This window comes from Streptomyces sp. NRRL B-1140, assembly GCF_001280065.1.
Lineage (GTDB): Bacteria > Actinomycetota > Actinomycetes > Streptomycetales > Streptomycetaceae > Streptomyces.
This window is the reverse complement of sequence record NZ_LGEA01000105.1, coordinates 1-55,939: the sequence shown is the minus strand read 5'-3', so window position 1 is coordinate 55,939 and position 55,939 is coordinate 1. Positions and strand designations below refer to the sequence as shown.

The 55,939-nt window shown below is 73.4% G+C and carries 55 protein-coding genes and 1 pseudogene; 26 read left to right on the top strand and 30 right to left on the bottom strand.

Annotated elements, in window-relative coordinates:
- Window positions 1-7: 7 nt before the first annotated feature.
- The 4 genes and pseudogenes from ADK65_RS39980 to ADK65_RS24245 form a co-directional block, all read left to right on the top strand.
- Window positions 8-163, top strand: a pseudogene (locus ADK65_RS39980) (AraC family transcriptional regulator); the annotation flags it as partial.
- 191 nt (window positions 164-354) lie between these two features.
- The gene (locus ADK65_RS24255) at window positions 355-735 is read left to right on the top strand and encodes a DoxX family protein (RefSeq protein ID WP_053672511.1); all 381 of its coding nucleotides are present in this window, start codon (window positions 355-357) and stop codon (window positions 733-735) included.
- Entirely contained in the window at window positions 732-1,199 is a 468-nt protein-coding gene (locus ADK65_RS24250) for a peroxiredoxin (protein ID WP_053672509.1), read from the top strand. Before ADK65_RS24255 ends, ADK65_RS24250 begins: the two co-directional genes overlap by 4 nt.
- Before the next feature lie 61 nt (window positions 1,200-1,260).
- Entirely contained in the window at window positions 1,261-3,603 is a 2,343-nt protein-coding gene (locus ADK65_RS24245) for an ATP-binding SpoIIE family protein phosphatase (protein WP_053672507.1), read from the top strand.
- A 51-nt stretch (window positions 3,604-3,654) separates the two neighbouring features.
- Here ADK65_RS24245 and ADK65_RS24240 read toward each other — a convergent pair whose 3' ends face one another.
- Both ADK65_RS24240 and ADK65_RS24235 read right to left on the bottom strand, forming a co-directional pair.
- A complete protein-coding gene (locus tag ADK65_RS24240) occupies window positions 3,655-4,275 on the bottom strand; it encodes a DNA polymerase ligase N-terminal domain-containing protein (RefSeq protein ID WP_053672504.1) in 621 nt (206 codons plus the stop codon).
- Between the two features lie 38 nt (window positions 4,276-4,313).
- The gene (locus ADK65_RS24235) at window positions 4,314-5,144 is read right to left on the bottom strand and encodes an aldo/keto reductase (RefSeq protein ID WP_053672502.1); all 831 of its coding nucleotides are present in this window, start codon (window positions 5,142-5,144) and stop codon (window positions 4,314-4,316) included.
- A gap of 199 nt (window positions 5,145-5,343) precedes the next feature.
- On the opposite strand from ADK65_RS24235, the gene ADK65_RS24230 reads away from it, so the two are divergent.
- On the top strand, window positions 5,344-6,318 hold the full coding sequence (locus ADK65_RS24230; protein ID WP_053672500.1) for a TauD/TfdA dioxygenase family protein: 975 nt from the start codon (window positions 5,344-5,346) through the stop codon (window positions 6,316-6,318).
- Between the two features lie 20 nt (window positions 6,319-6,338).
- Here ADK65_RS24230 and ADK65_RS24225 read toward each other — a convergent pair whose 3' ends face one another.
- The gene (locus ADK65_RS24225; RefSeq protein WP_053672498.1) at window positions 6,339-6,914 is read right to left on the bottom strand and encodes a CGNR zinc finger domain-containing protein; all 576 of its coding nucleotides are present in this window, start codon (window positions 6,912-6,914) and stop codon (window positions 6,339-6,341) included.
- 82 nt (window positions 6,915-6,996) lie between these two features.
- On the opposite strand from ADK65_RS24225, the gene ADK65_RS24220 reads away from it, so the two are divergent.
- Complete coding sequence (locus ADK65_RS24220; protein ID WP_053672496.1) at window positions 6,997-8,169, top strand: epoxide hydrolase family protein; 1,173 nt, start codon at window positions 6,997-6,999, stop codon at window positions 8,167-8,169.
- A gap of 9 nt (window positions 8,170-8,178) precedes the next feature.
- Here the strand turns inward: ADK65_RS24220 and ADK65_RS24215 are convergent, their stop codons facing one another.
- The 10 genes from ADK65_RS24215 to ADK65_RS24175 form a co-directional block, all read right to left on the bottom strand.
- Complete coding sequence (locus ADK65_RS24215; protein WP_053672494.1) at window positions 8,179-10,044, bottom strand: ABC transporter ATP-binding protein; 1,866 nt, start codon at window positions 10,042-10,044, stop codon at window positions 8,179-8,181.
- Complete coding sequence (locus tag ADK65_RS24210) at window positions 10,041-10,478, bottom strand: lasso peptide biosynthesis B2 protein (protein WP_053672492.1); 438 nt, start codon at window positions 10,476-10,478, stop codon at window positions 10,041-10,043. Before ADK65_RS24210 ends, ADK65_RS24215 begins: the two co-directional genes overlap by 4 nt.
- The gene (locus ADK65_RS24205) at window positions 10,475-10,729 is read right to left on the bottom strand and encodes a lasso peptide biosynthesis PqqD family chaperone (protein WP_053672490.1); all 255 of its coding nucleotides are present in this window, start codon (window positions 10,727-10,729) and stop codon (window positions 10,475-10,477) included. Before ADK65_RS24205 ends, ADK65_RS24210 begins: the two co-directional genes overlap by 4 nt.
- Window positions 10,730-10,796: 67 nt before the next feature.
- Window positions 10,797-12,647 (bottom strand): lasso peptide isopeptide bond-forming cyclase, encoded by a 1,851-nt coding sequence (locus ADK65_RS24200; RefSeq protein ID WP_053672488.1) that lies wholly within the window; start codon window positions 12,645-12,647, stop codon window positions 10,797-10,799.
- A 26-nt stretch (window positions 12,648-12,673) separates the two neighbouring features.
- Window positions 12,674-12,784: a keywimysin-related RiPP gene (locus ADK65_RS38180; RefSeq protein WP_107092374.1), complete on the bottom strand. Its 111-nt coding sequence runs from the start codon at window positions 12,782-12,784 to the stop codon at window positions 12,674-12,676.
- A 447-nt stretch (window positions 12,785-13,231) separates the two neighbouring features.
- Window positions 13,232-14,260: an LLM class flavin-dependent oxidoreductase gene (locus tag ADK65_RS24195; RefSeq protein ID WP_053672487.1), complete on the bottom strand. Its 1,029-nt coding sequence runs from the start codon at window positions 14,258-14,260 to the stop codon at window positions 13,232-13,234.
- A 114-nt stretch (window positions 14,261-14,374) separates the two neighbouring features.
- Window positions 14,375-15,880, bottom strand: a complete 1,506-nt coding sequence (locus ADK65_RS24190; RefSeq protein ID WP_053672485.1) for a metallophosphoesterase family protein — start codon at window positions 15,878-15,880, stop codon at window positions 14,375-14,377.
- A 46-nt stretch (window positions 15,881-15,926) separates the two neighbouring features.
- Window positions 15,927-16,760, bottom strand: a complete 834-nt coding sequence (locus tag ADK65_RS24185) for an MHYT domain-containing protein (protein WP_078956113.1) — start codon at window positions 16,758-16,760, stop codon at window positions 15,927-15,929.
- A 121-nt stretch (window positions 16,761-16,881) separates the two neighbouring features.
- Entirely contained in the window at window positions 16,882-17,637 is a 756-nt protein-coding gene (locus tag ADK65_RS24180) for a dienelactone hydrolase family protein (protein ID WP_053672483.1), read from the bottom strand.
- Window positions 17,638-17,782: 145 nt separating this feature from the next.
- Window positions 17,783-18,403: an L-threonylcarbamoyladenylate synthase gene (locus ADK65_RS24175; protein ID WP_053672481.1), complete on the bottom strand. Its 621-nt coding sequence runs from the start codon at window positions 18,401-18,403 to the stop codon at window positions 17,783-17,785.
- 171 nt (window positions 18,404-18,574) lie between these two features.
- Between ADK65_RS24175 and ADK65_RS24170 the strand changes: the two genes are divergently transcribed.
- Window positions 18,575-20,065: a helix-turn-helix domain-containing protein gene (locus ADK65_RS24170; protein WP_053672480.1), complete on the top strand. Its 1,491-nt coding sequence runs from the start codon at window positions 18,575-18,577 to the stop codon at window positions 20,063-20,065.
- Window positions 20,066-20,294: 229 nt separating this feature from the next.
- Here ADK65_RS24170 and ADK65_RS24165 read toward each other — a convergent pair whose 3' ends face one another.
- Genes ADK65_RS24165 through ADK65_RS24140 form a run of 6 tightly spaced genes read right to left on the bottom strand, consistent with a single transcriptional unit; the run spans window position 20,295 to window position 25,667 of the window.
- Window positions 20,295-21,521, bottom strand: a complete 1,227-nt coding sequence (locus tag ADK65_RS24165) for a cytochrome P450 family protein (RefSeq protein ID WP_053672477.1) — start codon at window positions 21,519-21,521, stop codon at window positions 20,295-20,297.
- A complete protein-coding gene (locus tag ADK65_RS24160) occupies window positions 21,518-22,756 on the bottom strand; it encodes a cytochrome P450 (protein ID WP_053672475.1) in 1,239 nt (412 codons plus the stop codon). Before ADK65_RS24160 ends, ADK65_RS24165 begins: the two co-directional genes overlap by 4 nt.
- On the bottom strand, window positions 22,753-23,379 hold the full coding sequence (locus ADK65_RS24155) for a GTP-binding protein (protein WP_053672473.1): 627 nt from the start codon (window positions 23,377-23,379) through the stop codon (window positions 22,753-22,755). Before ADK65_RS24155 ends, ADK65_RS24160 begins: the two co-directional genes overlap by 4 nt.
- Entirely contained in the window at window positions 23,351-23,713 is a 363-nt protein-coding gene (locus ADK65_RS24150; protein ID WP_053672472.1) for a DUF742 domain-containing protein, read from the bottom strand. The genes ADK65_RS24155 and ADK65_RS24150 overlap by 29 nt, the downstream gene beginning before the upstream one ends.
- Complete coding sequence (locus ADK65_RS24145) at window positions 23,710-24,132, bottom strand: roadblock/LC7 domain-containing protein (RefSeq protein ID WP_053672470.1); 423 nt, start codon at window positions 24,130-24,132, stop codon at window positions 23,710-23,712. Before ADK65_RS24145 ends, ADK65_RS24150 begins: the two co-directional genes overlap by 4 nt.
- Window positions 24,129-25,667, bottom strand: coding sequence for an ATP-binding protein (locus ADK65_RS24140; RefSeq protein ID WP_053672468.1), 1,539 nt, complete (start codon window positions 25,665-25,667; stop codon window positions 24,129-24,131). The genes ADK65_RS24145 and ADK65_RS24140 overlap by 4 nt, the downstream gene beginning before the upstream one ends.
- Before the next feature lie 330 nt (window positions 25,668-25,997).
- Here ADK65_RS24140 and ADK65_RS24135 point away from each other — a divergent pair, with 330 nt between their 5' ends.
- Entirely contained in the window at window positions 25,998-26,234 is a 237-nt protein-coding gene (locus tag ADK65_RS24135; RefSeq protein WP_053672464.1) for a hypothetical protein, read from the top strand.
- Window positions 26,235-26,237: 3 nt separating this feature from the next.
- On the opposite strand, the gene ADK65_RS24130 is transcribed toward ADK65_RS24135, so the two are convergent.
- The gene (locus tag ADK65_RS24130) at window positions 26,238-26,903 is read right to left on the bottom strand and encodes a hypothetical protein (protein ID WP_053672463.1); all 666 of its coding nucleotides are present in this window, start codon (window positions 26,901-26,903) and stop codon (window positions 26,238-26,240) included.
- 234 nt (window positions 26,904-27,137) lie between these two features.
- On the opposite strand from ADK65_RS24130, the gene ADK65_RS24125 reads away from it, so the two are divergent.
- Entirely contained in the window at window positions 27,138-28,796 is a 1,659-nt protein-coding gene (locus ADK65_RS24125) for a catalase (RefSeq protein ID WP_053672462.1), read from the top strand.
- Window positions 28,797-28,802: 6 nt separating this feature from the next.
- On the opposite strand, the gene ADK65_RS24120 is transcribed toward ADK65_RS24125, so the two are convergent.
- Window positions 28,803-29,657, bottom strand: a complete 855-nt coding sequence (locus tag ADK65_RS24120) for a fructosamine kinase family protein (RefSeq protein ID WP_053672461.1) — start codon at window positions 29,655-29,657, stop codon at window positions 28,803-28,805.
- 200 nt (window positions 29,658-29,857) lie between these two features.
- On the opposite strand from ADK65_RS24120, the gene ADK65_RS24115 reads away from it, so the two are divergent.
- Complete coding sequence (locus tag ADK65_RS24115) at window positions 29,858-30,181, top strand: hypothetical protein (RefSeq protein ID WP_053672460.1); 324 nt, start codon at window positions 29,858-29,860, stop codon at window positions 30,179-30,181.
- Window positions 30,182-30,196: 15 nt separating this feature from the next.
- Here the strand turns inward: ADK65_RS24115 and ADK65_RS24110 are convergent, their stop codons facing one another.
- The 3 genes from ADK65_RS24110 to ADK65_RS24100 form a co-directional block, all read right to left on the bottom strand.
- On the bottom strand, window positions 30,197-30,730 hold the full coding sequence (locus ADK65_RS24110) for a hypothetical protein (protein ID WP_053672459.1): 534 nt from the start codon (window positions 30,728-30,730) through the stop codon (window positions 30,197-30,199).
- Window positions 30,727-31,350: a hypothetical protein gene (locus ADK65_RS24105; RefSeq protein ID WP_053672542.1), complete on the bottom strand. Its 624-nt coding sequence runs from the start codon at window positions 31,348-31,350 to the stop codon at window positions 30,727-30,729. Before ADK65_RS24105 ends, ADK65_RS24110 begins: the two co-directional genes overlap by 4 nt.
- 277 nt (window positions 31,351-31,627) lie before the next feature.
- Window positions 31,628-32,191, bottom strand: a complete 564-nt coding sequence (locus ADK65_RS24100) for a cysteine hydrolase family protein (protein ID WP_053672458.1) — start codon at window positions 32,189-32,191, stop codon at window positions 31,628-31,630.
- Window positions 32,192-32,522: 331 nt separating this feature from the next.
- Between ADK65_RS24100 and ADK65_RS24095 the strand changes: the two genes are divergently transcribed.
- From ADK65_RS24095 to rfaE2, 10 genes are all read left to right on the top strand, one after another.
- Window positions 32,523-33,050: a hypothetical protein gene (locus tag ADK65_RS24095; RefSeq protein ID WP_053672457.1), complete on the top strand. Its 528-nt coding sequence runs from the start codon at window positions 32,523-32,525 to the stop codon at window positions 33,048-33,050.
- 205 nt (window positions 33,051-33,255) lie between these two features.
- Window positions 33,256-34,221 (top strand): NAD-dependent epimerase/dehydratase family protein, encoded by a 966-nt coding sequence (locus tag ADK65_RS24090; protein ID WP_053672540.1) that lies wholly within the window; start codon window positions 33,256-33,258, stop codon window positions 34,219-34,221.
- Window positions 34,222-34,289: 68 nt separating this feature from the next.
- The gene (locus ADK65_RS24085; RefSeq protein ID WP_053672456.1) at window positions 34,290-35,966 is read left to right on the top strand and encodes a carbamoyltransferase; all 1,677 of its coding nucleotides are present in this window, start codon (window positions 34,290-34,292) and stop codon (window positions 35,964-35,966) included.
- The gene (locus ADK65_RS24080) at window positions 35,963-37,036 is read left to right on the top strand and encodes a glycosyltransferase family 2 protein (protein ID WP_053672455.1); all 1,074 of its coding nucleotides are present in this window, start codon (window positions 35,963-35,965) and stop codon (window positions 37,034-37,036) included. Before ADK65_RS24085 ends, ADK65_RS24080 begins: the two co-directional genes overlap by 4 nt.
- Window positions 37,033-37,641 (top strand): D-glycero-alpha-D-manno-heptose-1,7-bisphosphate 7-phosphatase, encoded by a 609-nt coding sequence (locus tag ADK65_RS24075; protein ID WP_053672454.1) that lies wholly within the window; start codon window positions 37,033-37,035, stop codon window positions 37,639-37,641. Before ADK65_RS24080 ends, ADK65_RS24075 begins: the two co-directional genes overlap by 4 nt.
- Window positions 37,638-38,699, top strand: coding sequence for a glycosyltransferase family 9 protein (locus ADK65_RS24070; RefSeq protein WP_053672453.1), 1,062 nt, complete (start codon window positions 37,638-37,640; stop codon window positions 38,697-38,699). The genes ADK65_RS24075 and ADK65_RS24070 overlap by 4 nt, the downstream gene beginning before the upstream one ends.
- The gene (locus ADK65_RS24065; protein ID WP_053672452.1) at window positions 38,696-39,661 is read left to right on the top strand and encodes a glycosyltransferase; all 966 of its coding nucleotides are present in this window, start codon (window positions 38,696-38,698) and stop codon (window positions 39,659-39,661) included. The genes ADK65_RS24070 and ADK65_RS24065 overlap by 4 nt, the downstream gene beginning before the upstream one ends.
- Window positions 39,658-40,935, top strand: coding sequence for a glycosyltransferase (locus tag ADK65_RS24060; RefSeq protein ID WP_078956111.1), 1,278 nt, complete (start codon window positions 39,658-39,660; stop codon window positions 40,933-40,935). The genes ADK65_RS24065 and ADK65_RS24060 overlap by 4 nt, the downstream gene beginning before the upstream one ends.
- A gap of 75 nt (window positions 40,936-41,010) precedes the next feature.
- On the top strand, window positions 41,011-41,646 hold the full coding sequence (locus ADK65_RS24055; protein WP_053672536.1) for a D-sedoheptulose-7-phosphate isomerase: 636 nt from the start codon (window positions 41,011-41,013) through the stop codon (window positions 41,644-41,646).
- Window positions 41,643-43,037, top strand: a complete 1,395-nt coding sequence (rfaE2, locus tag ADK65_RS24050; RefSeq protein ID WP_053672451.1) for a D-glycero-beta-D-manno-heptose 1-phosphate adenylyltransferase — start codon at window positions 41,643-41,645, stop codon at window positions 43,035-43,037. The genes ADK65_RS24055 and rfaE2 overlap by 4 nt, the downstream gene beginning before the upstream one ends.
- 94 nt (window positions 43,038-43,131) lie before the next feature.
- On the opposite strand, the gene ADK65_RS24045 is transcribed toward rfaE2, so the two are convergent.
- The 4 genes from ADK65_RS24045 to ADK65_RS24030 form a co-directional block, all read right to left on the bottom strand.
- A complete protein-coding gene (locus ADK65_RS24045) occupies window positions 43,132-44,418 on the bottom strand; it encodes an MFS transporter (RefSeq protein ID WP_267889750.1) in 1,287 nt (428 codons plus the stop codon).
- A gap of 340 nt (window positions 44,419-44,758) precedes the next feature.
- Window positions 44,759-45,322: a hemerythrin domain-containing protein gene (locus ADK65_RS24040; RefSeq protein WP_053672449.1), complete on the bottom strand. Its 564-nt coding sequence runs from the start codon at window positions 45,320-45,322 to the stop codon at window positions 44,759-44,761.
- A 76-nt stretch (window positions 45,323-45,398) separates the two neighbouring features.
- A complete protein-coding gene (locus ADK65_RS24035; RefSeq protein ID WP_053672448.1) occupies window positions 45,399-45,932 on the bottom strand; it encodes a DoxX family protein in 534 nt (177 codons plus the stop codon).
- Window positions 45,933-45,995: 63 nt separating this feature from the next.
- The gene (locus tag ADK65_RS24030) at window positions 45,996-47,174 is read right to left on the bottom strand and encodes an amidohydrolase (RefSeq protein WP_053672447.1); all 1,179 of its coding nucleotides are present in this window, start codon (window positions 47,172-47,174) and stop codon (window positions 45,996-45,998) included.
- Window positions 47,175-47,503: 329 nt separating this feature from the next.
- Here ADK65_RS24030 and ADK65_RS24025 point away from each other — a divergent pair, with 329 nt between their 5' ends.
- The 6 genes from ADK65_RS24025 to ADK65_RS24000 all read left to right on the top strand — a co-directional run bounded on the left by ADK65_RS24025 (window position 47,504) and on the right by ADK65_RS24000 (window position 53,138).
- Window positions 47,504-48,976: an aminotransferase class I/II-fold pyridoxal phosphate-dependent enzyme gene (locus ADK65_RS24025; protein ID WP_053672446.1), complete on the top strand. Its 1,473-nt coding sequence runs from the start codon at window positions 47,504-47,506 to the stop codon at window positions 48,974-48,976.
- Between the two features lie 150 nt (window positions 48,977-49,126).
- The gene (locus ADK65_RS24020) at window positions 49,127-49,315 is read left to right on the top strand and encodes a hypothetical protein (RefSeq protein ID WP_053672445.1); all 189 of its coding nucleotides are present in this window, start codon (window positions 49,127-49,129) and stop codon (window positions 49,313-49,315) included.
- A gap of 20 nt (window positions 49,316-49,335) precedes the next feature.
- On the top strand, window positions 49,336-50,031 hold the full coding sequence (locus ADK65_RS24015; RefSeq protein WP_053672444.1) for a hypothetical protein: 696 nt from the start codon (window positions 49,336-49,338) through the stop codon (window positions 50,029-50,031).
- Entirely contained in the window at window positions 50,028-50,990 is a 963-nt protein-coding gene (locus ADK65_RS24010) for a DUF6895 family protein (RefSeq protein ID WP_107092373.1), read from the top strand. Before ADK65_RS24015 ends, ADK65_RS24010 begins: the two co-directional genes overlap by 4 nt.
- Entirely contained in the window at window positions 50,987-51,901 is a 915-nt protein-coding gene (locus tag ADK65_RS24005) for a DUF6895 family protein (protein WP_053672442.1), read from the top strand. Before ADK65_RS24010 ends, ADK65_RS24005 begins: the two co-directional genes overlap by 4 nt.
- 178 nt (window positions 51,902-52,079) lie before the next feature.
- Window positions 52,080-53,138, top strand: a complete 1,059-nt coding sequence (locus ADK65_RS24000; RefSeq protein WP_053672534.1) for a serine hydrolase domain-containing protein — start codon at window positions 52,080-52,082, stop codon at window positions 53,136-53,138.
- A gap of 61 nt (window positions 53,139-53,199) precedes the next feature.
- Here ADK65_RS24000 and ADK65_RS23995 read toward each other — a convergent pair whose 3' ends face one another.
- Entirely contained in the window at window positions 53,200-54,567 is a 1,368-nt protein-coding gene (locus ADK65_RS23995) for a carbohydrate-binding protein (RefSeq protein WP_053672441.1), read from the bottom strand.
- Between the two features lie 148 nt (window positions 54,568-54,715).
- Window positions 54,716-55,939 (bottom strand): alkaline phosphatase D family protein (locus tag ADK65_RS23990; protein WP_420709068.1); only part of this gene is annotated, 1,224 nt, incomplete at its 5' end.

The window sequence follows — 55,939 nt, the reverse complement described above, 5'->3', positions numbered from 1 at the left end:
CAGGGCTGTGCAGAACATCCACCACGGCCCGGTCGCTCCCACCCGCGCCCAGCGGCTCACCGCCGGTGACCACATCGACGCGCACCGGCACGACGACCACCAGATCGCCTGCGCGGGCTCCGGCGCCGGCCCCACCGACGCCGGCACCTGGTTCGCCCCGGGCGCCGGCAGCCCGAAGCGCCGCCGGCTGCCCGCGGTCCTGCGCGGCTGGTCCTCCGCGAGCGCCTTCATCGACGTCTTCCGCCGCTGTTTCGGCTACACGCCCGGCCGCCGCCACCAGCGCTCCCGGGACCCGGTGAACCGACTCGTCTACCGGGCGGTAATAATGCGCGGCAGGCCTTCAGAGGAGGAACCGTGCCCCGGTCCGAACGCTCACCCCTGCTGCTCGCCGGCCTGCTGGCCACCGCGGGCGTCGCCCACTTCGCCACCCCACGCCCGTTCGACGCGACCATCCCGCGCGGCCTGCCCGGTACGCCCAGGGCCTGGACCTATGCGAGCGGCGCCGCCGAGCTCGCACTCGCCGCCGGCCTGGCGCTGCCGCGCACTCGCAAGGCCGCCGCCCTGGCCACGGCGGCCTTCTTCGTCGGGGTGTTCCCGGCCAACGTCAAGATGGCCGCCGACTGGCGCCACCGCCCCACCCCGCAGAAGGCCGCCGCCTTCGGACGCCTGCCCCTGCAGGTGCCCCTCGTACTCTGGGCCCGCGGCGTGGCCCGCAAGGCTGAGGGCAGGTCGTGACCGTGCGCGTGGAGACCGGGGACACGGTCGAGGACTTCGCCCTGCCCGACGAGACGGGGACCGCGCGCAGTCTGTCCGGGCTGCTCGCCGAGGGCCCCGTCGTGCTCTTCTTCTACCCGGCCGCCCTCACCCCGGGCTGCACCGCCCAGGCCTGCCACTTCCGCGACCTCGCGGCCGAGTTCGCCGCCGCCGGAGCGCGCCCCGTCGGCATCAGCGGCGACGCCGTCGAACGGCAGCAGGAGTTCGCCGGACGCCACGGCCTCGGCATGCCGCTGCTGTCCGACGCCGACGGGGCGGTCCGTGAGCGGTTCGGTGTGAAGCGCGGCTTCTCGCTGGCACCCACCAAGCGCACCACGTTCGTCATCGCGCAGGACCGCACCGTCCTCGACGTCGTCCGCAGCGAACTGCGCATGAACGCACACGCCGACCGGGCTCTCGCGGCGCTGCGCGCCCACCGGGCCTGACTACGCCCCGAATGCCCCGTCGCGGTTGATAGAGGGCCGCAAAGGGACAATCCTGGACGACATGGAGGACTCCTCCGCTGCTGCGATCATCGACGCCCGCGGCATTCTGACGGGGTGGAGCGAGGGTGCCCAGCGCCTGACCGGCTACCCGGCCGAGGAGGCCGTGGGCCGGTCCGTGCGGGAACTCCTCGCCGAGGACGTGCCGGCCGAGGCGGTGTCCGCGCGGTCGGGCACCGTCATGGTGCGGCACCGCGACGGCTACCTCGTCGGGATCCGTGTCAGCGCCTGCGCCGTGTCGGGCCCGGACGGGACAACGGGCACCTATGTGATCACCGCCGCGCCACCCGGCCGTGAGGAGACGTCCCTCGCAGGCCGGGCCTTCCAGCAGGCGTCCATGTCGATGTCGGTCTTCGACACCGGCCAGCACTACATGCGGCTCAACGAAGCCGCCTGCCACGTGATGGGCGTGCCCGAGGAGGCCCTGCTCGGCCGGCATTTCCCGGAGACCGTGGGAGAGGCCGAGCACATGCGTGGCTTCAACTGGCATCTCCGGCATGTCGTGGAGACGGGCCGACCGGTGCGTTACGAGAGCTACACCGGTGCGCCGGCCCTGAACCGGGAGCACGCCTGGGTCACCGAGATGTGGCCGGTCCGGGACGCCGCCGGCGCCCTCGTCGGGACCGCCCTGGCGGCGTTCGACAGCACCGAGCAGTACTGGGCCCGGCAGCGGCTGGCCCTCCTCAACGAGGCCGCTGCCGGCATCGGCACCACACTGGACGTGGTCCGCACGGCCGAGGAACTGATCGAAGTCGTGGTGCCCCGGTTCGCGGACTTCGCGAGCGTGGACCTGTTCGACTGGGTGCTCGGCGCGGACGAGCAGCCCTTGGCGCCCGCCGAGAAGATCACCCTCCGGCGGGTCGCGCACGGCTCCGTCACCGAGGGCACCCCCGAGGCGGCCGTGCATCTGGGAGAAGTGGACGTCTACACCGCGTTCTCGCCGATCGCACGAGCCCTGCGGGAAGGACGAGCCGTCCTCAGCCAGGCAGGGGAACCCGCCTTCATGCGCTGGGTCGCCGAGCGCAATTCCCGCGCTCCGGAAGGACGCCCTTACCGCACGGGAGCCCATTCCATGATGGCCGTCCCGCTGCGGGCCCGTGGCACCACACTCGGTGTCGCCGTGGCCGTGCGCGTGGCAAAGCCGGAGGACTATGCCGACGACGACTCCGTGTTCGCCGAGGAGCTCGCCAGCCGGGCCGCGGTCTGCGTCGACAACGCCCGCCGCTTCGCCCGCGAGCGCACCACCGCCCTCGCCCTGCAGCACAGCCTGCTGCCCAGGGGCCTTCCCGGACAGGCCGCCGTCCAGGTGGCCCACCGCTACCTGCCCTCCGGCTCGGCCGCCGGCATCGGCGGCGACTGGTTCGACGTGATCCCGCTGTCCGGCAGCCGCGTCGCACTGGTCGTCGGGGACGTCGTGGGGCACGGGATCCCCTCGACGGCGACCATGGGCCGACTGGTCACCGCCGTCCGCACCCTCGCCGACGTGGACCTGGCGCCGGACGAGCTCCTCACCCACCTCGACGACCTGGTCACCCATCTCGCCTCGGACGACCAGGGCGACGACGTCGCCGAACTCGGCGCCACCTGTCTCTACGCCGTCTACGACCCCGTCACACGCCGTCTGAGCCTGGCCGCCGCCGGGCACCCCGCACCCGCGCTGGTGCTGCCCGACGGGTCCGCCCGGCTGATCCCGATGAGCGCGGGCCCCCCGCTGGGCGTGGGCGGGCTGCCGTTCGAGGCGACGGAGCTCCAGCTGCCCGAAGGCTCGGTCGTCGCCCTCTACACCGACGGACTCGTCGAGGACCGTGACCGCGACGTCGACCATGCCACCGCAGAGCTGTGCCGCGCCCTGACCGTGCCCGCCGACTCGCTGGACGCCCTGTGCGACACCGTACTGAAGGCCGTACTGCCCGAGGAGCCCGGCGACGACGTGGCCCTGCTGCTGGCCCGGACCCGGGCGCTGGGTACCGACCAGGTCGCCACCTGGGACGTGACTCCCGACCCCGCGGAGGTGGCCGCCACCCGGCAGGCCGCCACCGACCAGCTCACCGCGTGGGGCCTCGACGAGACGGCCTTCGTCACCGAACTCGTCGTCAGCGAACTGGTCACCAACGCCATCCGGTACGGCGCCCCGCCCATCCAGCTCCGCCTGATCCGCGACCAGACCCTCATCTGCGAGGTGTCCGACGGCAGTTCCACCTCCCCGCACCTGCGGCGGGCCCACCAGGACGACGAGGGCGGCCGCGGCCTGCTGCTGGTCGCCCAGCTCACCCAGCGCTGGGGCAGCCGGCAGACCACCCGGGGCAAGACCATCTGGTGCGAACAGTCGCTCACGCCGCAGTTCTGACCGGCCCGGCAGCACGGACCGGCCCGGTCGCCGGGAGGCGGCCTTCGCCGCTCACTCAGGCGCCACGGCTGCGTCCGACGCGACCTGGGCGAGTGTCCGGCCCGACATGGCCGAACGGGCGCGACGCGGATCGGGAGCCCCGTGCGCACGGGCCGCACCCCCCGCCCGCTTCACCAGCAGCCAGGCCTCCTCGCCGTCACCGTCCCGGCCGCCGCGGAACCGGGTCAGGGCGTATTCCCCGTGCAGCTTGGAACCGCTGAGCCGGAACGTCGCGTGCCCGCGCTCCAGCGACTGCGCGAAGTCGACGGGCCGGCCCTCGCGGTCGTGGCTCAGCGGCTCGTACGTGCCGTGGTCCCAGACGATCACCGTGCCGCCGCCGTACTCGCCGCGGGGGATCACTCCCTCGAACTCCTCGTACTCCAGCGGATGGTCCTCCGTGGGCACGGCCAGGCGTTTGTCCTTGGGGTCCGCCGAGGGGCCCTTCGGGACGGACCAGGACTTCAGCACGTCGTCCACCTGCAGCCGGAAGTCGAAGTGCATCGTGCTCGCGTCGTGGATCTGCACGACGAACCGGGGTTTGGCGCCGGCCCGCGCTCCACGTCCCCGCGGCTCGCCGGTCCGGTCGAAGTCGCGCTTGCCGCGGTAGTCCCGCAGCCGGTCCCGCTCAGCCACCTGCGGCTCCTTCCTGCCTGGCGCGCCCCGGGTACCCGTCAGAACTCCTCGTGCACCTCGGGGTCGGCGCCGACCCTGCGCTGCGGCCTGTCCGCGACGGCCCGCATCTCGTCCTCGCTCAGCTCGAAGCCGAAGACGTCGAGGTTGGCGCGCTGCCGCTCGGGGTTGGCCGACTTGGGGATCGGCACCGCTCCGAGCTGCGTGTGCCAGCGCAGCACGACCTGCCCAGGCGACACCCCGTGCGCCCCGGCGATCCGCGCGACGGCGGGATCGTCCAGCAGGGGCGTCCCCGGGCGCAGCGGACTCCAGCTCTCGGTGACGATGCCCTTGCCCGCGTGGAAGGCGCGCAGGTCGTCCTGCGGCAGCAGCGGGTGCAGCTCGACCTGGTTGACCGAGGGCAGCACGCCGGTCTCCTTCTCCAGCCGCTCGATGTGCCCGGCCGTGAAGTTGGAGACGCCGATCGAGCGGACGAGCCCCTCCTCGCGCAGCTTGATCATGGCCTTCCAGGAGTCGACGTACCGGTCCACGCGTGGCAGCGGCCAGTGGATCAGGTACAGATCGACGTACTCCAGGCCGAGGCGGGCCCGGGACTCCTCGAAGGAGGCGAGGGTCTCCTCGTAGCCGTGGTGCCGGCCCGGGAGCTTCGTCGTCACGACGATCTCCTCGCGCGGCACGACGCCGGAGGCCACAGCGCGGCCGACCCCCGTCTCGTTGCGGTAGTTCGCCGCCGTGTCGATCAGGCGGTAGCCCGCTTCCAGTGCCGAGAGCACCGCCTGCTGCGCCTCGTCGTCACCCAGGGGCCAGGTGCCCAGCCCCAGGGCGGGGAGCGCCGTACCGTCGTTGAGCGTGTGCGTCGGGATACTGATCACCGTCGGACCTTCCCTTTGGCTGTGAGAGTGCTGTGTCGTCCCTCCAGCGTCACGCACCGGGTGAGCAATGATCAACCGGACGCACGGTGCCCGGTTCCCGGCGGAACCACGTGCTGCCGGTAAGGCGTGGTCGCCCTCGGCGGAGATCGCTGTCACGATCTCCGGGACGGGAACCACGCCCACGACCAGCGGAGTGCTCATGACGACGGATGGCCGGACGACGGACGAGGCCGCGCGGGAGGCCGGGGTGGAGGTGAAACCGGTCGCCGGGTACATCGGTGCGGAGATCGGCGGGGTCGATCTGGCCGCTGACCTCGACGACGCGGTCATCGCCGCGATCAGGGCGGCGGTGCTGCGGTGGAAGGTGGTGTTCTTCCGGGGACAGCGGCTGGACCACGCCGGGCACGTGGCCTTCGCGCGCCGGTTCGGCGAGACCGTGGTGCTGCCCCGGCGGGGCAGGGCCTCGCCCCCGGACTTCCCCGAGATCGAGACGACCGCGGACCGGCTGGAGCTGGGCGGACGGTTCGGGATGGAGCACGACGAGTGGCTGCGGCGCCGCCGCCACACCCTGCTGCGCGGCTGGCACTGCGACCACGGCGCCCGTGTCGACCCGCCGGCCGCGACGATCCTGCGCGCGGAGACCGTACCGCCCTACGGCGGCGACACCACCTGGTCGAACCTGGCGGCGGCGTACGCCGGACTGTCCGCGCCGCTGCGGCAGTTCGTCGACGGACTGCGGGCCGAGCACCGGCTCGGCGTCGGCTACCAGCCACGGCCCGGCGACGACGCCTACCTCCGGCACCTGCTGGACCGGCAGGTCGCCACGGTGCACCCCCTGGTGCGCGTCCACCCGGAGACAGGCGAGCGGATCCTGTACGTCAACGGCTACTACGTAGAGCAGATCGACGGTCTCTCCCGGCCCGAAAGCGGCGCCATCCTGGAGATGCTGCTGGAACAGGCGGTCCGGCCCGAGTACACGGTCCGGTTCCGCTGGGAGCCGGGCAGCGTCGCGTTCTGGGACAACCGCGCCACCATGCACCTCGCGCCCGGCGACACCGCCCATCTCGATCATCCCCGGATCATGCACCGCGTGATGCTCGCCGGGGACGTGCCCGTCGGGGTGGACGGCAGGCCCTCGGAGCCGGTCACCGGGACCACCCCCGGCCGGTGGTGACCCCGGCCCCGGGCGGACGGTCACTCCGCTGGCGTGGGGTGGTCGCGCTGCTTGGCCATGAAGCGCGCCTTCTTCTGACGATTGCCGCACGTGTTCATGTCACACCACCTGCGGGTGCGGCTCCGGCTGGTGTCGAAGAAGGCGGCCCGGCACGTCGGTGAGGCGCACAAGGCCAGTTTCCCGTCTCGCTCGCCGGCGATGATGCCGATCGCGTCGGCGGCGATCACGCCGAGGGCATCTTCCACGCAGGAAGCCGAGCCGAGCCGCCATCGCCGCTCGCCCTCGGGGGTGAGGATCGCCGAGGCCCGGCCCCGAGCGCTGCAGTCATTGATGATCCGGACCGCGGACGCGGGGAGAGGGTCCTGGAGCGCGGCCGCTGTCGCGGCGGCGTGGATCGACTCCCTCAGCTGCCTGGCGACGTCGAGCTGGGCGGTGGTGCAGGAGTCCACGTTGAGGCCGTTCACCCCCAGCCAGTCGACGAGTCGGCGCGGCGTGGGAATGCGCTCCACCGCCTCGCCATGACGCTCCGACAGGGTCCCCGTGAAGCTGGTCGCCAGCACGCTGCCGAGGCGGAAGTCAGGGAACTCACCACGCATGGAACCACCTTAGCCGGTTGCGGCAGGGTTCCGAGACCTGTTAGAACCGTCTTAGCCGGTTCCACAATGGCCTGGAGGTCTCATGCTCCGTCCGAGCAGTGATGTGCGAGCGTTCGAAGCTCACGCGACCGACGCCGACCTCGACGATCTGCGCGCGAGACTGGCCGCCGCGCGGCTGCCGGAGGCCGAGACGGTCCATCGCGCCGCGTCCGGCCCGCGGCGATGGGAACAGGGCGTGCCGCTCGCCGACCTCGTCGATGTCGTCGACCACTGGCGCACCGGATACGACTGGCGGTCCTTCGAGGAACGCCTCGACGAGATCGGCCAGTTCCGCACGGTCATCGATGGTCTGGCGATCCATTTCCTGCACCGCCGGTCCCCGCGTGCGGACGCCACTCCTGTGGTCCTGACGCACGGCTGGCCGGGCAGCATCGCCGAATTCGTCGACGTGGTGGACGAGTTGACCCAGCCGAGTGACGCGGACGCGCCGGCGTTCCACGTCGTGGTCCCGTCGCTGCCGGGCTTCGGTCACAGCGACAAGCCGGCCGCCACCGGGTGGGGAACCGAGAAGATCGCGGCCGCATGGGTGGAACTGATGGAACGGCTCGGCTACAGCAGGTTCGTAGCCCACGGCGGCGACTGGGGAGGCAATATCACCACGGTCCTCGGCGGGAGGTTCCCGGAGCAGGTTCTCGGCATCCACACCACGTTCGCGGAGGGGCCGCCCGGGCTGACGACGGACGGGCTGACATCGCTCGAGCGCGAGTGGGCCGAGGACACCCGCCATTTCTGGCGTCATCGAGCGGCGTACGCGAAGCAGCAGGCGACCCGGCCGCAGACCATCGGCTACTCCCTCGTCGACTCCCCGGTCGGGCTGCTCGCCTGGATCCTCGACAAGTTCGCCGAGTGGTCGGACACCGAGGACAGCCCGTTCGAGACGATCTCCAGGGACCGCGTTCTCGACGACGTCACCCTGTACTGGCTGACGCGGACCGGCGCGTCCGCGGCCCGCATCTACTACGAAAGCCACAACTCACTCGACCCCGAACTGCGGGTCGACGTCCCGTCGGCCATCACCATCTATCCCCGCGACGTCGAGAAGTGCCCGCGCCCCTGGGCGCAGGAGCGGTACCGGCAGATCGTCCGATGGCGTGAGCCCGAGAAGGGGGGCCACTTCCCGTCGCTGGAGGTCCCCGGGTATTTCGTCAAGGACCTGCAAGAGGGCCTCGCGGCGGTGCTGGCCGCCCAGCGGTGAACGCGGTCCTCAACCGCTCCGGGGCCGCCCGCCGGCCCGGAGCATCTGGCTCGCGGCCAGCTCGCGATAGAGGGCACTGCTGACCAGCAAGTCCTCGTGACGTCCGCCGGCCACCGTGCGGCCGTCCCGGAGCAGCACGATGTGGTCGGCGTGCTGCACGGTGGACAGACGGTGGGCGATGACCAGCAGAGCGCACTCCTGGGCGACGTCCTTCATGACGGTGGTGAGCGCCGATTCGTTGATCGCGTCGAGGTGCGAGGTGGGCTCGTCCAGCAGGAGGAGCGCGGGCCGGGCCAGCAACGCGCGCGCGAGGGCGACCCGCTGCCGCTCGCCGCCGGAGAGGTTGCAGCCGTGTTCCCCGATGACGGCGGCCAGGCCTCCGGGCAGCCGGTCGACGACCTCTTCCAGCCGGGCCAGTTCGACGACGCGGCCGATCTCCGCATCCGTGGCGTCGGGCACCGCGTAGGCGATGTTGTCGCGCAGCGTGCCGTGGACCACATGGGTCTTCTGGTCGACCACGGCGATGCCCCGGCGGCAGTGATCTCGTGTGAGTTCGGCCGCCGGCCGCCCGTCGAAGAGCACGGCGCCCGCATCCGGCTCGTAGAACCTCGCGACCAGGGCGAACACCGTGCTCTTGCCGGCTCCGGACGGGCCCACCAGGGCCACGTGCCGGTGCTGCGGGACGGTGAACGACACACCGCGCAGGACCGGCCGCTCCGGGGCGTAGCCGAAGTGGACGTCGCGCAGGGCGAGGACGGGCTGTTCGGCCTGGCCGACCGCACGGGTCCCGGCCGGTCCGGTCGGCTGCGGTGCGGGTGGGCGGTCGGTCGGGTTCCTGGGTGCGGTGGGTTCCACGGGGAGGCGCAGTGCCTCGTCGATGCGCTGGTAGGCGCCCATCCCGCGCTGGACGAGGCCGACCGCGCGGAAGACGGAGGACACCGGCAGGACGAGGTACGAGGCGTACAGCAGGAACGCGACGAGGTCACCGAGGGAACCGGTGTGGCCGCCGACGCGCAGGCCGCCGACGACCAGGACGATGAGAAAGGAACCCTGCACGGCGAGTTCGACGGCGGAGCTCATCACGGAGGCGAGCTTCGCGGTGCGCACCCCCGCGCCGTACGCCCCGTCCACGCGGGCGCCGATGCCGGCCGCCTCCCGCTCCTCGGCCCGGTGCACCCGGACCATCGGCAGGGCGCTCAGGGCGCGTTCGAGATCGGCGGCGACGGCACCGACCGAGCGCTGCATGTGTTCGGAGGCGTTCCTGATGCCCGTGAGCAGTGAGGCGACCACCACGGCCGACGCCGCCACGGTCGCGACGACCAGGAGCAGCAGCAGCGGGTCCAGCCACGCCATGAGGGCGATCGCCCCGGCCGCGACCAGGCTTCCCGTCACGAGGTCGACCAGGGCCTGGGAGACGACCTCGCGCAGCAGGGTGGTGTCGGCGGTCACCCGGGAGATGAGGTCGCCGCTCCGGTGGCGGTCGTACTCCCTCATCTCCAGGCGGAGCAGCCGGCCCACCAGCCCGTGCCGGACCTGGCGTACGACGCCTTCGCCCATCCGTTCCAGAAGGAAACGCCCCGCCGCCCCCGTCGCCGCCTCGACGACGAACAGCGCGCCCAGCAGGGCCAGCAGCGGCCAGATGAGCTGTCCGCGGCCGCTCGCGTCCACGACCTGCTTGGCGACGAGCGGCTGGGCCAGCCCCAGGGCGGATCCGACCAGCGTCAGCACGCCGGCGACGGCGATGGCGCCCCGGTGCCCCGCGGTGAGCCGGTACATCGTGACCACCGCCGCCACGGTGGACTTACCGGCCTCTGCTTCGGAACCGGCCGCGGCATGCGCGGCCCGGCCGCCGTGCGGGACCGTCGCGCCGGTCATCGGTCGGCAGGACCCGACAGCGGGGCGACGGCCACCAGCCGGGCGAAGTAGCCCTCCGGGACTCCTTCGCCGACGGGACGGCCTTCCGCCTCGATCCAGGCGTGCGCCGTGAACGGCGGGGTGACCCGTACGCCGGTGCACCAGGTCGGCCAGGTTCCGCCGAGCCGGCACAGCAGCGCCGCTCCCAGGGACCGTGGCAGGCATCCCTTGGGCCCGGCGCAGCGCAGGCTGACGGCGCACATGGCGTCTCGGGCGTTCTGGGCCTGGCCGGTGCTCGCCGGTGCGGCGCCGCGCCGCAGGACGCCGAGCACCGAGCGGATGTGGCGGGGCGGCAGCAGAGCGAGGACGACGGCGGGGAGCAGGACGAGGCGGGCGGCCGTGCGCCGGACCAGGGGCACACCGGTGGGGCGCTCCAGCGCGCTGGGCGTCGTCATGAGGCGAGCCCCGACGCGCGCAGCTCGTGGACGAGCGTCTGCACGTCCTGGAGGGCTTGCGTCCGGTCGATGTCGAACTCCCGCACCAGGGCGGCGGCCGCGTCCGCCTCCTCCCCGCCGTCCAGCAGCGTCCGCACCACCAAGGTGGCCGTCGGATTCAACTCCCAGTAGGCACCGACCTGTTCGTCGAGCAGAACCGTGCCGTAGTCGGTCTCGGCCGTGGATACGTCGTCGCCGAACCGCAAGGGCATGTGGAGGGCCTTTCTGACGGGTCTGACATGGCTGATGTGTCGTCGTAGGTGTGTCACTCGGGTGCGGTCAGGATTGCGGGACGCGGGTGCGGCCGGAGGCGAGCCCGCGCAGCCACACCTCCGCGGCGATCGTGGAGTAGAGGATGGCGTCGGAGAGCCCCGGCGAGGCCGGCCGCCGGGCCAGACGGCGCAGCTCGGCGCCGTCCACCAGCCCGAGTTCCGCCAGCCGTGAGTCATCCCACAGGGCCAGCAGGTCGCCCCGGTGTTCGCGCAGTCCGTTGGAGTCGTCCATGGAGCCCGTGGCCTTGTTGCTGCGTCGCAGGCACTCCTCGGGCACGATCCCGCGCATCGCGGCGCTCAGGACGGGCTTGTACCGCCAGGGCGTGACGCGCTCGCTCGGGCGTACGGAGAGGAACGCCTCGATGACGCGGTCGTCCAGGAAGGGAGAGGCCATCGGCAGGCCCGCGCGGGCCGCCATCCGGTCCCACTGCCGGATGACGCGGGTGCACGACCGGATCTGCTCCAGGTCGGTGTGCAGCCCGCGGTCCGGATGCAGCGCGGAGGCCGTCGCCGCCGCGTCGAGCAGTGCCCGGCGCGCCATCCGCTCGGCCTCGGGGGTCACCCAGTCGAACAGGCGGGGGGGCATGCCCCAGCCGAGACCCGTCGCCACGGACGGGGGCAGGGGGCCGCGCAGGTCACCGGCGGCGTCGGCGAGCCACCTCCGGTACGGCCGGGAGTCGGCGAGAGCGCGGAGGGTGCCGCCGAGCGGCCATCGCCACAGCGCCCGGAATCCGCGCAACCGGCGCAGGGCGAACAGCGGCCGGGTGCGCATCAGCCGGTGGTAGTACGCCTCGGAGCACCAGGCGACGTGGTCGCCGCCGATGCCGGTCAGGTGCAGCCGGCTGCCGCGTGCGGCGAGGCCGGGCAGGTGGTGCAGCACCCGGGAACGGTCCATGACGCCGATGGTGGGTTCGTCGAGGAGGTCGTCGATGCCCAGGAGGTCCTCGTAGACCAGCGGCGAGGCGTCGGCGTCCCAGACCACGTGCTCGACGTCCGGCAGGTACCCCATCGCCTTCTCGGCCCAGACCAGGTCGGTGTCCGCGGGATCCCGTCCGGGCCACGTACTGGCCACCACGCGGGCGGGGGAGCGGTCGGCGAGGAAGCAGACGGAGGTCGAGTCCAGGCCACCGGACAGATCGCAGCTCACCACGCCGCCCTGACGGGTCCGCACGCCGACGGCCTCCTCCAGGGCCGTCCGGATCACGGGAGCCGCGTCGGCGAGCGGCCGCACCGGCTCCGGCGGCGTCCACCACCGGGTGTGCCGTACGGTGTGGCCGTCCGCGGCGACGAGCACGGCGTCCTGTGGGGGAACGGCGGTGACCGCCCGCCACATCGAGGTCTCGAACAGCGGGTACGGGGCGGGCCACAGCAGCCGTACGGCCAGTTCCTCCACGGCGGGCTCCGCGGAGAGGAGGCCGGCCAGGGTGTCGGCGCGGGTCGCGGCCACGCGCACGCCGTCGATCTCCGCGTGGAAGACGAGCCGCAGTCCGGATGCCGTGCCCTGCACTCTGATCCGGCCGTCGAGGGCGGCGACGAGGTGGAAACTGCCGGGGAGGGACCGGGCCAGCGCGTCGAGTTCCGCGAGATCGCGCAATCGTGCGGCCCGGCGCCGCAGTGCGTCGGTGTCGATGGGGCAGCGGCCGACGACGGCCAGAGCGGCGCTGCCGACGCTCGCCGTGACGATGTCGTCGTCGTGCCAGTGGCCGACCAGCCAGGGCCGGCCCGACGTGTGGGCGAGGGTCCGGCTGCCGGGGCGGGCGAAGGAGCGGGCCACGGCGGCCGCGTCCGCGCGGTCCGTGAAGACCGCGAAGTGCGCGTCGCCGGGGCCCGTCCCCGCACTTTCGTGCAGATCAGTCATGACGTCGGGTCAAGGACCGTCGATCGTCAGTTCTTGCTCAGGATCAGCCGGTCGCGACCGGAGCGCTGGAGGAGCCCCGTCTCCTTCCGGAACGTACCGAGCCGGACGAGCGTCGGCGCCTCGTATGCCTTCTTCATGACCACTCCTCACGTGCAGGTGCACCGACCGCCTCCCTGACCGGCGGCCCCGGGGACAGGCCCCGGTGCCGCCGGTCGGCGCCGGGCTCATCGGGAACCCGGGCCGGAAAGCGGACGCGACACCAGCTAGCTGCAGAGCGTGAGGAGAAGGCAAGGGCCTCTGCGAAGCTCGGATCATATGAAAAATCCGAATCAATCGGGTGGTGCGCCGGGTCGCGTTCAGCCGAATCGAGCGCCGCCCGATGTGGAGGGCCGGGCGCGGGAAGATCCGCGAGAACGTTCTGACATGCGCCTCCGGCAGATGCTCGCGGCACCTGCCGGCGGCTGCCGCGACGGCGCGAGTGGGCGCCGCCGGGGCGCATTCAGAGCCCGGACCGTGCTCCCCTCAACTTTCACGTTCCCGAATCGGCTCGGACATCACCAGCCGCTTCGCCGAGGACGGACGACCTAGGTGCCCGGGTGCCATCCCAGTGCCGGGCCCAGCCGGGTCGCCATGTCGGTGAGGATCTGCACGTAGTCCTCGTGCTCGAAGGAGAACGGCAGGGCGAACGCCACCTCGTCCACCTCCTGGAACGCGGCGTGCGCCTGCAGCCGTTCGGCGATCTCGGCCGAGGTGCCCACCAGGTCCGGCGCGAACAGCAGCCGCGCCGGGCCCTGCGGTGCAGCCGTGCGGGGAGTGCGCCGGGCGGCGTACTCCTCGTACCGGGCACGCTGGGCGGCCGAGGCGGAGTCCGTGGGGATGACGACCAGGCCCTGCGAGACGCGGGCGGCCTCGCCATCGGGATGGGCGGCCCGGAAGGCGCGGATCTGCGCGAGCTGGATCTCCGCGAAGTCGTAGGGGCCCTCGGGCTCTTCGGCCTTCACGACGCTGCTGGTGAGGAGGTTCATGCCGTGCTCGCCGGCCCACCGGGCCGACCGCAGGCTGCCGCCGCCGTACCACAGGCGGCGGCCCAGGCCGGGGGAGTGCGGCTCCACCCGGTCGGAGAAGACCTCGAAGCTCTCGACGCCGCTGAAGTCCGTCGCCGGCTCGCCCCGTACGAAGCCCAGCAGCCGCTCCACCCTCCCGTAGCCGAAGTCCTCGGCGTCGGCCGTGTCCGGGTAGAGCGCGCCCTTGACCTGGTCGAAATGCAGGGGCGGGCCCACGCTCACGCCCGGGTTGAGGCGTCCGCCCGAGAGCAGGTCGACGGTGGCCAGGTCCTCGGCCAGCCGTAGCGGGTTCTCCCACCCGAGCGGGATCACCGCCGTGCCCAGCTCGATACGGCGCGTGCGCTGGGACGCCGCCGACAGGACGGCGACGGGGGAGGAGATGCCGTGCTGCAGATGCCGGTGCCGCACCCACGCGCTGTCGAAGCCGAGCCGCTCACCCAGCTCGATGATCTCCAGGGTGGACTCGTGGCCCGGGCGCGGGTCCGCCGGGTCGAACAGCCCGATGGTCAGGAAACCCAGCTTGCGCAGCGGTCGTGGGGTCGGCGGCATGAGCCCTCCTTCATTGAACCTTCAAAGGCGTATGTCGGTGCCAACTCCGCGCCGGTTCCCACTGTTCCCCGTCAGCCCGCTCTCCCCATCCGCCTGGTCGGCCCGCCCGTCCGGTCAGCGCAGCGGGATCGTCACCTCGTCCTCGACCGGCGGGTCGATCTCCTGGGCGCGGTTGCCGGTCGCCGCGAAGCAGCGCAGCCGGACCGCTTCCGGGGAGACGTCCAGCCGCAGGAAGCACTTGAAGAACGGCGGGCTGTACGTCGCCGAGCTCGGCGAGAACAACGAGGTGTAGATCTTCCGCACCGGCAGCCGGAACCGCCTGGCCCGGTCGGGGCGGCGGCCGGTGCCGAGCAGCCCGGCGACCAGGCGGACGCGGCGGGTGACACGGGTCGAGGCACCCGGGGCGCGGGTGGGCTCGATGCCGAGCCGCTCGGCGATCACAGCCGTCGCCTCGGCCTCGGTGAGCGTGAAGAAGCGGCGCATCCGCAGCCGGCGGCCGTAGAGGCGGCTGTAGAACGCCAGGGAGTCGCCGCGCAGCGGGTAGCAGCGGAAGTCCCGCTCGGTGACGCCGGCGACGTCGACGCGGGGGATCGTGTGGGTGGCGTGCATGAACGCGCCGCCCCCGCCCGCGACGACGTACTGCAGCGTGCGGCCGTCGTCCAGCCGGACCGGGTAGCGCTGGTAGTTGTGGATGTCGCCGCCTATCGCCGCCACGAAGTGGTGGTCCGGGTCGCGGACGATGTCGTCGACCGTGCCGCCCCCCTCGATGGCGCAGGGATCGCTCCGGCCGTCCACGTACAGGGGCGAGCCGGTGACCAGGATCTTCGGGCGGGGCCCCCGGGACACCTCGCGCAGCCAGGCGCCCTGCTCGGCGTCCAGGGTGCCGAGCAGACCGGTGTCGACGCCGATGATCCGCAGCGGGCCGGCGTCGATCGCCCAGTACGGGCCCGGCTGGACGGCCCGCTGTTCGGGAGCGTCACGCAAGCTCCGCGCCTTTGCGAGGTGTTGTCCGGCGTCCCGACGCGGCCGGTGCCACAGCAGCGACCGCAGCCAGGCCCGGGTGAGCGGGTGCGGCCGGGGCTCGGGCGGCAGCGGCGGGGCGTCGTCGCAGAAGACGCGCATGAAACCGCCGAGGTCCTCGTACCAGTCGTGGTTGCCGGGTATCGCGTAGATCGGCGCCCGGTAGTCCCGGTAGGGGCGGAAGAACTTGGTGCCGTAGTCGTCCGCGCTGCCCACCGGGTAGATCACGTCACTGGCCAGCACCGCGAAGCGGGTGTCCTGACCGGTCCTCAGGAAGCCCGGCACCACGGCGTACTGGGGGTCGTCGCCCTCGCCGGTGTCACCGATGACCAGGAAGGAGAACCGGTCCGGGTCGTCCCGGCGGATCACCTTGTCGGCCGGCGCGCCGGAGGCCGCCCGCTGTGCCGCCCACCGGCTGCGCGTCCGGCCGGTGGGGTCGCCGAACCAGGAGGCCAGCACGCCGTTGCGGGCGGCCCACAGCATCCTCGGGTCCAGCCAGGAGATCTTCTCGGACTTCGACGGCATCAACCGCCGGTACGCACCCCGTTCGCCGGTGCCCCAGCCGGCGCCTTCGGGGGTATCGCGTGAGGAGTCGGACACGGCTGCACCGTAGCAATCGGTCGTGCTGCGTTCGGCGGCGGGCCGCTCACCGCTCGGGCGTGGACGAGGCCGTCGTGCGCCACGACGGCCGGCGTCGGGCCGCGGCGCGGGCGGCCGGCGCGCCCGGCCGGGGTGAAGAGGCCCGCTCGCCCAGCACCAGCAGCGGGTCGAACATCACCACGACCCCGGCCAGCAGCAGGAAGACCACCGGTCCCAGCAGCATCGGCAGCAGCAGGGACGTGGGCGACTCGCCCGCCCACGTCCCGCCGGTCGTGTCGTGCACATGGACGCTGACGGCGGCCATTCCGGTGTAGTGCATCCCGGAGACCGCGACGCCCATCACCAGGCTCGCCCCGAGGCTCATGAGGAAGCCGCGGAGGGTGACGGCCGACCACAGCGCGGCGGTCGCGGCCCCGACGGCGATCAGTACGGACAGCGCCACACCGGCCGGGTCGTAGCCGATCTCGCCGTTGAGCCGCAGCGCCGCCATGCCGAGGTAGTGCATGCCCGCCACGCCCAGTCCGGTGACGGCCCCCGCGACCGCCAGCGTGACAGCGCTCGTGCCGCGGTGGCCCACGATGAACACGCCGACGCCCACCACGACGACGGCCACGACGAGACTGAGCACCGTCGTGGCCGCGTCGTACCGTACCCGGGTCTCCTCCACGTGGAAGCCGATCATGGCGATGAAGTGCATCGTCCAGATGCCGCATCCGATGGATGCGGCGCCTAACGCGAGCCAGCCCGTCTTCCACGACTGCGCGTCGAGCAGCGAGCGCACGATGCACCGCAGCCCGAGCGCCCCTCCCAAGCAGGCCATCAGATAGGCCGCCACCGGGGTCACCGCACCGTAGCGGAACCCGTCGACCGTGCCGTCCATGCGCCAACTCCCCCCAGAGTCCTGACCGGTGTTCAGCAAGGTCTACGCGCAGGGATCATGCGAGAGCAAGCCCTTACCGTCGGTAGGCCGCCAACTCGTGTCACCAGGGGGTCGATTGAGGTCAGAATGTGCGCTTCAGCAGGTCGAGCAACGCCACCCAGTGCCGCTCGTCGCCCTCCTGGTGGTACGACGCGGTGTCGGCCTGGGTGAAGCCGTGCGGCGCGCCCGCGTACACCTCGCACCGGTGGCGCACGCCCGCCGCCGTCAGTGCCTCCTCCAGGCGCTCGATCTGCTCCTCGGGCAGGGAGTGGTCCTGGTCGGCGTGGCCGAAGTACAGCTCCGCGGTGACCTGGCCCGCCACCAGGTGGGGGCTGTCCGGGGCGTCCGTGGCCAGCCGTCCGCCGTGGAAGCCGGCCGCCGCCGCGACCCGGTCCGGGTAGGTGCCCGCGGTGAGCAGTGAGAGGCGGGCGCCCATGCAGTAGCCGGTCAGCGCGACCGGGCCGTCGGCCACCGCGGGCGACTCGGCCAGCCAGCGCAGATACGCACCGGCGTCCCGCATCGCCCGCTCGTTCGTCAGGTCCTGCATGACCGGCACGATGCGCTCGAATATCTCCGGACGCGCCCCCGGGTCGATGAACTCCGGAAGGTCGAACAGAGGCGCGCGGCCGTGCCGGTAGAACACGTTCGGCACCAGCACCGCGTAGCCCTCGGCGGCCAGCCGGTCCGCCATGGACCGCAGCTGCGGACGCAGACCGAAGGCGTCCATGAACACCAGAACCGCCGGGTGGGCGGCCCCGTCCGCGGGGTGGGCCAGATACGCGTCGGCGGTGCCGTCCTCGGTGCGGACGTCGACGGCGGTTCCCTGTACGGCGGTCATGGCCGGCCTGCCTCTCTGCGGGGGTGGGGGACTGCAACCCGTCCGCGTGACCGGGCGGATCATGGTCATCGTGACACGCCCGTCCCGGGGTATTTCGCCCACCCCCGGCACACGGTTGAACCGTGAACGGCTCTTGGCGCGCGTTTTACTCGAACCGTGAGGGATCGCCCGCGCCGTGCCGCACGATCTCGGCCTCCCCGCCGGAGAAGTCGACGACCGTCGTCGGCTCGGTACCGCAGTCACCGGAGTCGACCACCCCGTCCAGCACGTGGTCGAGCAGGTCCTTGATCTCCCAGCCCTGCGTCATCGGCTCCTCCTCGCCGGGCAGCAGCAGGGTGCTGGACAGCAGCGGCTCACCGAGTTCGGCGAGCAGGGCCTGGGTGACGACGTGGTCGGGGATGCGCACCCCGACCGTCTTCTTCTTGGGGTGCTGCAGCACACGCGGCACCTCCTTCGTCGCGGGCAGGATGAACGTGTAGCTGCCGGGCGTCGACGCCTTGATCGCGCGGAACACGTCGTTGTCGATCCGCACGAACTGGCCGAGCTGGGCGAAGTCCTGGCACACGAGAGTGAAGTGGTGCCGGTCGTCCAGCTTGCGGATCGTGCGGATCCGGTCGATGCCGTCACGGCTGCCGATGCGGCAGCCCAGTGCGTAGCAGGAGTCCGTGGGGTAGGCGACAAGAGCGTCGGCGCGGATGCTGTCGGCGATCTGGCCGATGGTGCGGGCCTGCGGGTTGTCGGGGTGCACGTCGTAGTACTTCGCCATCCGCCGAGCTTATGCCGACGGCGCGGGCCGGCGGCGCAGCAGGGGGCGGGTGCGGGACACACCGGCCCGCGCCCCGTCCGATGTCCGGGCCGCGGGAACCGCCCTGCGGACGTGAGGTAACGTCCCCGACCGGTGTGCCGGAGGCGGCGCGAGAGGGAGGGGAAGGCCCAGGTGGCTGGCCGAGAGGACGGAAACCGGCAGCGCGAGACGCAGGCCGGCCCACGCCCGGCGTGGGCGGAGGAACTGCTCGAGCATCTGCGCCCGGCCGGGCGCGACGTCCGCAGAGTCGTCGCCTGGCTCGCCGCCACGCTGGGCGCGACCGCGGCTCTGCAGGACGCCGCCGGGAACCTCGTCGCCGGAAACCGGCTCCCGCTGGACGAGGATCTGGTCGCGGACCTCACCACCGGCCGGATCGCCTCCGCGGCCTGGCAGAGCCGGGAGCGCCACCTGCGCCTGGTCAGGGTGGAGCACCCCTCCCACGCGTGCGTGCTGGCCGTCTCCCGGCAGGACCCCTTCGACCGGCAGGCCTCCGCTGTCGTCACGCACACCGCCCAGGTGATCGAGTTGCTGCTGACGGCGAGCGAGTCGACCGCGGCCGGGCTCCGGCTGAGCCGGGCCACCGCCGACCTGCGCCTGGCGATCCTGCAACTGCTGATGGTCGAGGACACCATCGCCGCCCGCCGCGTCGCCGCCGGACTCTGGCCCGGGCTGCTCGACGCCGAAACGGCGTGCGTGTACGTCGTCGAATCCACCCCCGAGATGCGTGACCGCGTCGCCGAGGAGTGCCTGGACCGCACCCGGGAGGACGCCCTGGTCGTGCGCTGCCCGGCCATGGACGGGCATGTGATCGTGGTCGGCCCCAGGGATACCACGGGGGAGGCGCTGCGATCCCTCGTCGGACGCACCCCCGGCCTCTTCCTCGGCGGCAGCGTCCGCCAGGGCCTCGCCCAGACCGCCACCGCCTACGGGCAGGCCGTCAGCGCCCTGGCCGTCGCACACTTCCGGCCCGACAACACGGCCGTCTACGCCGAGCGCACCCACCCCGAACGCCTGATGGACCCGGTGGCGCTGCGCGGCTGGACATCCCGCGTGCTGCGCCCCCTCGACGCCCTGCCGCACCACACCCGGGCCGAACTCCTCGCCACCACCCGGCTCGGTTTGGAGTTCACCGCCGTCAACACCGCCAAGGTCCTCGGCGTCAGCCGTAACACGGTCCGCGCCCGCATGGAACGCGTCGAGGCCCTGCTCGGCACCGACTTCGCCGACCTCACGGTCCGGGCGGTGGTCCACCTGGCGCTCAACACCCGGATCGGCCTGCCCGACGTACCGTCCGACGGCCCCCCGCAGCCGGATCTGCGGCTCGCCGACCTGCTGTCCGGTTCCGCCATACGCACGTGGGGGCAGGGCCTGCTGGGACGGCTCGACGCCGATGCCCGCAATCCCCGCCGGACGCTGCGCACCTGGATCGCCGTCGGCGGTAACGCCGAACGGGCCGCCCAGGCCCTGGGGGTGCACGCCCAGACCGTGCGCGAGCACGTCCGCAGCGCCGAACCCGTCCTGGAACGCCAGCTGCTCGCCGGGGGCACCGACCTGTACGAGGTCGTCCTGGCTCACCTGACCGTGGGCGACCTCGACCTGCCGGTCCTTCGGGGCCCGGCGTGAGCCCGTTTGCCTCAGGGGCAACCGTTCGTCCGGACCGGGGCGGGACGAAACCGGGCCATCCGGACTCGGCTGTGCACGGGTGAGCCCCGCCGTAGGCGCAGCGGGCATCGACACGGTTCACAAGGCCTCGGACGGGGACGTAAGTTCAACTCACCGCGGGGGCACGACCGGAACGGGGGACCGGTCGCGCTCCCGCGTGCTGCCGTGCTCGGGCACCCCCGCCGGGGTGTCAGCCCCGCAGACGTACCGGAATCTCCTGCCAGCCGAACGCGATGAACGACGGCACCTGCCGCAGTCCGTCGTCGCCGGTGGCCAGGCACAGGCCGGGGAACCGGTCGAACAGCGCCGGCAGCGCGGTGAGGGCTTCCATCCGGGCCAGCGGCGCGCCGATGCAGCGGTGCACTCCGATCCCGAACGCCAGATGGTCGTCGGCGCCGCGGGTGGCGTCGAAGCGGTCGGCGTCCGGCCCGTAGTGCTCGGGGTCGAGCCCCGCGGCGGCGTACGTCGTGATGATGGCGTCACCGGCCGGGATCGTCACCCCACCGACGGCGAGGTCGGTGACGGCGAAGCGCAGCGGCAGCGAAGCGATCGACGGGTGGACGCGCAGCGTCTCGTCGACGACGGCGTCCCAGCCGATCTCCCCGGACCGGACGGCCGCCAGTTGCCCGGGACGGCGGAGCAGGGCGACCACCGCGTTGCCGATGAGGTTCACGGTGGTCTCGAAACCGGCGCCGATCACCAGCAGCAGCGTGTACAGCAGCTCCTCGTCGCTCAGCCGGTCGCCGTCCTCGTCGCGCACCCGGATCAGCTCGGACGTCATGTCGTCCCCGGGGTGTGCGGCCCGGTGGGCGATCAGGGCCGGCAGCACCGTCCCGATCTGCCGCTGCACCGACGCTGCGTGCTCCGGGCTCGGATCGGAGGTGTCCATGATGGCCGCGATGAGCCGGCCGGTGTCCTCCCGCAAGCCGTCCGGCACGCCCATGAGTTCGCAGATCATCCGCATCGGCAGCGGATGGGCGAGCCCCTCCTTGACGTCCACGACCTCGCCGTCGGCGGCCTCCAGCGCGGCCAGCAGCTCCGCAGTGATCGCCTCCACCCGGGGCCGCATCGCCTCGGTCCGCCGGTGCGTGAAACTCGGCGCGACCAGCTTGCGCAGCCGGGTGTGGTCCGGTCCGTAGGTGGAGAGCATGTTCACCACGCCGACCCAGCCCAGGATCCAGGCCCACGACGGATTCCCGGCGATCTCGGGCCACAGCCGCCAGTGCAGCCGCGGGTCCTTGCTGACCCGGGGATCGAGGATGAGCTCCTTCAGCGTGTCGTAGCGCGTCGGCGCCCAGGCCGGGATGCCTCCGGGCAGCTCCACGGGCACGATCGGGCCGAGGGCACGCAGCCGGGCGCTCTCGGCGGCGATGTCGGCACCTAACGGGTCCAGAGATATGCGGTCGGTGACGGTCACGGTCGTCCTCCTGGCTGGTCGGGGGAGCGGGGGCTGAAGCGGACGGGCAGAGCGGTCAGCGAGCGGTGGAACGGACCGGGCCGCCACGTCAGGCGCTCGCGGGGCAGGACCGGTTCGAGGTCGGGCAGCCACTGGGTGAGCCGTTCGATCGCCTCGGTGGCGATGAGCAGGGTGTGCTGCTTGACCGGACAGGCGTGCGGGCCCGCCGACCAGGACAGGTGAGAGGCGTCCGAAGGGTGGCGTTCCGCGCCGCGCTCCAGCTCGGCGGCCTGGGCGAGCGCGCCGTAGGAGATCACCACCGGCACCGCGGCCCTGATCCACACGCCGTGCAGGGCGACCGGCGTACGGGCGTAGTGGATGCCGTAGTTGGCGAGCGGTGTCTCGTGGTGCAGGACCTCCAGCACCGCGTCCGTCACCGGGCGGGCGCCGCTGGTCAGCGTCGAGTAGTAGGCCGGGTTGCCGAGGATCCGCGACAGGGCGTTGGACACCAGGTTGGCCGTCGGCTCGTGCCCCGCGCCGAGGGTGAGGAACACCTGCCAGGTGACCTCCTCGGGGGTCAGCCCCGCCGGGTGGTCCAGCAGCCAGCTTGGCAGATCATCGCCTCGCCGCTCGGCCTTGGCGGCGATCAGCTCCAGCACGTACCCGCCGAACTCGGCTTCCCCCTCGGCCGCCTGGGCGCCGCCCTCGATCAGTTTGCCCAGGGCACCGTCCAGCCGGTCGCTCGCGCTGTCCGGCAGGCCGAACAGGCTGTTGAACACCAGTGCCATCAGCGGCCGGGTGAACTCGGCCACCAGGTCGGCCTCGCCGCGCGGCCCGATCCGGCTCACCAGCAGGTGCACCGCCCGGTGCACCCGGGCCCGCAGATCGTGCGGCTCCACCAGATCGAAGGCGTCGATCAGCGAGGTGCGGTAGCGCAGATGGGCCCCGCCGTCGGCGAACAGGGTGTTGGGGCGCCAGCGCATCATGCCGAGCACCGGCGCATCGTCGGGGACGGTCGCCTGCCAGGGCCGGGGGTCGTGGGAGAACGTCTCCGTGTCGTGCAGCAGGTCCAGAGCCGCCCGCCGGTCGGTGACGACGTAGGCGGGGACACCCGGCGCGAGTTCCGCCCAGCCGACCGGGCCCTGGGCGCGCAGGGCGGCGTAGTAGGCGTGGGGATCACGGGCGAAGCCGTCCTCCCAGAGGCGGACGGGCGCCGCGAGGGAGAAGGCCTGCTCGGCGGGGGAGGGGTGGGTCACCGGGGCTCCGGGGGGTGGTGGTCGATCAAGTGCTGTACCAGCGCGAGCAGGGCGTCGACCGAGGAGTCCGTCTCCCGCGCGTCGCACCTCACCATGGGCGTCGTCGCCTCGAGGTCCAGGGCGGCGCGCAACTGCTCGGGCGTGTGGTGGCGGGGCGCGTCCGGGAAGGTGTTGAAGGCGACCGCGTAGGGCAGCCCCGACTCCTCCACCAGCCCCAGCACGTCGAACGAGGCGTCGATCCGGCGGGCGTCGACCAGCACGAGCGCGCCGAGCGCCCCGTGGGCGATGTCGTCCCACAGCGCCCGGAAGCGTTCCTGCCCGGGTGTGCCGAACAGGTACAGCACGATGCCGCCCGGCAGGCTGATCCGGCCGAAGTCGATGGCGACCGTGGTGGTGGACTTGTCCCGCACCCCGGCGAGATCGTCGACCCGCGCGGACGCCTCTGAGAGATGCTCCTCCGTGTGCAGCGGCCGGATCTCGGAGACGGAGCGGATCAGGGTCGTCTTGCCCACCCCGAAGGGTCCGGTGATCAGGATCTTCACCAGGTCCTGGGCGGTGTCGGGCAGGTGGACGCCCGCACCGTGCGGCTCGGCGTCAACGGTGCTTGAGGTCGCGGAGGCCATCGGCCACTCTCTTCAGCAGGTCGGGGTCGAAGCGCCGGGCGGGCGGGATCGGCGCACGGGCCAGCACCAGGTCACGGTCGAGGAGGTCGGCGGCCAGCACCAGCACCGCGGAGACCGGCAACCGCAGCAGGGCCGCTGCCTCCACCACCGTCAGCGAGCCGTACCCCAGCTCCTCCAGCAGGGCCGCCTGGGCGGCGGGCAGTTCGGCGGGGGCCGGCTCACCGCTGCCGGTGAGGACCGACAGCCGTTCCAGATGCGCACGGCTGGGCCGCGCGACCCCGCCGGTCGACAGGTACGCGGGAACCAGGGGACGGCCGCCTCGGCGGCCGGTCATGCCGACGTGCCGCCCTCGGCGCCTCGGGTCCCGGCGGCCATCGCCTTCTCGCCCAGCCGCGCCACCTGCGAGTGCACCCGGTGGGCGAGCAGGTCCAGCCGCACCTCGGGATCGCCGTACGCGGCGACGCAGGTGCCGTGGGCCGTCGGCACGATCAGCACGTAGCCGTGGTCCGACTCGATGACGACCTGACGGATCTCCGCCCGGTCGGTGTCGGCGAACGCCGCCGCCGCGGTACGGCAGGCGCCCTGCACGGTGCTGGTGATGGCCGCGACCCGCTCGGCCGACGGCCGCGACAGCGCGTCGGTGTATCCGGTGACGAGACCGTCCCGGGTGAGCAGGGCGGCGGCCACGACGTGCGGCACCTCCAGGACCGGTTCGAGCACCCATGCCGTGTCCCCCGTCGCGCGGCTGGTCATCGAGCCGTTCCCCCTTCGTGTCCGGTGCTGTCGGTTTCCTCGGATGCCGCGTCGGCCGTGGTCGCGGCCGGGGCACCCTCTGGTACGGCTGGAACGCCGCCTGTGTTCGACCGCGCGGCCCGGCGCGCTGCCGCGGTCCCGGACTGAAGGGCGCCGAGGGCGGCGGCGGACTCCTCGGGACGGCGGGAACGGCGTGGTGGCGCCGGGTCGGCCGCGGCCGTGCCGCCGGGGGCCGGGGCGCGACCGCGGCGCCGCCGCTGGGGGAGGCCGCCGCTGTCCCGCGGGCCGTGGTGGCCGGGGACCAGCGTGTCGTCGCCCGCTTGGCGCTCCGTGCCGTAGCCGTGGTCGTCACCGTCCGTGCCTGCGCCGCCGGGGAGAGGGTCGGCCCTGTGCGGCCCGGCGTCCGGCTGAGCCGAACCGCGGGGCGCGCCGGAACCGCTCGTCGCGTCGCGTACGGCTTCCCGCCGGGTCGAACGCGGCGCACTGGCCGCCGGGGGCCGCTCCTGCGGGTCGATGCGCGTCAGCAGATGGCTCTCGACCCGCAGCACCGCCCGCACGCCGCCGTACGGCGACGGGGAGGACAGGTCCACGCTCAAATCGAACTGCCGCGTCAGCCGGCCGACGGCCGCGAGCCCCATGCGCGGGGGATCCCCGAGCTCGGTCAGCAGGATGGGATCCGAACCGGCGACCATCCGCTGGGCCTTGGCCCGCTCGTCCTGCGTCATGCCCAGACCGGCGTCGTCCACGGTGACGCAGACCCCGTGGTGGACCGCCTGGAGATCGACCACGACGTCCGTGTCGGGCGCGGAGTACCGCAGCGCGTTGTCGAGGAGCTCGGCGACGATGATGGCGACCGGCTCGACGGCGTGGGACACCAGGGCCGTACCGGCCGCAAGGTGGTTGTTGACCCGGACGCGGTGGTAGCCCGGGAGCCGGGCCTGACCACCCGTCACCGCGTCGACGAGATGGGACTCCTCCCGGGCGAGCCCCACCCAGGCTCCGCACACCACCGCGGCGATCTGGGCGCGCCGCAGCGACTGCTCGTTCTCGTGGTCGAGTTCGAACAGGGTCTGGGTCAGCTCGGGGTCGTCGTACCGCTGTTGCAGTCCCCGCAGGGCGTCCTGCAGCCGGTACAGCGCGGCCTGGATCTCCCGGGTGGCCCCGCGCATCCCGGCCTGAGCCGCGGCGTCGATCCGGGTGCGCTGCGCGGCCAGCTCGGCGTGGAGCCCCGTCAGAACCCGCTCCAGGGCGCTCCCCAGGGGAGAGCCGGCCAGCTGCGGGTTCAGCGGCCCGGGTTCGCTGACGTGGGAATGCGCGGCCTGCCGGGCTGCCGCGGGCACCCGCCGAGCCGCCAGATGCTCGACCTCGGAGGTGAACGCCCGTGTGGTGCCGTCGAGTCGGGCCCGCAGCGCGGCGGTCTTCGCGCGCTGCGCGGCCAGCTGCCGCCGGGAGCGCAGCAGCCCGCCCCCGAGGGCGAACGCGGACAGTGTGCCGAGGGCGAGGGCGCCGACGGCCAGGTCCGGTACTTCGATCATCGAGTCGATTCCAGGAGGGAGTCGGGCAGGGCTGTGTCCGAGGCGCTCAGGCGAGCCACCCGCAGCACAGTACACACCGTCATCGACCGACCTCGCACGGTGGAGCGCCACTTCGTTCCGAAAGTGACCGCTGTCTGCGGGGTTCCGGGGTAACTGCCCTAATTGCCCTCTAGGGGTGGTGAGTTGGTGGTGCGTAGGGGTCTGACCCCACGATCTGACCACTGTGATCAGGCGGTCGCTCATGGTGATGGGCGGGGGCTGTGTGCCCGGCCGGAGGGAGGGTACCCGTCCGGCGCCTGAGAAGGTCCGCTCCGCGCGAAGGAGGCTCGCATGAGCACGGGATCGGAGACCGGCGGTGTGACCGGTACGCAGGACAAGGACTACAACCTCATCTGGTACGTCGAGGCGTGTCTGAACAACGCCCTGCGCCTGGAGGGCTACATCCAGGACGCCGAGCGCGCAAAGGACACCGAGGTCGCGGACCTGTTCCGCAAGGCCCAGGCGGACAGCCGCAAGGGCGCCGAGCTGGGCAAGGGGCTGCTGCGCGCACGCCTCGACGGGGGCTGAGGCTCACCGGCTCAAGGGCCCGGACCCCGTGCGGGGTCCGGGCCCTCCTCCGTGTCGGAGCCGGAAGACCCCACCGACCCGTTCGGCGAGTTCGTCCTCCGTCATCGCGCCGTCCACCGTGAGGGCGGGCAGCCCCAGGCGTGTGGTCTCCGCGTCCAGCCGCTCGGTGAACAGGGCGTCCCGTGCGGCGAGGTTGCGGACCGCCCGCTCAGGATCACCGGTGCGCCGCGTGAACATTCCGCCGTGTGCGGCGCGACGTGCGAACACGGCCCGGCGGAACTCCGGTGTGGGCAGCAGCCAGACCGCGTGCCCGGGCTCGGTGAGCAGCGGCCGCACCAGGCGCGGCAGCAGCCGGAACCCCTCGACGACCACGGGTACGTCCCGGGGCAGTCGCGCGAGATCCTCGACGATCAGACCGAAGGCCTCGCCCCGGAACCAGTGGAACGTCTCCAGCATGGTCTCGGGGGACCGGTCGACCCACCGCTCGTCCGCATCCATGGCCATGAACGCGTGCAGCAAGGGCGCTTCCTCGGCGGTGGTCCGGTGTGCGTGATCCGCCATCGCGTCGTCGGTCGCGTAGAGACGCCAGCCGTGCCGGTCGGCGAGACGGCGGGCGATCGTGGACTTGCCCGCGCCACTGCCGCCCCCGATCCAGTAGACGTTCCGCATCCCTCTCCTCTCCCGAGGTTTCCGCTGTCGGTGCCGGTTGCCGACGGCCCACGATGCCACCGCCCGGCCCGGCGGCGGATCGACACCGAGCCGGCAAAGCCGCCGGATGAGGTCCTGGCGCGTGAATGACAGCGCCGCCCGGGTACCCGGCCCCTCCCGCCAGGACCGGCCGGGCGGCCCTTCGAGGATCCGCCCCGGCCGGTCGCCGGCCACGAGCCGAAGGAGCCCACGCTTATGACGGACGTTTCCGGCACCGGCCCCGCACCGGGCGACGACCGCGAGGTACTCACCGACCGCCAGGGCCATCCGGTCTACGACAACCAGAACCAGCGCACCGTCGGTGCCCGCGGCCCCGCCACGCTGGAGAACTACCAGTTCCTGGAGAAGATCAGTCACTTCGACCGGGAACGCATCCCCGAACGCGTCGTGCACGCCCGCGGCGTCACCGCCTACGGCCACTTCGAGGCCTACGGCACCTGGGGTGACGAGCCGGTCGGCCGCTACACCCGGGCCAAGCTGTTCCAGGAGCGCGGCAAACGCACGGACGTGGCCGTCCGCTTCTCCACGGTGATCGGCGGCCGCGACTCCTCCGAGGCCGCCCGCGACCCGCGCGGTTTCGCCGTCAAGTTCTACACCGAGGACGGCAACTGGGACCTGGTCGGCAACAACCTGGGCGTCTTCTTCATCCGCGACGCCATCAAGTTCCCGGACGTCATCCACGCCCTCAAGCCCGACCCGGTGACCTTCGAGCAGCAGCCCGGCCGCATCTTCGACTTCATGTCGCAGACGCCCGAGGCCATGCACATGCTGGTCAACCTGTTCAGCCCGCGCGGTATCCCCGCCGACTACCGCCATATGCAGGGCTTCGGCGTCAACACCTACAAGTGGGTCAACGCCGACGGCGACACCAAGCTCGTCAAGTACCACTGGATGCCCAAGCAGGGCGTGCGCAGCATGACCGAGGAGGACGCCGCCAACGTCCAGGCCGAGACCCTCGGCCACGCCACGAAGGACCTGTACGAGGCCGTCGCCCGCGGTGACCACCCGGAGTGGGAACTGCTCGTGCAGATGATGGACGACCACGACCACCCCGAACTCGACTTCGACCCGCTGGACGACACCAAGACCTGGCCCGAACAGGACTTCCCGCCGAAGGCGGTGGGCCGGATGGTGCTGGACCGCATGCCGAAGGACTTCTTCGCCGAGAACGAGCAGATCTCCTTCGGTACCGGCGTCCTGGTCGACGGCCTGGACTTCTCCGACGACAAGATGCTCGTCGGCCGGACCTTCTCCTACAGCGACACCCAGCGCTACCGGGTCGGTCCGAACTACCTCCAGCTCCCCGTCAACCAGGCGAAGAGCGCGCAGGTGCGCACCAACCAGCGCGACGGTCAGATGGCCTACCACGTCGACGGCGGAGGCGAGAACCCGCAGGTCAACTACGAGCCGTCGATCACCGGCGGACTGCGCGAGGCCCGCTACCCGACGCATGACGAGCAGGGGCCCGAGATCCAGGGCCGGCTCACCCGCAAGCGCATCCCCCGCACGAACGACTACCTCCAGGCCGGTCAGCGCTACCTGCTGCTGGAGGACTGGGAGCGCGACGACCTGGTGAAGAACTTCATCAGTCAACTGTCCCGGTGCGACCGGGCGATCCAGGAGCGCATGGTCTGGCACTTCCTGCTCGTCGAGAACGACCTCGGCCTGCGGGTGGGCGAGGGACTGGGCATCGGCCCGGAAGACGTGGCAGGACTGCAGCCGCTGGCGAGCCAGGACCTCACGGACGAGGATCGCGAACGTCTGGCCAACCTCGGCAAGAACGAGCCGCGCGACGTGGAGGGCCTGACCATGACCCACTGCGTCCCCGACGAACGGCACGTCGTGACCCGCTGACGAGGATCACCCGTCCAGGGCCGCACGGGCCACAGTGAGGACCTGTTCCGCATAGCCCCGGCCGAACAGCACGGCGTGCACCAGCAGCGGGAACAGCTGGTGCACGCCGACCCGTTCGGTCCAGCCGTCCGCGAGCGGAGCGACCTCCTGGTAGCCGTCCAGCACCCGCTCCAGATGGGGGCAGCCGAACAGCCGCAGCATCGCCAGGTCCGTCTCCCGGTGGCCGCCGTGCGCGGCCGGGTCGATCAGCCGGACGTGTCCGTCGGTCGCCCACAGGACATTGCCGCTCCACAGGTCGCCGTGCAGCCGCGCGGGCGGCTCGGCGGGCCCGGCCAGCTGCGGCAGCCGCTCGCACAGACGCTCCACGACGACCGCCTCCGCGGACCGGAGCGTGCCCCGGTCGACCGCCCGCCGCAGATAGGGAAGCACGCGTTGCCCGGCGTACCAGCGCGGCCAGTCGGTGCCCGGCTCGTTGCGCATCGGCGCGAGCCCGATGTACGCGTCCACCGGGCCGCCCGGCGGCGCCGCCCCGAACGCGGGCGCCCCGGCGGCGTGCAATGCGGCGAGGTCCCGCCCGAACCGCACCGCGGCCGCACGGTCCGGCCGCCCCTCGACAACCCGGTCGACGACCAGCCAGCCGTCCTCGTGCCCGTGCACCACCGGCACGCGCACGCTTCCCGCGGCGGCCAGCCACCGCAACCCCGCCGCCTCCGCTCGCGCCGCCCCCGGCGCGTCGGACCGCTTGACGACCACGACCCGCCCGTCGTCGAGATCGACTTCGGCCAGATCCCCCGACAGTTGTCGCTCACCGCTGATCGCCCGCCCGGTGAGCCGGGCCGCCACGTCCCCGTGGACGGTCATACGAGTCCCCTCTCAGCTCTCGGAGCCGCATCGAGCAATCGGATCGACCGCCTCGTCGAACCTGACCTGTCAGGCGGCCGTTGTACCGCACGTGCCCGCTGTGCCGGTCCCGGCACATTCGCCACCCGCCGGTCACGCGGGACGGTGAAATCCCGCCCCCGGGCGACAGAACCGGCCGTGGCCGGGGGAGCAGTCGGGTCATGACGAGTACACCGTTCCAGCGCACCATCGCCCTGCCGGCCCCCGTGTGCGAACAAGCCGCTCAGCATCTGGAGCAGGCCGCGCAGCGGGCCGTGGACGGGGCCGCGGTCCCGCTGAAGGCGTTCCGCGAGGCCGCCGACCATGACTTCACCCTGCCGGTCCCGGTCGTCGAGCAGGCGGCGGCCTGTTTGCTGGTCCTCGCCACCGAGACCGCCCAGAGCGTCCGCCCGTCCGCCCTGCGCGCCACCATCAGCGTCGCGCTGCGGCTGCGCGACGCCGTGCAACTGGCCCACCAGCCCGCCCTCAGCAGCAGGTTCTGGTGAGCGCACTCCCATCGCTCAGGCCGCGCGGAAGGCGACCTCGACCTGCCGGTGACGCAGCGCCTCCAGTGTGGCGTGCTGCCGGCGGGCCCGTTCGATGAGCTCGTCGAGCTGCCGCCGGTCGAGACGCCCGTCCGTGGCGGCCAGATCGCGCAGCGTCTCCCAGCAGGCCAGCTTGCCCTCCACGCCGAGTGCCAGCGCCTCCAGCTCCCACAGGGTGGTCAGCGGTGAGCGCCGTACCAGGCTGCCGTTGCTCTTCAGCCGCCCCACCTGCTCGGCCGCCCGGCCCGCGTACACCTTGTAGCGGCGCACCGGGACGTCCAGGCGCCGCATGAGGTGGAGCAGCGTCGCCCGGTCCTCGGCGATCTCGTCGGCGACCGGGGCCAGGGCGTCGGCGAGCGCCGAGCCGCGGCACGAACGCAGCAGGTAGCGCACCCGCGCCGTGCCGGCGGTGGCACCGGCGAGATGGTCGTTGAGGTAGATGCCCAGCAGGGACATGTCGGTGGCCGGGGCACGCTCGGCGCCCGGCGAATCCGCTCGCTGTTCCGTCATGACGCGACTCCTGTCGTACTCCGGCCCTGCTCCACGGTCACCGTCGTGGTGACCCGCACGAGACAGGGAGGGCGGGGCGTCGAGCCGGTCCCGAAGCGCACGGGGGGCTCGACCGGGGCGAGGGCGCCGAGGCTCTCGCCCTTCCAGGTCACGGTGGCCGAGGTGACCGGGTGCAGATCCCGGGCGCCGTACCACTGGTGCCGTCCGGCCCGGGCACCGGCGTGGGTGTGTGCTCCCAGCAGCAGACGGGCCGGCCGGTCCCACAGCGCGATCCAGCCCGGGCGGACGGCGAGGCGCGCCGGAACCGCCCGCAGCGCCATGCCCGGCAGGTTCCGGCGGCCGGTGCTGAACTCCATGCGGAGCGGTGTGGCGGTGACGGTCCAGTGGCGGCGGCCGGTGACGCGTACCTCCACCGGTACGACCCGGACCTCGTCGAAGACGTAGGTGCCGGCGACGAACTCCGCCGTCTCCTGCGTCGGGGCCAGCAGCAGCCGGTGTCCGTCGGCCCCTTCGGCCATCACGTCGCTGAACGGCCCGAACGGCGAGCGTGGCCAGTGGCCGAGCACCACGCGGGCGCCGGACGCCGTGCCGACGCCCGCGATCCAGCCGTCGAAACGCAGCGGCGACCGGACGCCGGTGCGCCGGGCCGGACCTGCGGGTTCGGGTCCGTGGGAGAACACGCGGGCCGGGTGCCCGGCGCCTGTACCGGCGAAACGGGCACCACCGCTCCGCGAACTCTGCGACCCCGGCAAGCACGGCGGCCCGCAGTGCGCGGCGAGGAAGTCCAGGGCGACCGCCCAGGCGTGCCCGCGGCCCGCCGCCGGGCGCGACGTCGACTGGCCTCCCGGCCGGCGGGAGGTGATGCCGGCTCGCCTCGCACGCGAGGCCGGCCTTCCGCTATTGCGGCGCCATGGCCTTGAGCCAGTCCTCGACGGCGACGACTTCCGCCCACTGCGGGAACAGCTTCTCGATGAGGAGCCGGTGCACTTCGGGGTCGGTGTCGAGGCAGGCGTCCGCCAGAACGGTGATGCCGAAGTCCAGGTCAATGGCATGCCACAGAGTGGACAGCACGACGGCGCTGGTGGCGATGCCGGCGAGGACGAGGCTGTCGATGTCGCGCGCCCTGAGCACCAGGTCGAGGTCGCTGCCGGAGAACGCGCTCCCCCGCCTCTTGGTGACCACGACGTCGCCCTGCCGCGGCGCGACGTCGTCATGGATCCGGGTGCCGGGAGCCCCCTCGGTGAACAGGCCGGCCCGCACGGCGTTCGTCATCACCTTGTTGCGGGGGCTGACTTCCGGATCGCCCGGCCGTAACTCGAGCACCACGTAGATCACGGGTATTCCGGCGGCCCGGGCACCGTCGATCGCCTTGCGCAGGCGGGTCAGGTATCCGGAACCGTCATCGGCGATGGCAACGACGTCCCGTTGGACGTCCATCACCAGAAGTGCGCTGTTCGCCATGTCTGTCATCCCCTCTCCGTGCCGAGACAAGAGCAAGTCTGGTGGATCGACGGAGCCGTGACCGGGGGTTCGGGAGATCCTCGATCGGTTCGTGTCGGCCCTCCGCAGGAGCCATTACCGGCACCGAACCTACGGCCGTAAAGTCCGGCCTTGGCGGTCTCGGGTTTGTGGCGGGCGAGGGGCACGACGCGGCACGGGCACGCCCTCCCGTCGGTGATGTGGCCGAGGCCACGTCCTGGACGAGGTCCCGATCACGTCCGGGTGCGTCGAGCGCCGGTTACCGTCTACGACCAGATCCCGATACCCGCCCCCTTCCTCCGGACGTTCCGCAGTGCACGCAGATCTCTCCCCTGTCATCGCGGCGACCGCCCAGTGGCTGACCCGCGCCTTCCCCGCCTCCGGCGGCGCGCTGGCCGCCGTCCTGTGCGAGGTGCAGGCCCGGCAGGCCGTGACCGTCGCGGCCTGGCTCAGGTACCCGACGGTGATGGACGCCGCCCTGCTCGGCATGGCCGGCCCCGGTGGCTCCGGGCGGCTCGACTGGGTCACCGGTGCCGACGCCGCCCTCGGCGACGACATGGACGCACAGGCCTGGCGTACCTGGGTGGACGAGGTCGTCGCCAGCTGGGCGGCCAGTCTGCTCACCGACCAGGAGCTGGCGGCCCGGGCGGTGGCCGCGCTCGCCGGCGGCAACCACAGCACCGGCGCACCGGCGGAGTTCCGCCGGCTCGTCGCCCCCGACGACCGCGACCGGAACGCCGCCGCCCTGCTGCGCCACCCCGACCTGCTCGCCCCGGTCGCCGGCCTGCACCAGGACCAGCTTCTCCACCGCCTGAACCCGGGCCGCACGCTGATCGCCTGAGGCCCGGACGCATCCGCCGACCTGGACGGACAGCTCCGCACCGAGCCCTCTCACCCTCCGTGACTCACCGGTTTGCCGTACGCGGCCGTGCCGTGCCCGCACGGCCATCGGAGGCTGGGCGTGAGCTCGACGGCACTCCGGCCCCTTCGCCGGCCGGAGCGCGACCGTCGTGCCGCGCGCCGCCGCCGACGGAAGAGAGACCGACATGAGCACCGCCCTCTCGCGGACCTGGGAACACGCCGTCGTCACCGGTGGCGCCGGGTTCGTCGGCTCCCACCTGTGCGCCGCCCTCCTGGACGCGGGCGCGGCCGTCACCTGCGTCGACGACTTCAGCACCGGTCGGCCCGAGAACATATCGCCGCTGCTCGAACGGCCCGGTTTCACGCTCGTCCAGGCCGACGTGTCCGAGGGGCTGCGGATCAAACGGCCGCCGGACCTCGTGCTGCACTTCGCCTCCCCGGCGTCCCCGGCGGACTACCTGCGCCTCCCGCTGCACACCCTGGAGACCGGCAGCCTCGGCACCCGCAACGTCCTGGAGCTCGCGCACTCCGCCCGCGCCCGCTTCGTCCTCGCCTCGACCTCCGAGGTCTACGGCGACCCGCAGCAGAACCCCCAGGACGAGCGCTACTGGGGCAACGTCAACCCCGTCGGGCCGCGCAGCGTCTACGACGAGGCCAAACGCTTCGGTGAGGCACTGACCACCGCCCACGCCGAGACCGAGGGCACCGACACCTGCATCGTGCGGCTCTTCAACACCTACGGCCCCCGTATGCGCGGCCACGACGGACGGGCGGTGCCGACCTTCGTACGGCAGGCCCTGGCCGGCGAGCCCCTCACCGTCACCGGCGACGGCCGCCAGACCCGGTCGCTGTGCTACGTCGACGACACCGTTCGCGGCATCCTCGCCGCCGCCGCCCACGGCATGCGCGGCCCCGTAAACATCGGCAACCCGACCGAGATCACCATGCTCGACCTGGCCCGTCTCATCGTCGAACTCGCCGGTTCCCCCTCCGAGGTCCGCTACGTCGAACGCCCCGTGGACGACCCGGCCGTTCGCTGCCCGGACATCACGCTGGCCCGCGACAAGCTCGGCTGGGACCCGCAGGTGCGCGCCGAGGAGGGGCTGCGGCGCACGATCGCCTGGTTCCGCGAGGCCGGCACCGAGGAGTGAACCCGCCCGGGCACCCCGCACCAGCCGCGTCCCAGGTGTCTACCGACCGCCGAAAGGCCCGCCTCCCCATGCGCATCCTCGGAATCAACGCCCTCTTCCACGACCCCGCCGCCGCCCTGGTGATCGACGGACGGACCGTCGCCGCCGCGGAGGAGGAGCGGTTCTCCCGGCGCAAACACGGCAAGAGACCCCTGCCCTTCTCCGCCTGGGAACTGCCCGAGCGGGCCGCGGCCTGGTGCCTTAAACGGGCCGGACTGCGCCCGCAGGACCTCGACGCCGTCACCTACTCCTTCGATCCGGCACTCGCCCGGCCGGCCGTGGACATGGGCCTGGACGACCCCTGGGACCACCTGCGGCTGACCTACGCGCGCGAGGCTCCCGGTTTCCTGAGCACAGCCCTGCCCGGTCTCGACCCCGCCGTCGTCCGCTTCGTGCCGCACCACATGGCCCACGCCGCCTCCAGCGCCTTCGCCGCACCGGACGCCGGCAACTCCTCCGTCCTCGTCCTCGACGGCCGTGGCGAACGCGCCTCCCACCTGGCCGCGCGCCGCGTGGGCGACCGCCTTGAACAACTGCACGCCCAGGACCTGCCGCACTCCCTCGGCCTGGTCTACGAGGAACTCACCGAGCACCTCGGCTTCCTGCGCTCCTCCGACGAGTTCAAGGTCATGGCCCTCGCCTCCCACGGCAGGCCCCGCATGCTCACCGAGCTGCGCCGCCACGTGCACCCCACCGGCGACGGCGGCTTCCACGCCACCGGCGTGCCCTGGCCCGAGCTGTGCGCACCCCGCGGTCCCGACGAGCCGTGGACACAGGACCACGCCGACGTCGCCGCCAGTGCCCAGGCCGTACTGGAGGAGACCCTGCTCGACCTGGTGCGCTGGCTGCACGGCCGGACCCGCGACCGGGTGCTCACCCTCGCCGGCGGCGTCGCCCTCAACTGCGTCGCCAACTCCCGTATCGCCCGCGAGGGCCCCTTCGCCCGGGTCTGGGTGCAGCCCGCGGCGGGAGACGCCGGCACCGCCCTGGGCGGAGCCCTGCTGCTGTCCGCCGTCGAGGGCGACACACCTGAGCCCATGACCGGTGCCGACCTCGGACGGGAGTGGTCCGACGCCGAGCTGGGAGCCTGGCTGAAGACCGCGGCAGTACCCTTCGAGCGGCCCCCGGACATCGCCGCTACCGTGGCCCGCGCCCTGGCGGACAACGGGATCGTCGCCTGGTTCCAGGGCCGCTCCGAGTACGGCCCCCGGGCCCTCGGCCACCGCTCCCTGCTGGCGCACCCCGGGCACGCGGGCAACCTGGAGCGCCTCAACGACGTCAAGGGCCGCGAACAGTTCCGGCCCGTCGCCCCCATGGTCCTCGCCGACCGCGCGGCCGGCCTCTTCGACGGCCCGCTGCCCAGCCCGTACATGCTGTTCGTGCACGACGTGGCCCCCGCGTGGCGGGACCGCATCCCCGCGGTCGTGCACGTCGACGGCACCGCCCGCATCCAGACCGTCGACCCGGACGGCGAACCCCTGGTCGCGCGCATGCTCGCCGCGTTCGAGCGGCTGACCGGGCTGCCCGTGGTCGTCAACACCAGCCTCAACACGGCCGGACGGCCCATGGTCGACGACCCGCGCGACGCCCTGGAGTGCTTCGGCTCCTCGCCCGTCGACCTGCTGGCCATCGGCCCCTACGCGATCCGGCGCGGCGACCTCTTCCGAACCGACTCCCGCAGCGGCGACGCCGGAGGCCCCCGATGAGCCGACCCGAGGCCCGCACGTCCGCCGCCGCGTACGCCGTCGTCATCCCGACCCTCGGCCGGCCCAGCCTGGGCCCCTGCCTGCACGCCCTCGCCGAGGCGACCGGGCCGGGTCCCGTCCGGGTGGTCCTCGTCGACGACCGGCCCGACGCGGCCCGCACCCTCCTCACCGCGGACATCCCGCCCTCCCTGCGCGCCCGCACCGTCGTCGTGCCCGGCGGCGCGCGCGGACCCGCCGCCGCACGCAACCTCGGCTGGCGCGCCGCCGGTGACGTGCCCTGGATCGTCTTCCTCGACGACGACGTCCTCCCCGGGCCCACCTGGGGCGACGACCTGACCCTGGACCTGGCAGCGGCGACCGAGCGCACCGCCGGGATCACCGCCCGGATCGAGGTGCCCCTGCCCGCAGGCCGGCGCCCCACCGACTGGGAACGCAACACGGCCGGACTCGCCGGCGCCCGCTGGATCACCGCCGACCTGGCCTACCGCCGGGCCGCGCTGACGGCCGTGGGCGGATTCGACGAGCGCTTCCGGCGGGCCTTCCGGGAGGACGCCGATCTTGCCCTGCGCATGCTCGACGCCGGCTGGACGCTCACCGTCGGCCGGCGCACCACCACCCACCCCGTACGGCCGACCGGGCGCTGGACCTCCGTCCGGCTCCAGGCAGGCAACGCCGACGACGTGCTGATGACCCGGCTGCACGGCCGCCACTGGTGGCGCCGGGCGGAAGCACCCCGAGGGCGCCTGCCGCTGCACCTGGCGGTGACCGGAGCGGGCGTGGCGGCGCTCGGCTGCTCCCTGCTCGGACGGCGCCGGGCCGCCGCGGCCTGCGCCGCAGCCTGGCTGGCCGGCACCACCGAGTTCGCCCTCGCCCGCATGCTGCCCGGGCCGGGCACCCGCGACGAGGTGCTCACCATGGCGGTGACCAGTGCCCTGATCCCCCCCGCCGCGACCTGGCACTGGCTGCGCGGGCGGCTCGTGCACCGCAAGGCCCTGCCGTACACCCCGTTCGGGAGCGGTGAGCCGGCGCCCGCATCCCGCCCGGCCGCCCGGGAACGGCTGCGGTCATGACGCCGCCTCTCGCCCCCTGGCTGCTCCCCGGGCACGTGCGCCGGCACCCGCACGTCCCGGGCGGCTCCCGGCCCGCTGCCGTGCTCTTCGACCGCGACGGCACCCTCGTCGCCGACGTGCCCTACAACGGGGACCCGTCGCGGGTCACGCTCATGCCGGGCGCCCGCGAGGCCGTGGACGCCCTGCGCGCCGCCGGGGTGCCCGTCGGTGTCGTGACCAACCAGTCGGGCGTGGCCCGGGGCCTGCTGACCCGCCGCGACGTGCAGAACGTACGGCTGCGGGTGGAGGAGCTGCTGGGGCCGTTCGCCGTGTGGGCCGTGTGCCCGCACGGGCCGGGGGAGGGCTGCGGCTGCCGCAAACCGGCACCCGGGCTGATCCTGGCCGCGTGCCGGCGGCTCGCCGTCCCACCGGAACACACCGCCGTCATCGGCGACATCGGAGCAGACATGGAGGCGGCCCGGGCGGCCGGTGCCCGGGGGGTCCTGGTCCCCACGGCCGTCACGCGGGCGGGCGAGACCGCGACGGCCGGCCTCACGGCACCGGACCTGCCGGCGGCCGTACGTCTCGTCCTCGGCTCGCGGCTCCCGGCCCGGGAGCCGCGATGACCCTCTCCCGCCTTCCCCGCACCCTCGTGGTCCGTCTCGACAGCGCCGGAGACGTACTCCTCGCCGGGCCCGCCGTACGGGCGGTCGCCGCCGGGTCCTCGTACACCGCGCTGCTCTGCGGACCACAGGGCGCGGCGGCCGGGCGGATGCTGCCCGGCGTCGACGACGTGCTGACCTTCGACGCCCCCTGGGTCGGGCTGGAGCCGCCGCCGGTGACGCGTGCGGACACCCGGCGGCTGATGGAGACGCTCACGGCGGGCCGCTTCGACCGGGCGCTCGTGCTGGTGTCGTACCACCAGAGCCCACTGCCGGCCGCCCTGCTACTGAAACTGGCCGGGATCGGACGGACCGCGGCCGACTGCGAGGACTACCCGGGTGCACTCCTCGACCGGCGGCACCGCAGGCGGCCGCAGCGGCACGAGGCCCTGGCCGCCCTCGACCTGGCCCGCGCCGAGGGTTTCGCGCTCCCGCCCGGCGACGACGGCCGGCTGCGTGTCCTGCCGCCGCCGAGCGCCGCCCACCTCACCGGCCCCGAGCCGTACGTCGTGCTCCACCCCGGCGCGGCCGTGCCCGCCCGGGCCTGGACTCCGGGCCGGGCCGCACGGGCCGTGGCCGCCCTGTCCGCCGCGGGGCACCGGGTGGTCGTCACGGGCGGGCGCGCCGAGCGGGAACTGACCGCACGGGTCGCCGGGCGGCACGCCCTGGACCTCGGCGGCGCCACCGACCTGCCCCACCTGGCCGGGGTCCTGGCCGGAGCCCGGGCCGTGGTGGCCGGCAACACCGGCCCGGCGCATCTCGCCGCCGCCGTGGGCACACCCGTCGTCAGCCTCTTCGCACCGGTCGTGCCGGCCGAACGGTGGGCCCCCTACGGAGTACCGCACGTCCTGCTCGGCGACGGGCACGCGGCCTGCGCGCAGACCAGGGCCCGGCACTGCCCGGTGCCGGGACACCCCTGCCTCGACGGCATCGGCGACGACGAGGTGCTCGCCGCCGTGGCGGCCCTCACGGGCCACCCGGCCGGCCGGGGAGAACCGACCGAGCGAGGAGCGGCCGTATGAACATCCTGCTGTGGCACGTGCACGGTTCCTGGACGACCGCGTTCGTCCAGGGCCCGCACACCTACCTCGTCCCCGTCACCCCCGACCGCGGCCCCGACGGCCTCGGGCGGGCCAGAACCTTCACCTGGCCCGTCTCGGTCCGCGAGGTCACCCCCGCGGAACTCGGCGGCACACCCGTCGACCTGGTCCTCCTCCAGCGGCCGCACGAGGCGGTGCTGGCCGAACGCTGGCTCGGGGGGCGCCGCCCCGGGCGGGACGTGCCCGCGGTGTACCTCGAGCACAACGCGCCCGACGGCGGCGTGCCCGACACCCGGCACCCGTGCGCCGACCGCGCCGACCTGACCCTTGTGCACGTCACCCACTTCAACCGGCTGTTCTGGGAGTCCGGCAGCACCCGCACCGAGGTGATCGAGCACGGCATCGTCGACCCGGGCCACCGCTACAGCGGCCGGCTCGCCCGCGCCGCCGTCGTCGTCAACGAACCGGTGCGGCGCGCCCGGTACACCGGCACCGACCTGCTCCCCGCCCTCGCCGAGGCCGTCCCGCTCGACGTGTTCGGGATGGGCACCGAAGGCCTGGCCCGACACCTCGGCCTGCCGCCGGACCGCTGCCACACCGCCGACCTGCCCCAGAGCGAGCTGCACACGGCACTGGCCGAGCGCCGCATGTACCTGCACCCCGTGCGCTGGACCTCCCTCGGTCTGTCCCTGCTGGAGGCGATGCACCTCGGCATGCCCGTGCTGGCGCTCGCCACCACCGAGGCGGTCGAGGCGGTCCCGCCCGGCGCCGGCACGCTGACCACCCGCCCCGACGTCCTGGCCCGCGCGGCCCGCCGCTACCTCCACGAACCCGAGGCCGCGACCGCGGACGGAGCCCGCGCCCGCCAGGCGGCCCTCGAACGCTACGGGCTCAAACGCTTCCTGACCGACTGGGAGCGCCTGATCACGGAGGTGTGCTCATGACCCCGTCCCTCAGCCCCTTCCCGTCCGGACCGCTCGGCCGCGGCCCGCTCGACCCCGGCGTCCTCGCGATCGCCCTCGTCTCCGAGCACGCGAGCCCCCTCGCCGCACTCGGCGGGGCCGACGCCGGAGGGCAGAACGTCCACGTCGCCTGCCTCGCGGGGGCCCTCGCCGACCGCGGCCACCGCGTGACCGTCCACACCCGCCGCGACGCGCCCGACCTGCCCTGGCGGGTGGAACTGCGCGACGGCGTCGAGGTGCACCACATACCCGCCGGGCCGCCCGAGCCGCTCCCCAAGGACGAGCTGCTGCCGTACATGGACGAGTTCGGCCGCCATCTCGCCCGCGGCTGGCGCACCCGGGCGCCCGACCTCGTGCACTCCCACTACTGGATGTCGGGCCTGGCCGCGCTGCGCGCCACCCGCGAGCACGGCCTTCCCCTGCTGCACACGTACCACGCCCTCGGCACGGTGAAGCGACGGCACCAGCGGCTCGCCGACACCAGCCCGCCGGAGCGGATCCCCGGCGAGATCGAGATCGGCCTGAACTGCGACCGCGTCATCGCCACCTGCCGCGACGAGGTCCACGAACTGGCCCGCATGGGCATCCCCCCGCACCGGATCGGCATCGTGCCGTGCGGTGTGGACACCGACCGGTTCACGCCCAAGGGCCCGGTCGCGCCGCGCGGCCCGTACCCGCACCGGATCCTGCAGGTGGGCCGCCTCGTGCCGCGCAAGGGCGCCGCCGTGACCGTCGCCGCCCTGACCCGGTTGCCCGGCACCGAGCTGGTCGTCGTCGGCGGGCCGCCCGCCGGACGGCTCGACGGCGACCCGGAGGTGCGGCGGCTGCGCGACATCGCCCGGGACGCCGGTGTCGCCGACCGCGTCCGCTTCACCGGCGCCCTTCCCAGCGAGGAGGTGCCTGCACTGCTGCGCTCCGCGGACGTGGTGGTCTGCCCCGCCGACTACGAACCCTTCGGCATCGTCCCGCTGGAGGCCATGGCCTGCGGCGTGCCCGTCGTGGCCAGCGCGGTCGGCGGGCAGCTCGACACCGTCGCCGACCCGGGCACCGGACGACTGGTGCCGCCGAACGACCCGGCGGCCCTGGCCGAGGCCGTAGCCGGGCTGCTCGCCGATCCGCAGGCCCGCGCGGCCTGCGGGGCGGCCGGCCGCCGCCGGGTGCTCAGCAGATACGGCTGGGGCCAGGTCGCCGCGGCGACGGAGGCCGCCTACTGCGAGGTCCTCGACACCGAGCCCGCCGCCACCGGCGCCGGCTGAGCCGTCCGGTCCCGCCCACCGCCCGAAGGAGGTGTGGGTCTCCGCCGTCCCCGCACGGCGGTGCGCCCGATCCGCATGAGCGAATCTTCTGCACGGCCCGGCCTCGACGCCGCCCGTCTGCACTGCCGGTCGCTGGAGGAGGCCCTGGGCCGATTCCGGGAGAACGGCCTGGACCGGATCGCGGACTGGGGCGGCCGCCTCGCCGACGTCCTCGACGGCGGCGGCCGGCTCCTCGCCGCGGGCAACGGCGGCAGCGCCGCCCAGGCCCAGCACCTCACCGCCGAGCTGGTCGGCCGCTACCGCCGGGAACGGCGCGCCTACTCGGCGCTCGCCCTGCACGCCGAGACGTCCAGCGTGACCGCGATCGGCAACGACTACGGCTTCGACCACGTCTACGCCCGTCAGGTCACCGCCCACGGCCGCCCCGGCGACGTCCTGCTGCTGCTGTCCACCTCGGGGCGCAGCGGCAACCTCATCGCCGCCGCCGTGACCGCCCGGCAGGCCGGACTGCGCGTCTGGGCGCTCACCGGGCGCGGCCCGAATCCCCTGGCGGAAGCCGCCCACGAGGCCCTGTGCGTCGACGCGGAGACCACCGCCAACGTCCAGGAGACCCACCTCGTCGCCGTCCACCTGCTCTGCGAGTGTTTCGACACGGCCGTGTCCACGCCCCCCGAGCGGCGCGCGGTCCTGACACACAGGGGTACGCCATGACCGGGACCGGGCCGAACCCCCTCGTCGTCGTCGGGGACGTTCTCCTCGACGAGGACATCGAAGGCGTCTCCACCCGGCTCGCCCCGGACGCCCCCGCGCCCGTCGTCGACGTCACCGGCGACCGTCGCCACCCCGGCGGAGCCGGCCTTGCCGCCGCCCTCGCCGCCCGTGGCGGCCGGGACGTGGTGCTGGTGAGCGCGCTGGGCGAGGACGAGGCCAGTGAGGCGGTACGACGCGGGCTGCGCGGCCGGGTCAGGATTCTGGAGATCCCCTTGGACGGCACCCTGCCGGTCAAGACCCGCGTCATCGCCGGCGGCCGGCCGGTCGTCCGCATCGACCGGGGCGGCGGCACCCCCGGCGAACCCGACGACGCGGTCCGGCAGGCGCTGGCCGAAGCGCACGCCGTCCTGGTCTCCGACTACGGCCGGCACACCGCGGGCGCCCTGCGGCCGCTGCTGGAAGAGGCCGCCCGCCGCACGCCCCTGGTGTGGGACCCGCACCCCACGGGCGACCCGCCCGTGCCCGGGGCACGCCTGGTCACCCCCAACGCGGCGGAGGCACGGGCCCTGCACCCCGGATCGGGAGGGACCTCGCTCGGCGCCCACGCGGAGCGGGCGGCCCGGCTCGCCCAGCGCTGGCGTGCCGCGGGAGTGGCCGTCACCCTCGGCGAGCGCGGGGTGCTGCTGGCCCGGCCGGGCCCCGGCACCCCGATGCTGGTCCCGGTGCCCTACCGGGCCGCCGGTGACCCCTGTGGCGCGGGCGACTGCTTCGCCGCCACGGCGGCGGCCGCGCTGGCCGACGGGCTGCTTCCCGAGGAGGCGCTGCAGCGGGCCGTCGCCGAGGCGGCCGCGTTCGTCGCCGCGGGAGGCGCGGGCAACCCCGGTCTGTGGCGGACCGAGCCCCCGCCCGGCGACGGCGACGAGCCCGCGACCGACGCGTTCGGGCTCGCCGAGCGGGTCAGGGCACGCGGCGGCACCGTCGTCGCCACCGGCGGCTGCTTCGACCTGGTACACGCCGGTCACGTCGGGCTGCTGGAGAGTGCCCGGCGCATCGGCGACTGCCTCATCGTGTGCCTGAACTCCGACGCGTCCGTCACGCGCCGCAAAGGGCCGGGACGCCCGCTCAACCCGGCGGCGGACCGGGCCCGCGTCCTCGCCGCGCTCGGCAGCGTCGACGCCGTCGTGGTCTTCGAGGAGGACACACCCGAAGCGGTACTGGCCCGGCTGCGGCCGGATGTCTGGGTCAAGGGCGGCGACTACTCCGTCCAGGACCTGCCCGAGGCGAGCGCGCTGCGCACCTGGGGCGGGCAGGCGGTGGTCCTGCCCTACCTCGACGGCCGCTCCACGACCCTGCTGGCCCGGCGGGCGGCGGAGGCGGCGCTGCGGTCGTGAGGCACACCCGGGGGAGCGGACCCGCGCGGACCACGCACGAGTGGCCGCCCCCCCGGTACGAGCGCCCGCTCGGGCCGTCGGAGCCGCTGCCCGCTCAGGCCGCCGGGGTCAGGACCGGCCGGCCCGGAGTGTCGTGCCCCTCCTTGCGCAGGACCACCGCTGCCGGGGCCCGGCGCCGGCGCAGCAGGGAGCCCGCCCCGATCGCGCCCGCGATGAGCAGTCCGCCGGTGACGAGGGCGCCGCGCGGTCCGGCCAGTTCCATGAGGAGGCCCAGCGCGGGAGGGCCACCCAGGCCCCACACCGTGCCGATGCTGCCCCACACGCCCAGCACCCGTCCCCGCAGGTGCGGGGGCGGATCGGTCTGGAGAACGGCCGTGCCGGCGGTGTCGGAGACGGACTCCACCACGGCCATCGGCAGGACCAGCGCGATCAGCACCGCCAGCGACGGTGAGAGCCCCGCCACCACCTGCAGCAGCGCCCCCGCCGCCGCCAGTGCGCCGACGAGCCGCACGGACGGCTTGCGCAGCCGGGCGCCGAGTACGGCGCCGAGGATGCCGCCGACGGCGAGCACGGTCGACACCGTGCCGAACGAACCGGCACCCCCCGCGAGCGGACCGGTGACGAGCACCGCCAGGGTGAGCCCGTAGTTGCGGCCGAACACGGAGCTGATGCCGGTCACGCCCGCCAGCGCCACCAGGCGCGGGCGCCGTACGAAGTAGGCCAGCCCCTCCCGGACGGTCAGGCCTGGAGCGGTGTCCTCGGGAGCAGGGGCGTCCTGCCGCCCCGCACCGGCCGCCGGACGCAGGAAGGGGATGACCGAGGCCACGAACAGGAACGACAGCCCGTTGCCGAAGTACGCGGCGGAGGTGCCGAGGAACCCGACCGCCACACCGGCGAGGGCCGCCCCGACCAGCCGGCCGGCCTGGTGCACCAGCGCCCCCACCCCGATGGCCGAGGGCACGTCCTCCGCCGGTACGAGGTCGTTGCCCAGCAGCGCGCACGCCGGGTTGTCCACGGTCGCGACGACACCGGTGAGGGCGGCCAGCACCATCAGCGACGTCATGTCGATGAGGTCCAGCGCCACGAGGACGGCCGTGGTGAACGCGATCGCGCCGAGCACCGCCTGGCTGACGGCCGCCGTCAGCTTGCGGGGCCACCGGTCGACGGCGGCCCCGCCGAGCACGCTGATCAGCAACGCCGGAGCGGCCTGCACGGACATGGACAGGCCCGTGGCGGCGGCGGATCCGGTGATCTGCAGGACCAGCAGGTTCTGCACCGTGAGCTGCATCCACGTACCGGCGTTCGACACGAAGTTCGCGACGGACCACCAGCGCATGCTGCGGTACCGCAGCGACCGCCAGGGCGAGCGGGAAGCGGGCAGGGCAGGGGAGGGGGAGGTGAAGGTAGGCACAGTGCGGTACTCGAAGACGAGTCGGAGGACTCAGAGGAGGGCGACGAGGAGCGCGTCACACCGGCGGCACTGCACGGCGGATCCCCTCGACGGGTACGGCGCCGCCCATCGTGGCAGAGGAGACCGGACAAGCGGTTCCACCGGCCCTTGATCCAGGCCCTCCTGTCCTCCAAACGCCCCGCCCGGCACGGGCCTTGAGGCCACAGTGTGGTTGATCACACGGGGTGACCACGCGACGGACGATCACGCGCACACGGAAGCGGGGCCCGTCGCCTGGGGCGACGAGCCCCGCTCACAGAGGTGACCTGGCTTACTCGGACTTGCCCCGCCCGCTCAGGGCGTCCCGCAGCCGGTCCACCATCCCGGTGCCCGGAGCCAGGAGCCTGTTGGCCGGCGGCTTGTCGGGGGCCGCCGGGTGGGGCCGGGTCGGGGCGGTCTTCTTGGCCTTGCGTACCTTGTCGCCCAGCTCGTTGAGCGTGTCCATCGGACAGGCCTGCCGCAGCCGCGGGAAGAGGTTGCCCTCCTCGTCGGCGATGTGCGAGCGGATCTCGCTCATCAGCATGCCCATCAGGCGGTCGAAGTCGGCGTCGCCGGGGTCACAGCCCTCCAGATCCTTCATGATCTGCTCGGCCGTGGCATGGTCCTTCAGTTCCTGATCGGCGAGGGCGTCCCCGCCCGCCACGTGCTCGCGTACGGCGGGGTAGAGGTAGGCCTCCTCGGCCACCGAGTGCCGTACGAGCTCCATCGTGACCTGGTCGGCGTACTTCTTGCGGTCCTGGTGGCCCGACGGCAGTGCCTCGATCCTGCCGAACATCTCCTCGACCTCGCGGTGATCGGTCACCAGCTCGTCGATGACGTTTCCTCCGTGTCCCATCTCCTTCACCTCCAGCGCTCGGGTCCCCCCGGCCCAGGGGGCTTAACGTGCGGTCCGCCGGTGCCGCGCGGGCGGCTCAGGCGGGGAGCTTGGCGCGGACCCGCCCGACCGCGGTTGCGGGCCGTGCGGTGGCGCGGACGGAGCGGCGCACCAGGCCCGCGTCGCGCCGCAGGCCCCGGGCGGCGTGGGTGCCGCGCCACACCACCGAGGGGCGGGCGCCGGTGTCGTCGGCGGCGATCAGCAGTCCGCCGAGCATGGACATGTTCTTGAAGAAGTGGATGCGCTGCTCTGCCCGCTCTTCGGGGTCCTGGGCCTCCCAGAAGCGGTGCCCCGCCAGGGTGGTCGGGACCAGCGTGGCGGCGATGGCGAGCGCCGCCGGGCGCGGCACGCGCCCCGTGGCGAGCATCAGCCCCGCGGCGACCTGTACGGCACCGCTGAGCCGTACGACCTGCTCGGTGCGGTCCGGCAGGGCCGGCACCCGCTCGGTGACCGGTTGGACGACAGGCTCGGCGGCGTCGGCGACCTGCTTCGGGTCGCGGACGGAGTTCATCCCGCCCGCGAGGAACATCGAGGCCAGCATGGGGCGGCCGAGCACACGCAACAGACTCATGGCCCTCTCCAGAGAGTCGGTGGGTACAGCGCTCGCCGGGTTCCCCAGCAGGAGCGGAACCACTCACACCGCCCGGTGCCGCGCCCACGCCGCCTCGCGCAGCTGCCCGGACAGCAGGACGTCGGCGGCGGTGCACGCGAGGGCCGTGGTCGCCGCGATCAGTACCTCGCGGGCCCGGGGCGAGGCGGCCGCCTCGGCGAATTCCGGGGTGTGGTCGGAGCGGTCCTCGCCCGTGATCGCGATGAACGGGTGGATGGCGGGCACCCGTGTGCTGACGTTGCCGATGTCGGACGACCCCAGGTACACGCCGGGCCTGGGCGGCGACAGTTCGATCCCCGCCCGGGCGAGATGCGCGGCGAACCGCTCGGAGAGCACCTCGCTGTCCCGGAAGTGCTCGTAGCGCACCGTGGCCCGCTCCACCTCGACGGTGGTGCCGGTGGCCCGGGCCACCCCGTCGGCGCACCCGCGCAGCCGCTCGGCCAGGTCCTCCAGGGCGGCCGTCGTGGCCGCGCGCAGACCGAACAGTCCCTCCGCGTACTCCGGGACGATGTTCGTGGCCGTACCGCCGTGCGTGACGATGCCCTGCACGTGCGAGCCCTCGGGCAGCCGGCGCCCCAGCACGGCCAGCACGTTGAACAGCTCCACGAGCCCCGCCAGCGCGTCGACGCCCTCGGCCGGATTGCCCGTCGGGTGCGCGGCCCTGCCGTGGAAGGCCACCCGGTACTGCACCTGCGCGGTCAGCGGCGCGCGAACCCAGCTGTACACCCCCGGGTGGAACATCAGCGCCGCGTCGACGTCGTCGAACACCCCGGCCTCCACCTCGACGGCCTTGCCTCCGCCGCCCTCCTCGGCGGGCGTGCCGACCGCCAGCACGGTTCCCGCGGACTGCTCCGGCAGGACGGCCGCCACGGCCAGTGCGGCCCCCAGCCCGGCCGCCGCGATGAGGTTGTGACCGCAGGCGTGCCCGAGTCCGGGCAGGGCGTCGTACTCCATCGGCAGCGCCACGGAGGGCCGGCCCCGCCCCGAGCGCGCGGTGAACGCCGTCGGCATCCCCGCCACCCCGCGCTCCACGGCGAAACCGGCGCGCTCCAGCTCACCGGAGAGCAGGGCGGCCGCCCGGTGCTCGGCGAAGGCGTACTCGGGGTCGGCGTGCAGGCGCCGGGCCACGTCCCACAGCGCGTCGGCCCGTGCCGCCACCTCCTCGCGTACGGAGTGGTGCACGGCCTCGGGCGTTCGGCTCACGGGGGCTCCTCGTCGTCACGCACGGTGTGCGTCGTCCCTGGGCGGCTCTCGCCGCCCGCCGGATGTCGGCCTGCTGGGGGCGGACGGGGCTCCCCCCCCGGCGCCTTTCTCCCCCGGCCGGGTTTCACCCCCGGCCGCCGTGACACCTCCGCGCAGGACCCTGCGGAGGGGCACCCCACGCAGGGCCCGCGGCGCCTCGGCAGCACCACACCGCGACGCCCGCGGCGTTTCGTCCGTGGCCCGGGGTGAACACGGTCGGTGTACCCGCCGGGCCACGACAGCGTGGACGCCGCGGCGGCGGCTCGGGCGGGCCGGACCCGGGAGGAACCATGGATCACTCGCGCGTGCCCGTCCTGGAGGCGCTGGAGGACTTCCGGCGCCGCGGCGACATCGCCTACGGCCCGCCAGGGCACAAGCAGGGCAGGGGAGTCGACCCCCGGGTCGCGGAGATCGTCGGCCTCGACGTGTTCCGCTCCGACGTGCTCTCCCTCAACGGGCTCGACGACCGGCGCCAGTCACAGGGCGTGCTGAGCCGGGCTCAGGAACTCATGGCCGACGCGGTCGGCGCCGAGCACGCGTTCTTCTCCACCTGCGGCAGCTCCCTGTCCGTGAAGACCGCCATGCTCGCCGCCGCCGGACCCGGTGAGAAACTGCTGCTGTCGCGCAACGCCCACAAGTCCGTCATCGCGGCCGTCGTCGTCAACGGCGTCGAACCGATCTGGGTGCACCCGAAGTTCGACGGCGAACGCCACCTTGCCCACCCGCCCGAGCCGGACGACGTCCGTCGTCGCCTGCGGGAGCACCCGGACGCCAAGGGCATGCTGCTGATCACACCCACGGACTGGGGTTCCTGCGCCGACATCAGGGGAGTGGCGCGGGTGTGCCACGAGTTCGGTGTGCCCGTCATCGTCGACGAGGCGTGGGGTGCCCACCTGCCGTTCCACCCGGACCTGCCCGCCTGGGGCATGGACGCCGAGGCCGACCTGACGGTGACCAGCGTGCACAAGATGGGCGGGGCCGTGGAGCAGAGCTCCGTCTTCCACCTCCAGTACGATCGCGTGTCGCCCGAGGCCCTCGCACAGCGGGAGGACCTGCTCGGCACCACCAGCGCCTCCTCCCTCGTCTTCGCCACGCTCGACGGCTGGCGTCGCCAGATGGTCGAACAGGGCCATGAACTGCTGGAGGCGGCCATCCGCCGCGCGGAGCGCATCCGGGCGGCGGTGGCCGAACTGCCGGGTCTGCGGCCCATGGGCCGGGAGATCGTGGAGGACGGGCTCGCCGCCGACCTCGACCCGCTGAAGATCGTGATCGACGTCCGCAAGCTGGGCCTGAGCGGCATGCAGGCCGTGGAGTGGCTGCGCATCCACCGTCATGTGGACGTCGGAGGCTCGGACAGCTGCCGCATCAGCGCCTCCATCACCCATGCGGACGACGACGAGACGGAGGAAGTCCTCCTGGACGCCCTGCGCGCCCTCGTCGAGCACGCGGACTCCGTCGAACGCCGTCCGCCGGTCCGGCTGCCCGAGCCCTCGGCCCTGGAACTGGAGCAGGCCATGCTGCCCCGGGCGGCGTTCTTCGCCCCGGTCGAACACGTGCCCGCCGAACGGGCGGCGGGCCGCATCGCCGCGGAGACGATCAGCCCCTACCCGCCTGGCGTCCCCGTGGTGGCACCCGGCGAGGTCATCACCGACGCGGTGCTGGACTACCTGCGCAGCGGTGCCGAACACGGAGTCCTGATCCCGGACGCGGCCGATGCCTCCGTGCGCACCCTGCGGGTCGTGTCCCGCGCTGACCAGGCGTGATGGCTCCGCGGCAACTTCCACAAGGCAGGTAACTCATGCGCGAGATGTTGAAGAAGTGACACAAATTAACTTCTGCGTCAGTTGGCATGATTTGTCCCCATCAGGTGCACTAGAGAGGAAAGCATCCACTTCATCAAAGGAGATGGTGCAATGACTGCCACGGAGAAGGTCACCAAGGACCTGACGGGCATCCGGAGCGTCGACATCGAAGCCGCGCTCGACCCGGCAGAAACCGACGGCATCTACCGCGACAGCCGCGAGTGCGCCGCACTTGCGCTGTTCAAGGGTGGTTTCGGCCTGCTTCTGTCGCCGCCCACCCCGCGCCCCAAGAAGGGCTAGTGGACCGTCAGGAGTAGACGATGGAGCAGTCAGGCACTTCGTCCCTCTTGCAGGGCGCGGTGCAGGACCTGGCTTCCGGTGTGGTCTCCGCTCTTCGGAGCGGAGACCACACGCGTGCGGCCGCCCCCGAGCGGTCGCACGCGGAAGCGCAGGACCTCGCCCTCGCGGCCGTCCGTGTGCTGGGATCCGACGCGTTGCTGCCGAGCACCCTCCTGCACACCCCGCCCCTGCCCGACGAACTCGCCGTATTCCGCAAGGCCGTGGAGGCCTACCCGCCCGGACCCGACGCCGCGCCCACCGTCCGGTGGAGCCACTGGGCCATGCGGCACACGCTGCGGCGCCTCGACCCGGGCCACGCCGACGCCTCGCACGAGGAGCCCGACGCCGCCTGGCTCGAGGGCGCGACCTGGCAACACCTGACACACCAGCTCGCGGTGCTGGCCCCCCTCGCCCTACCGGGGGAGGACTGCGCGGTGATCCGCGCGGCACGGAGGCGTCCGGTCGACGTCGCCCGGGGCTTCGTGCGCGCGGTACGCCGCAGGGACTGGCGGCAGGCGGCCGGCGCCGCACGCTGGCTCACCCTGCTGGACGGCGTACCGCAGACGCTGGGACTCGACAACGGCCTGGACTTCGTGGAGCTGATGGGCGGTCAGGACCCGCTCGTGTCTCTGCAGGTGAGCGCGGCACGGCTGACGCGGACGGGAGCGTTCGTGTGAGGGACGCGCGGGGGGCACGGCAGGTGGCCGAGGGCGCGCTGGCATGGGTGTCGGCGCACCGCGAGCGGTTCGCGCTGGGCGAGGACGCACTGGCCGCCGACGGACAGGTCAACCGCAGCTGGAAGCCCCTCGGGGAACTGGCGCAGGTGTGCGCGACCGTGTGCCGGCACACCGCGCCGCCGGATCCGCTCCACGCACGCGCGGCCGGCCTGATGGCGTTCGCATGGCAGGAGACCGGCCGGGGCGAGCTCTTCCTGCGCCTGCATCGGCTGGAGCCCTTCGCCACCTACCCCCTGGAGGTGTACGCCGCCATGGCCGCGGCGGGCCTGCGGCACGCAGGCTACGAGGAGGCCGCCGCCACGGTGGCCCGCACCCGCAGCTGGCAGCTCACCGAGCAGGAACCCACCCGGCGGCTCGGCGTCCTGAACGCCGAGAGCCGCAGCGGCATCCGGCAGTCCGACGCGATGCCGCAGGCGCTGCGGCGCACCTGGCTGGCCGGGCTGCCCGAGCCCTGGACCTTCGAGCAGTCCTCCGGCTACTCCCTCACCCACGTGGTCTTCCACCTCACCGACTGGGGACGTGCCGGACCCGGGTACCTCCCAACCGACCTCGCCGACTACCTGGCCGACTGGCTGCCCCCCTGGCTCGACACCTGCCTGGACGCCGGGATGTGGGACCTCGGCTGCGAGCTGCTGGCCGTGGCGGCGAGCCTGCCCCTGCTGCCCGAACCCGCCGTCCTCGACGACGCCTGGGAGCGCGTCGCGGCGGTGCAACACCCCCTTGGCGCGGTCCCGGAGCAGGGAGGCGGTGCGGACCACGACGGCAGCCCGGACTTCCTCTCCCACTACCACCCCACCCTCATGGCGGCCTTCGCGGCGACCCTGACCCTGGGGCGGCTCGGCGACGGAGCCGGGGCGGCCCCACCCCACCCGCCCGGCGGACAAGGAGTGCTGGGATGACCGACACCCGCTTGATCCACAACGTCGGAGTGGGCGCCCTGGAATGGCTGTGGGCCCACCGTGACGGCTTCGAGCTGGAACCCGACGTCGACCCCGAGATCGGCTTCCTGGAGCGCTTCAAACCCATCGGCGAACTGGCCATGATCTGCAAGGTGCTGTTCCGTGAGGGCGTCGCCGGGTCGCGCCAGGCGCAGCTGGCCAGGCAACTCATCGACCACGCCTGGCGCGAGACACTGGACGGCGGCCGCATGCTGGTGCGCGGTCAGCTCACGGAGCCCATCTCCCCCATCCCCTTCGAGGTGTACCTGCCCTTCAAGGAACTCGGCTACAGCCAGCCGGAGGTGGAGCGGGCAGCCGCCCTGAACCACCGGATCGACAGCTGGGCGGCTTTCGAGGCGACCCCCACCCGGCGGCTGGGCCTGTCGGCGTTCCAGCGCCGGTTCGGCCTGCGGCCCCGGCCGCCTGAGTCCGAGGTGAGGGACACGACCTGGCTGGCCCGCGCCCCCGAACCCTGGACGGTGGAGGGGCACATCGCCTACGACGTCACACACAACGTGTTCCACCTGACCGACTGGGGGGAGAGGCCGGACGGCCTGCCGCCCGCCACCGCCGACTACCTCGCGACCTGGCTGCCGGTCTGGATCGACGACTGGCTGGACCTGGAACGCTGGGACCTGCTCGGCGAACTGCTGGTGGTCGACGCCTGCCTGCCCCGTCCGACCCTGGACGAGCGGGCGTGGGAAGGCTTCGCCAGGGCTCAGCAGCCCGACGGCGCCATGCCCGCCCTGCGCACGATGCCCGAGGGCCCGCCGGACGAGGTGTTCGACATCGTCTACCATCCCACCCTGGTCGCCGCCTACGCCTCCGTGCTGGCCACTTCCCGGTCCATGTCCCTGCTGGCGCAGGCGTGACGTCCCGTCGGCATGGCCGGGTGGACCGCTCGACGACACCGAGTCCGCGGCGGAGGAGTCGCCGGCCGTACGCCACGCGCCGGCCACCGATGGCCCGGTCCGCGGCACGCCCGCGGACCGGGCCGCCGCCCCTTGTGACATGCCGTCGGCGGAGCCCCGGCACGTGCGGGCCGCGCTCATGACCGCGGGGCCCGCCCCGCGCGTGTCTCCGTCGGAATCTCCCCCCGATGACGGCCCGGTCCTCGAGCGGCTCGCCGGCGCCGTCACCGCGTCCGACGCCCCGCAAGTGGTGTTCGCCCTCTCCCGGCACGGGCGCCGCAGCGTCGTGAGCGGCGGCACCGCCCCGGCCCCGCCGCTCGACAGCGAGAACCTGCGCTACGAGATCGGCTCGGCGACGAAGACCTTCACCGGGCTGCTGCTGGCCCGGCTGATCGACAGCGGCGAGCTGACCGGTGGCGAACCGGCCGCCGCCCTCCTGGACGGGGAGCGGCCGGCCGGTGCGCACCCGGTGACGCTCGCCCACCTGATCACGCACACCTCCGGACTGCCCGCCCTGCCGGCCGGGTTCTTCCTGCGGGGCCTGCCCGCCTGGACCAGCAACCCGTACGCCCGCTTCCCACCGGACCGGGTCGTCGACGCCTTCCTGCGCCACCGGCCGCGCCACCGCCCCGGCACCCGGTGGCGCTACTCCAACTTCGGCGTCGCCGTACTCGGACACGCACTCGCCGCCGCGACCTCCACCCCCTGGGAGGACCTGCTCACCCGGCGGATCCTGCGCCCTCTCGGTCTGGACGGCACGACCCTGCGCGCGGACGGCTCCGGTCCCGACGCCCCCGGGCACGCAAGGAACGGCGTGTCACCCGTGCCGGCCTTCGACGCGGGCGGCTTCCAGGCAGCGGGTGCCGTACGGGCCACGCCGAGCGACCTGCTCACCTTCCTCGAGGCCCATCTGGACCCGGCAGGCGTGTCACCGCACCTCGCCCCCGCTCTGCGGGCAGTGCGCCGCCCCGTGCTGCGCAGGGGCATCGGGCACCGGCATGTCCACACCATCGCCTGGTTCCGTCACCCGACAGGGGGCGGACCGATGTACTTCCACAGCGGCGCGACCCTCGGCCACCAGGCGTTCCTGGGATTTCGCGCCGACACCGGCACGGCTCTGGCCGCGGTGTGCACCCGCCGGTTCCGCGCCCACGACCCGTTCCTGGCCACCGCGTACGCGCTGCTGGCACAGGAGTAGCGGGCCCCACCCGGCGCGGGCGGTACGTTCCACGCCGGCGCCGGACAGTCCTGACGTCTCGTCACACCCGCAGCCACAGGGCCGGTGTACGGGTGGGCGCCCAGGCCCCCTGCGCCTGGTGGGTCTGCAGGCACCGGTAGCGCACCCCGGCGTGCAGCACGGTGGCCCCGGCTTCGTAGACACGCCCCGCGGCCCACGCCTGCGTGACGTTGCCCTGCGGAGGCGCCGACGGGACGGCGGCGGTCTTCAGGGTGAGGCCGAAGTCGCTGAGCAGCGCATTGATCGGCTGGTAGAACGTGGTTCCCCCGCTGCTGCAGTCACCCGTACCGCCGGAGGTCACACCCTGTGCCTGGACGCCCGCGACGAAGGGCCCGCCGGAGTCGCCCGGCTCGGCGCACACCGTCGTCCGGGTCAGCCCGTCCACCCTGCCCTGGGCGTAGCTGACGCTGGTGTCGTGCTGCTGGATGCTGCCGCAGTGCCACCCGGTGGTGGAACCGGAGCGGCAGACGGCGGCCCCGACGAGCGCCTGGACCGACCCGGTGATCTGCACCTTCTGGTCGCCCTCGGCCCTGACGTTCGCGGTCGTGCTCCACCGGTCGTTGACGGCGACCCACGACATGTCCTTGCCGGGGAAGGTGGAGGCCTGGAAGGTGCCCTGCGCCGTCCTGTCGAAGCCGGTCGTCGTGTCGCCCTTCATGCCGCAGTGGCCCGCCGAGGCGAAACCCTGCTGCGTGCCCTTCGTGACGGAGAAGCCGACCGAACACCGGGCGGCGTCGTTGATGTAGTAGGCGTCGCCGCCGGTGATGTCCGCCAGGAGGCGTGGCCGGATCGCCGTCACCTTGACGGCTACGCCCTCGGCCTCGAGGCCCGCCGCCTTGATGAACGCGGCGGCCGCGGCCTTGGTCCGAGCCTCCACGGTGACCCGGTTCGTGGGGACGTCGACGTACCACAGGGGCGTGTCGCGGGTGCCGACGCGGGCCGCCGCCCCGTCCAGCTTCCGCTTCGCGGCCACCAGGTCGCGCAGCGGCTTCTTCACGACGGCCGCTGTGGCGCCCTGCGCCTTGATGGCGGGCACGTCCGCGGCCTTGGTGGTCGCCACCACGAGCTCCTGTGAGGTCGCGCCGCGCAGCCAGGCCCCCGCGAAACGGTTCCCCAGCGCGTTGCGCAGCAGTCCTGCCCGGGTACCGGCCTCCGCCTCGTTGATCAGCCGCCGGGCGGCCTGAGCCCGGGTCAGTGCGAGGTCCCGCTCTAGGGCCCGCAGCAGCGCCGCCGACGGCCGGTCGGCGCCGAGGGTCTGGGCGGTCGAGGGCAACGGACCCGCGGGGGGTGCCGGATCGGCCGCCACGGCGGAGGGGAACCCGGTGGCGAGGAGCGCGCCGAGTGCGGTCAGGGCCGCCCGGCGGCCGGGCACGGCATGTCTGTGGGCCATGTCGATGTGTCTCCTTCGATCGCGGTGAACCTGCCGGCGTGGGCATGTGCCTTGCCGGAGCGGCCCGGAGTGATGTCCCGGGGGTGCTCCGTCTCGTGCTGTGGCGTGCTGAGGGGCGCCATGTGCAGTACTGCGGACACCCGGCGTGTCACGCGGGCTTCAAGCCGGGTGAACCCACCTCCGTGGCGAAGGAGGCGGTCGTCGAGACGGTGCCCCCGGGCGTGTTGACGGCCGAGACGGTCCGGAAGTCGACCTGGGCGTTCTCACGGCCCAGCTCGACCCGGACGTAGCCGCGTCGGCCGTCGTAGTACTTCATGTGGGGGTTGGCCTTCATGTACGTGTCCCAGTTGTCCGGCTTGCTGGTTCCGTTCCCGCCGCTGGCGACGGAGGTGCACGTGAACTCCGTGCCCAGCGTCCTGGACTGCGGGTCGTCGAAGTCGTCCTTGATGTCGAAGGCGTAGCCGACGTGGACATCGCCCGTGAGGACCATCCAGTTGTCGATGCCCGCGGCTTTCGCGCCCGCCATGACCCGGTCGCGGGAGGCCCGGTAGCCGTCCCAGGCGTCCATGGAGACCCGGGCCGGTTCGGTCAGGTCGAACTTGCGCTGGGAGAAGCACACCTGCTGGGGCATCACGTTCCACAGCGCGCCGGAGTCGCGCCAGCCGTCCAGGAGCCACCGTTCCTGGGCGGCACCCGTGAGCGTGCGGGCCGGATCGTCCGACTCGCTGCCCGGCGCGTGCGGCCGGTCGCCGTAGGCCTGGTCCGAGCGGTACTGGCGGGTGTCGAGGATGTCGAACTGGGCGAGGGAACCCCACGCCAGCCGGCGGTACAACCGGGCATCGGGGCCCTGCGGCAACTGCTCGGCACGCAGCGGCTGGTGCTCCCAGTAGGCCCGGTAGGCGGCGGCGCGCCGCACCAGGAACTGCTCCTGGGTACTGCCGCTCTCGTCGTGGTCGCCCGCGTAGTTGTTCTCCGTCTCGTGGTCGTCCCAGGTGACGAGGAACGGGTGCCGGGCGTGCGCGGCGAGCAGGTCCGGGTCGCTCTTGTAGAGCGCGTAGCGCAGCCGGTAGTCCGCCAGGGTGGTCGTCTCGCGGTTGAACACGTCGGGCAGTTTGCGGTCGGTGTAGCGGCGGGGCCCCCCCGGGGGGGGCACCGGGGGCTCTTTTTTCACCCCCTCCCGGCTTAGGGGGAAGGAGGACGTCGTCGTGGTCCCCCCCCGCGCCCACTGCTTCAACGAGCCCCGGGTGGCCCCCCCGGGGGGCCCCCGCCGCCGGCCCCCGCGCAGTCGCCTCCGCCCCCCGAGACCCGCTTCCCCCGCCGGCGGGCGTGCGCGTCCCGCGCCCGGTTGACGCCCCCCCGCCCCCGCCAGTAC

Coding starts and splice junctions, on each gene's coding strand:
- ADK65_RS24070 (WP_053672453.1), top strand. CDS start 37,638: ATGACCCTCTCCCGCCTTCCCCGCACCCTCGTGGTCCGTCTCGACAGC.
- ADK65_RS24135 (WP_053672464.1), top strand. CDS start 25,998: ATGAGCACGGGATCGGAGACCGGCGGTGTGACCGGTACGCAGGACAAG.
- ADK65_RS24220 (WP_053672496.1), top strand. CDS start 6,997: ATGCTCCGTCCGAGCAGTGATGTGCGAGCGTTCGAAGCTCACGCGACC.
- ADK65_RS24075 (WP_053672454.1), top strand. CDS start 37,033: ATGACGCCGCCTCTCGCCCCCTGGCTGCTCCCCGGGCACGTGCGCCGG.
- ADK65_RS24040 (WP_053672449.1), bottom strand. CDS start 45,322: ATGGGACACGGAGGAAACGTCATCGACGAGCTGGTGACCGATCACCGC.
- ADK65_RS24115 (WP_053672460.1), top strand. CDS start 29,858: ATGACGAGTACACCGTTCCAGCGCACCATCGCCCTGCCGGCCCCCGTG.
- ADK65_RS24175 (WP_053672481.1), bottom strand. CDS start 18,403: ATGGCGAAGTACTACGACGTGCACCCCGACAACCCGCAGGCCCGCACC.
- ADK65_RS24245 (WP_053672507.1), top strand. CDS start 1,261: ATGGAGGACTCCTCCGCTGCTGCGATCATCGACGCCCGCGGCATTCTG.
- ADK65_RS24055 (WP_053672536.1), top strand. CDS start 41,011: ATGAGCGAATCTTCTGCACGGCCCGGCCTCGACGCCGCCCGTCTGCAC.
- ADK65_RS24180 (WP_053672483.1), bottom strand. CDS start 17,637: ATGACCGCCGTACAGGGAACCGCCGTCGACGTCCGCACCGAGGACGGC.
- ADK65_RS24120 (WP_053672461.1), bottom strand. CDS start 29,657: ATGACCGTCCACGGGGACGTGGCGGCCCGGCTCACCGGGCGGGCGATC.
- ADK65_RS24080 (WP_053672455.1), top strand. CDS start 35,963: ATGAGCCGACCCGAGGCCCGCACGTCCGCCGCCGCGTACGCCGTCGTC.
- ADK65_RS24205 (WP_053672490.1), bottom strand. CDS start 10,729: ATGCCCTTGCGGTTCGGCGACGACGTATCCACGGCCGAGACCGACTAC.
- ADK65_RS24145 (WP_053672470.1), bottom strand. CDS start 24,132: ATGACCAGCCGCGCGACGGGGGACACGGCATGGGTGCTCGAACCGGTC.
- ADK65_RS24155 (WP_053672473.1), bottom strand. CDS start 23,379: ATGGCCTCCGCGACCTCAAGCACCGTTGACGCCGAGCCGCACGGTGCG.
- ADK65_RS24130 (WP_053672463.1), bottom strand. CDS start 26,903: ATGCGGAACGTCTACTGGATCGGGGGCGGCAGTGGCGCGGGCAAGTCC.
- ADK65_RS24195 (WP_053672487.1), bottom strand. CDS start 14,260: ATGCCGCCGACCCCACGACCGCTGCGCAAGCTGGGTTTCCTGACCATC.
- ADK65_RS24015 (WP_053672444.1), top strand. CDS start 49,336: ATGGAGCAGTCAGGCACTTCGTCCCTCTTGCAGGGCGCGGTGCAGGAC.
- ADK65_RS24005 (WP_053672442.1), top strand. CDS start 50,987: ATGACCGACACCCGCTTGATCCACAACGTCGGAGTGGGCGCCCTGGAA.
- ADK65_RS24000 (WP_053672534.1), top strand. CDS start 52,080: ATGACCGCGGGGCCCGCCCCGCGCGTGTCTCCGTCGGAATCTCCCCCC.
- ADK65_RS24035 (WP_053672448.1), bottom strand. CDS start 45,932: ATGAGTCTGTTGCGTGTGCTCGGCCGCCCCATGCTGGCCTCGATGTTC.
- ADK65_RS24140 (WP_053672468.1), bottom strand. CDS start 25,667: ATGATCGAAGTACCGGACCTGGCCGTCGGCGCCCTCGCCCTCGGCACA.
- ADK65_RS24225 (WP_053672498.1), bottom strand. CDS start 6,914: ATGCGTGGTGAGTTCCCTGACTTCCGCCTCGGCAGCGTGCTGGCGACC.
- ADK65_RS24210 (WP_053672492.1), bottom strand. CDS start 10,478: ATGACGACGCCCAGCGCGCTGGAGCGCCCCACCGGTGTGCCCCTGGTC.
- ADK65_RS24085 (WP_053672456.1), top strand. CDS start 34,290: ATGCGCATCCTCGGAATCAACGCCCTCTTCCACGACCCCGCCGCCGCC.
- ADK65_RS24230 (WP_053672500.1), top strand. CDS start 5,344: ATGACGACGGATGGCCGGACGACGGACGAGGCCGCGCGGGAGGCCGGG.
- ADK65_RS24060 (WP_078956111.1), top strand. CDS start 39,658: ATGACCCCGTCCCTCAGCCCCTTCCCGTCCGGACCGCTCGGCCGCGGC.
- ADK65_RS24185 (WP_078956113.1), bottom strand. CDS start 16,760: ATGGACGGCACGGTCGACGGGTTCCGCTACGGTGCGGTGACCCCGGTG.
- ADK65_RS24215 (WP_053672494.1), bottom strand. CDS start 10,044: ATGACCGGCGCGACGGTCCCGCACGGCGGCCGGGCCGCGCATGCCGCG.
- ADK65_RS24200 (WP_053672488.1), bottom strand. CDS start 12,647: ATGACTGATCTGCACGAAAGTGCGGGGACGGGCCCCGGCGACGCGCAC.
- ADK65_RS24025 (WP_053672446.1), top strand. CDS start 47,504: ATGGATCACTCGCGCGTGCCCGTCCTGGAGGCGCTGGAGGACTTCCGG.
- rfaE2 (WP_053672451.1), top strand. CDS start 41,643: ATGACCGGGACCGGGCCGAACCCCCTCGTCGTCGTCGGGGACGTTCTC.
- ADK65_RS24150 (WP_053672472.1), bottom strand. CDS start 23,713: ATGACCGGCCGCCGAGGCGGCCGTCCCCTGGTTCCCGCGTACCTGTCG.
- ADK65_RS23995 (WP_053672441.1), bottom strand. CDS start 54,567: ATGGCCCACAGACATGCCGTGCCCGGCCGCCGGGCGGCCCTGACCGCA.
- ADK65_RS24065 (WP_053672452.1), top strand. CDS start 38,696: ATGAACATCCTGCTGTGGCACGTGCACGGTTCCTGGACGACCGCGTTC.
- ADK65_RS24110 (WP_053672459.1), bottom strand. CDS start 30,730: ATGACGGAACAGCGAGCGGATTCGCCGGGCGCCGAGCGTGCCCCGGCC.
- ADK65_RS24020 (WP_053672445.1), top strand. CDS start 49,127: ATGACTGCCACGGAGAAGGTCACCAAGGACCTGACGGGCATCCGGAGC.
- ADK65_RS24100 (WP_053672458.1), bottom strand. CDS start 32,191: ATGGCGAACAGCGCACTTCTGGTGATGGACGTCCAACGGGACGTCGTT.
- ADK65_RS24090 (WP_053672540.1), top strand. CDS start 33,256: ATGAGCACCGCCCTCTCGCGGACCTGGGAACACGCCGTCGTCACCGGT.
- ADK65_RS38180 (WP_107092374.1), bottom strand. CDS start 12,784: ATGAAGAAGGCATACGAGGCGCCGACGCTCGTCCGGCTCGGTACGTTC.
- ADK65_RS24125 (WP_053672462.1), top strand. CDS start 27,138: ATGACGGACGTTTCCGGCACCGGCCCCGCACCGGGCGACGACCGCGAG.